This is a genomic window from Tabrizicola oligotrophica (assembly GCF_011008935.1).
GTDB lineage: Bacteria > Pseudomonadota > Alphaproteobacteria > Rhodobacterales > Rhodobacteraceae > Tabrizicola_A > Tabrizicola_A oligotrophica.
The window spans coordinates 388,733-442,624 of the sequence record NZ_JAAIVJ010000001.1; the positions used below are offsets into that span (position 1 = coordinate 388,733).

General features: G+C 65.4%; 60 protein-coding genes and 1 tRNA gene (2 of these 61 only partly in view). 29 read left to right on the forward strand and 32 right to left on the reverse strand.

Features of this window, described 5'->3' with window-relative positions; all coding sequences use genetic code 11:
• The 8 genes from G4Z14_RS01865 to iscR form a co-directional block, all read right to left on the reverse strand.
• On the reverse strand, positions 1-455 hold the 5' portion of the coding sequence (locus G4Z14_RS01865; RefSeq protein WP_164623044.1) for a Yip1 family protein. The gene continues 127 nt to the left of window position 1, outside the view; 455 of the gene's 582 nt are visible here — the first part of the coding sequence; its start codon is at positions 453-455; its stop codon lies beyond the left edge, outside the window.
• Positions 452-931: a YIP1 family protein gene (locus tag G4Z14_RS01870; protein ID WP_164623045.1), complete on the reverse strand. Its 480-nt coding sequence runs from the start codon at positions 929-931 to the stop codon at positions 452-454. The genes G4Z14_RS01865 and G4Z14_RS01870 overlap by 4 nt, the downstream gene beginning before the upstream one ends.
• A 9-nt stretch (positions 932-940) precedes the next feature.
• The gene (sufD, locus tag G4Z14_RS01875) at positions 941-2,227 is read right to left on the reverse strand and encodes a Fe-S cluster assembly protein SufD (RefSeq protein WP_164623046.1); all 1,287 of its coding nucleotides are present in this window, start codon (positions 2,225-2,227) and stop codon (positions 941-943) included.
• Entirely contained in the window at positions 2,224-2,982 is a 759-nt protein-coding gene (gene sufC / locus G4Z14_RS01880; protein WP_164623498.1) for a Fe-S cluster assembly ATPase SufC, read from the reverse strand. Before sufC ends, sufD begins: the two co-directional genes overlap by 4 nt.
• A 102-nt stretch (positions 2,983-3,084) precedes the next feature.
• Complete coding sequence (locus G4Z14_RS01885) at positions 3,085-3,864, reverse strand: FkbM family methyltransferase (RefSeq protein ID WP_164623047.1); 780 nt, start codon at positions 3,862-3,864, stop codon at positions 3,085-3,087.
• Entirely contained in the window at positions 3,861-5,369 is a 1,509-nt protein-coding gene (sufB, locus tag G4Z14_RS01890; protein ID WP_164623048.1) for a Fe-S cluster assembly protein SufB, read from the reverse strand. The genes G4Z14_RS01885 and sufB overlap by 4 nt, the downstream gene beginning before the upstream one ends.
• Before the next feature lie 39 nt (positions 5,370-5,408).
• Positions 5,409-6,452 carry a cysteine desulfurase family protein gene (locus G4Z14_RS01895; RefSeq protein WP_164623049.1) on the reverse strand — a complete coding sequence of 348 codons (1,044 nt, stop codon included), beginning with the start codon at positions 6,450-6,452 and terminating at the stop codon, positions 5,409-5,411.
• A 121-nt stretch (positions 6,453-6,573) separates the two neighbouring features.
• Positions 6,574-7,035, reverse strand: a complete 462-nt coding sequence (iscR, locus tag G4Z14_RS01900; protein ID WP_164623050.1) for a Fe-S cluster assembly transcriptional regulator IscR — start codon at positions 7,033-7,035, stop codon at positions 6,574-6,576.
• 161 nt (positions 7,036-7,196) lie between these two features.
• Between iscR and G4Z14_RS01905 the strand changes: the two genes are divergently transcribed.
• The 5 genes from G4Z14_RS01905 (at position 7,197) to G4Z14_RS01925 (ending at position 10,854) form a co-directional block, all read left to right on the forward strand.
• Positions 7,197-7,856, forward strand: a complete 660-nt coding sequence (locus G4Z14_RS01905) for an alpha/beta hydrolase (protein ID WP_164623051.1) — start codon at positions 7,197-7,199, stop codon at positions 7,854-7,856.
• Positions 7,857-8,120, forward strand: coding sequence for a hypothetical protein (locus G4Z14_RS01910; RefSeq protein ID WP_164623052.1), 264 nt, complete (start codon positions 7,857-7,859; stop codon positions 8,118-8,120).
• Positions 8,117-8,701 (forward strand): HD domain-containing protein, encoded by a 585-nt coding sequence (locus tag G4Z14_RS01915; protein WP_164623053.1) that lies wholly within the window; start codon positions 8,117-8,119, stop codon positions 8,699-8,701. Before G4Z14_RS01910 ends, G4Z14_RS01915 begins: the two co-directional genes overlap by 4 nt.
• Before the next feature lie 136 nt (positions 8,702-8,837).
• The gene (locus tag G4Z14_RS01920; protein ID WP_164623054.1) at positions 8,838-9,365 is read left to right on the forward strand and encodes a hypothetical protein; all 528 of its coding nucleotides are present in this window, start codon (positions 8,838-8,840) and stop codon (positions 9,363-9,365) included.
• A 274-nt stretch (positions 9,366-9,639) separates the two neighbouring features.
• On the forward strand, positions 9,640-10,854 hold the full coding sequence (locus G4Z14_RS01925) for an NADP-dependent isocitrate dehydrogenase (RefSeq protein WP_164623055.1): 1,215 nt from the start codon (positions 9,640-9,642) through the stop codon (positions 10,852-10,854).
• Here the strand turns inward: G4Z14_RS01925 and G4Z14_RS01930 are convergent.
• Positions 10,851-11,543 (reverse strand): NYN domain-containing protein, encoded by a 693-nt coding sequence (locus G4Z14_RS01930; RefSeq protein ID WP_164623056.1) that lies wholly within the window; start codon positions 11,541-11,543, stop codon positions 10,851-10,853. The genes G4Z14_RS01925 and G4Z14_RS01930 overlap by 4 nt on opposite strands.
• 152 nt (positions 11,544-11,695) lie before the next feature.
• On the opposite strand from G4Z14_RS01930, the gene G4Z14_RS01935 reads away from it, so the two are divergent.
• On the forward strand, positions 11,696-12,301 hold the full coding sequence (locus tag G4Z14_RS01935; protein ID WP_227751467.1) for a YitT family protein: 606 nt from the start codon (positions 11,696-11,698) through the stop codon (positions 12,299-12,301).
• Positions 12,302-12,306: 5 nt separating this feature from the next.
• On the opposite strand, the gene G4Z14_RS01940 is transcribed toward G4Z14_RS01935, so the two are convergent.
• A complete protein-coding gene (locus tag G4Z14_RS01940) occupies positions 12,307-13,431 on the reverse strand; it encodes a DUF6456 domain-containing protein (RefSeq protein ID WP_164623057.1) in 1,125 nt (374 codons plus the stop codon).
• 216 nt (positions 13,432-13,647) lie between these two features.
• Here G4Z14_RS01940 and G4Z14_RS01945 point away from each other — a divergent pair, with 216 nt between their 5' ends.
• Complete coding sequence (locus G4Z14_RS01945) at positions 13,648-13,932, forward strand: DUF6477 family protein (RefSeq protein WP_164623058.1); 285 nt, start codon at positions 13,648-13,650, stop codon at positions 13,930-13,932.
• Between the two features lie 67 nt (positions 13,933-13,999).
• Here the strand turns inward: G4Z14_RS01945 and G4Z14_RS01950 are convergent, their stop codons facing one another.
• The gene (locus tag G4Z14_RS01950) at positions 14,000-15,544 is read right to left on the reverse strand and encodes a trimethylamine methyltransferase family protein (protein WP_164623059.1); all 1,545 of its coding nucleotides are present in this window, start codon (positions 15,542-15,544) and stop codon (positions 14,000-14,002) included.
• A gap of 222 nt (positions 15,545-15,766) precedes the next feature.
• Here G4Z14_RS01950 and guaA point away from each other — a divergent pair, with 222 nt between their 5' ends.
• On the forward strand, positions 15,767-17,323 hold the full coding sequence (gene guaA / locus G4Z14_RS01955) for a glutamine-hydrolyzing GMP synthase (RefSeq protein ID WP_164623060.1): 1,557 nt from the start codon (positions 15,767-15,769) through the stop codon (positions 17,321-17,323).
• 97 nt (positions 17,324-17,420) lie between these two features.
• Here guaA and G4Z14_RS01960 read toward each other — a convergent pair whose 3' ends face one another.
• Both G4Z14_RS01960 and G4Z14_RS01965 read right to left on the reverse strand, forming a co-directional pair.
• Complete coding sequence (locus tag G4Z14_RS01960) at positions 17,421-18,002, reverse strand: nitroreductase family protein (protein WP_164623061.1); 582 nt, start codon at positions 18,000-18,002, stop codon at positions 17,421-17,423.
• 69 nt (positions 18,003-18,071) lie between these two features.
• Positions 18,072-18,542, reverse strand: coding sequence for a hypothetical protein (locus G4Z14_RS01965; RefSeq protein ID WP_164623062.1), 471 nt, complete (start codon positions 18,540-18,542; stop codon positions 18,072-18,074).
• An 85-nt stretch (positions 18,543-18,627) separates the two neighbouring features.
• Between G4Z14_RS01965 and G4Z14_RS01970 the strand changes: the two genes are divergently transcribed.
• Together G4Z14_RS01970 and G4Z14_RS01975 are read left to right on the forward strand one after the other, a co-directional pair.
• A complete protein-coding gene (locus tag G4Z14_RS01970; protein ID WP_164623063.1) occupies positions 18,628-19,410 on the forward strand; it encodes an SDR family NAD(P)-dependent oxidoreductase in 783 nt (260 codons plus the stop codon).
• A gap of 1 nt (position 19,411) precedes the next feature.
• On the forward strand, positions 19,412-19,681 hold the full coding sequence (locus tag G4Z14_RS01975) for a putative quinol monooxygenase (RefSeq protein ID WP_164623064.1): 270 nt from the start codon (positions 19,412-19,414) through the stop codon (positions 19,679-19,681).
• Here G4Z14_RS01975 and G4Z14_RS01980 read toward each other — a convergent pair.
• Positions 19,671-20,843 (reverse strand): low temperature requirement protein A, encoded by a 1,173-nt coding sequence (locus G4Z14_RS01980; RefSeq protein WP_227751468.1) that lies wholly within the window; start codon positions 20,841-20,843, stop codon positions 19,671-19,673. The two genes, G4Z14_RS01975 and G4Z14_RS01980, sit on opposite strands and share 11 nt — an antisense overlap.
• A 49-nt stretch (positions 20,844-20,892) precedes the next feature.
• On the opposite strand from G4Z14_RS01980, the gene G4Z14_RS01985 reads away from it, so the two are divergent.
• From G4Z14_RS01985 to G4Z14_RS02010, 6 genes are all read left to right on the forward strand, one after another.
• On the forward strand, positions 20,893-21,768 hold the full coding sequence (locus G4Z14_RS01985) for a DMT family transporter (protein WP_164623065.1): 876 nt from the start codon (positions 20,893-20,895) through the stop codon (positions 21,766-21,768).
• Positions 21,769-21,914: 146 nt separating this feature from the next.
• A complete protein-coding gene (locus G4Z14_RS01990; RefSeq protein ID WP_164623066.1) occupies positions 21,915-22,901 on the forward strand; it encodes a hypothetical protein in 987 nt (328 codons plus the stop codon).
• A 101-nt stretch (positions 22,902-23,002) separates the two neighbouring features.
• A complete protein-coding gene (locus G4Z14_RS01995; protein ID WP_164623067.1) occupies positions 23,003-23,872 on the forward strand; it encodes an ATPase in 870 nt (289 codons plus the stop codon).
• 29 nt (positions 23,873-23,901) lie between these two features.
• Positions 23,902-24,825 (forward strand): homoserine O-acetyltransferase MetA, encoded by a 924-nt coding sequence (metA, locus tag G4Z14_RS02000; RefSeq protein WP_164623068.1) that lies wholly within the window; start codon positions 23,902-23,904, stop codon positions 24,823-24,825.
• Positions 24,826-24,992: 167 nt separating this feature from the next.
• On the forward strand, positions 24,993-25,862 hold the full coding sequence (ppk2, locus tag G4Z14_RS02005) for a polyphosphate kinase 2 (RefSeq protein ID WP_164623069.1): 870 nt from the start codon (positions 24,993-24,995) through the stop codon (positions 25,860-25,862).
• Positions 25,859-26,467 (forward strand): TetR/AcrR family transcriptional regulator, encoded by a 609-nt coding sequence (locus G4Z14_RS02010; RefSeq protein WP_164623070.1) that lies wholly within the window; start codon positions 25,859-25,861, stop codon positions 26,465-26,467. The genes ppk2 and G4Z14_RS02010 overlap by 4 nt, the downstream gene beginning before the upstream one ends.
• Positions 26,468-26,557: 90 nt before the next feature.
• On the opposite strand, the gene G4Z14_RS02015 is transcribed toward G4Z14_RS02010, so the two are convergent.
• The 5 genes from G4Z14_RS02015 to G4Z14_RS02035 form a co-directional block, all read right to left on the reverse strand.
• Positions 26,558-27,631: an ABC transporter ATP-binding protein gene (locus tag G4Z14_RS02015; protein ID WP_227751514.1), complete on the reverse strand. Its 1,074-nt coding sequence runs from the start codon at positions 27,629-27,631 to the stop codon at positions 26,558-26,560.
• A 23-nt stretch (positions 27,632-27,654) separates the two neighbouring features.
• Entirely contained in the window at positions 27,655-28,461 is an 807-nt protein-coding gene (locus G4Z14_RS02020; RefSeq protein WP_164623072.1) for an ABC transporter permease, read from the reverse strand.
• Positions 28,458-29,345: an ABC transporter permease gene (locus G4Z14_RS02025; RefSeq protein WP_407703790.1), complete on the reverse strand. Its 888-nt coding sequence runs from the start codon at positions 29,343-29,345 to the stop codon at positions 28,458-28,460. The genes G4Z14_RS02020 and G4Z14_RS02025 overlap by 4 nt, the downstream gene beginning before the upstream one ends.
• A gap of 181 nt (positions 29,346-29,526) precedes the next feature.
• The gene (locus G4Z14_RS02030; RefSeq protein WP_164623074.1) at positions 29,527-29,784 is read right to left on the reverse strand and encodes a hypothetical protein; all 258 of its coding nucleotides are present in this window, start codon (positions 29,782-29,784) and stop codon (positions 29,527-29,529) included.
• A 176-nt stretch (positions 29,785-29,960) separates the two neighbouring features.
• The gene (locus G4Z14_RS02035) at positions 29,961-31,361 is read right to left on the reverse strand and encodes an aminotransferase-like domain-containing protein (protein ID WP_164623075.1); all 1,401 of its coding nucleotides are present in this window, start codon (positions 31,359-31,361) and stop codon (positions 29,961-29,963) included.
• A 90-nt stretch (positions 31,362-31,451) separates the two neighbouring features.
• On the opposite strand from G4Z14_RS02035, the gene G4Z14_RS02040 reads away from it, so the two are divergent.
• Positions 31,452-31,667, forward strand: coding sequence for a DUF1127 domain-containing protein (locus G4Z14_RS02040; protein WP_227751469.1), 216 nt, complete (start codon positions 31,452-31,454; stop codon positions 31,665-31,667).
• Positions 31,668-31,807: 140 nt separating this feature from the next.
• Positions 31,808-32,803 (forward strand): hypothetical protein, encoded by a 996-nt coding sequence (locus G4Z14_RS02045; RefSeq protein ID WP_164623077.1) that lies wholly within the window; start codon positions 31,808-31,810, stop codon positions 32,801-32,803.
• 77 nt (positions 32,804-32,880) lie between these two features.
• On the opposite strand, the gene rpsI is transcribed toward G4Z14_RS02045, so the two are convergent.
• From rpsI to G4Z14_RS02060, 3 genes are all read right to left on the reverse strand, one after another.
• On the reverse strand, positions 32,881-33,366 hold the full coding sequence (rpsI, locus tag G4Z14_RS02050) for a 30S ribosomal protein S9 (protein ID WP_227751470.1): 486 nt from the start codon (positions 33,364-33,366) through the stop codon (positions 32,881-32,883).
• A gap of 5 nt (positions 33,367-33,371) precedes the next feature.
• Positions 33,372-33,836 (reverse strand): 50S ribosomal protein L13, encoded by a 465-nt coding sequence (rplM, locus tag G4Z14_RS02055; protein WP_164623078.1) that lies wholly within the window; start codon positions 33,834-33,836, stop codon positions 33,372-33,374.
• A 156-nt stretch (positions 33,837-33,992) separates the two neighbouring features.
• On the reverse strand, positions 33,993-34,778 hold the full coding sequence (locus G4Z14_RS02060) for an SseB family protein (protein WP_164623079.1): 786 nt from the start codon (positions 34,776-34,778) through the stop codon (positions 33,993-33,995).
• Between the two features lie 158 nt (positions 34,779-34,936).
• On the opposite strand from G4Z14_RS02060, the gene G4Z14_RS02065 reads away from it, so the two are divergent.
• The 4 genes from G4Z14_RS02065 to kdsA all read left to right on the forward strand — a co-directional run bounded on the left by G4Z14_RS02065 (position 34,937) and on the right by kdsA (position 39,548).
• Positions 34,937-36,145 (forward strand): Na+/H+ antiporter NhaA, encoded by a 1,209-nt coding sequence (locus G4Z14_RS02065; protein ID WP_164623080.1) that lies wholly within the window; start codon positions 34,937-34,939, stop codon positions 36,143-36,145.
• Positions 36,146-36,347: 202 nt separating this feature from the next.
• Positions 36,348-37,007, forward strand: coding sequence for an ABC transporter ATP-binding protein (locus G4Z14_RS02070; protein WP_164623081.1), 660 nt, complete (start codon positions 36,348-36,350; stop codon positions 37,005-37,007).
• Positions 36,985-38,712: a capsule biosynthesis protein gene (locus G4Z14_RS02075; protein ID WP_164623082.1), complete on the forward strand. Its 1,728-nt coding sequence runs from the start codon at positions 36,985-36,987 to the stop codon at positions 38,710-38,712. The genes G4Z14_RS02070 and G4Z14_RS02075 overlap by 23 nt, the downstream gene beginning before the upstream one ends.
• Positions 38,713-38,717: 5 nt before the next feature.
• Complete coding sequence (gene kdsA, locus G4Z14_RS02080) at positions 38,718-39,548, forward strand: 3-deoxy-8-phosphooctulonate synthase (protein WP_164623502.1); 831 nt, start codon at positions 38,718-38,720, stop codon at positions 39,546-39,548.
• Positions 39,549-39,625: 77 nt separating this feature from the next.
• Here kdsA and G4Z14_RS02085 read toward each other — a convergent pair whose 3' ends face one another.
• The gene (locus tag G4Z14_RS02085) at positions 39,626-40,804 is read right to left on the reverse strand and encodes a BaiN/RdsA family NAD(P)/FAD-dependent oxidoreductase (RefSeq protein WP_164623083.1); all 1,179 of its coding nucleotides are present in this window, start codon (positions 40,802-40,804) and stop codon (positions 39,626-39,628) included.
• A gap of 130 nt (positions 40,805-40,934) precedes the next feature.
• Here G4Z14_RS02085 and G4Z14_RS02090 point away from each other — a divergent pair.
• A tRNA-Gln gene (locus tag G4Z14_RS02090) sits at positions 40,935-41,009 on the forward strand.
• A gap of 225 nt (positions 41,010-41,234) precedes the next feature.
• On the opposite strand, the gene G4Z14_RS02095 is transcribed toward G4Z14_RS02090, so the two are convergent.
• Positions 41,235-42,380: a hypothetical protein gene (locus G4Z14_RS02095; protein WP_164623084.1), complete on the reverse strand. Its 1,146-nt coding sequence runs from the start codon at positions 42,378-42,380 to the stop codon at positions 41,235-41,237.
• Positions 42,381-42,542: 162 nt separating this feature from the next.
• The gene (locus G4Z14_RS02100) at positions 42,543-43,568 is read right to left on the reverse strand and encodes a hypothetical protein (RefSeq protein ID WP_164623085.1); all 1,026 of its coding nucleotides are present in this window, start codon (positions 43,566-43,568) and stop codon (positions 42,543-42,545) included.
• A 332-nt stretch (positions 43,569-43,900) separates the two neighbouring features.
• Here G4Z14_RS02100 and G4Z14_RS02105 point away from each other — a divergent pair, with 332 nt between their 5' ends.
• On the forward strand, positions 43,901-44,350 hold the full coding sequence (locus G4Z14_RS02105; protein WP_164623086.1) for a hypothetical protein: 450 nt from the start codon (positions 43,901-43,903) through the stop codon (positions 44,348-44,350).
• Between the two features lie 87 nt (positions 44,351-44,437).
• On the forward strand, positions 44,438-44,653 hold the full coding sequence (locus tag G4Z14_RS02110; RefSeq protein ID WP_164623087.1) for a hypothetical protein: 216 nt from the start codon (positions 44,438-44,440) through the stop codon (positions 44,651-44,653).
• A 21-nt stretch (positions 44,654-44,674) separates the two neighbouring features.
• On the opposite strand, the gene G4Z14_RS02115 is transcribed toward G4Z14_RS02110, so the two are convergent.
• The 3 genes from G4Z14_RS02115 to G4Z14_RS02125 all read right to left on the reverse strand — a co-directional run bounded on the left by G4Z14_RS02115 (position 44,675) and on the right by G4Z14_RS02125 (position 47,188).
• Complete coding sequence (locus G4Z14_RS02115; RefSeq protein WP_164623088.1) at positions 44,675-46,462, reverse strand: enoyl-CoA hydratase/isomerase family protein; 1,788 nt, start codon at positions 46,460-46,462, stop codon at positions 44,675-44,677.
• A gap of 174 nt (positions 46,463-46,636) precedes the next feature.
• Positions 46,637-46,843, reverse strand: a complete 207-nt coding sequence (locus G4Z14_RS02120; protein WP_164623089.1) for a hypothetical protein — start codon at positions 46,841-46,843, stop codon at positions 46,637-46,639.
• Positions 46,844-46,870: 27 nt separating this feature from the next.
• Positions 46,871-47,188 carry a TraR/DksA family transcriptional regulator gene (locus tag G4Z14_RS02125; protein WP_164623090.1) on the reverse strand — a complete coding sequence of 106 codons (318 nt, stop codon included), beginning with the start codon at positions 47,186-47,188 and terminating at the stop codon, positions 46,871-46,873.
• Positions 47,189-47,384: 196 nt separating this feature from the next.
• Here G4Z14_RS02125 and G4Z14_RS02130 point away from each other — a divergent pair, with 196 nt between their 5' ends.
• Genes G4Z14_RS02130 through G4Z14_RS02145 form a run of 4 tightly spaced genes read left to right on the forward strand, consistent with a single transcriptional unit; the run spans position 47,385 to position 49,654 of the window.
• Entirely contained in the window at positions 47,385-48,248 is an 864-nt protein-coding gene (locus G4Z14_RS02130) for an MBL fold metallo-hydrolase (RefSeq protein ID WP_164623091.1), read from the forward strand.
• Positions 48,249-48,308: 60 nt separating this feature from the next.
• A complete protein-coding gene (locus G4Z14_RS02135) occupies positions 48,309-48,734 on the forward strand; it encodes a YeeE/YedE family protein (protein WP_164623503.1) in 426 nt (141 codons plus the stop codon).
• Positions 48,734-49,198, forward strand: a complete 465-nt coding sequence (locus tag G4Z14_RS02140; protein WP_164623092.1) for a DUF6691 family protein — start codon at positions 48,734-48,736, stop codon at positions 49,196-49,198. The genes G4Z14_RS02135 and G4Z14_RS02140 overlap by 1 nt, the downstream gene beginning before the upstream one ends.
• A 24-nt stretch (positions 49,199-49,222) precedes the next feature.
• A complete protein-coding gene (locus tag G4Z14_RS02145) occupies positions 49,223-49,654 on the forward strand; it encodes a TIGR01244 family sulfur transferase (RefSeq protein WP_164623093.1) in 432 nt (143 codons plus the stop codon).
• A gap of 23 nt (positions 49,655-49,677) precedes the next feature.
• Here G4Z14_RS02145 and G4Z14_RS02150 read toward each other — a convergent pair whose 3' ends face one another.
• The 4 genes from G4Z14_RS02150 to G4Z14_RS02165 all read right to left on the reverse strand — a co-directional run.
• Positions 49,678-50,658 carry a FliM/FliN family flagellar motor C-terminal domain-containing protein gene (locus G4Z14_RS02150; RefSeq protein ID WP_164623094.1) on the reverse strand — a complete coding sequence of 327 codons (981 nt, stop codon included), beginning with the start codon at positions 50,656-50,658 and terminating at the stop codon, positions 49,678-49,680.
• 64 nt (positions 50,659-50,722) lie between these two features.
• Positions 50,723-53,434: an ATP-binding protein gene (locus G4Z14_RS02155; RefSeq protein WP_164623095.1), complete on the reverse strand. Its 2,712-nt coding sequence runs from the start codon at positions 53,432-53,434 to the stop codon at positions 50,723-50,725.
• Position 53,435: 1 nt separating this feature from the next.
• Entirely contained in the window at positions 53,436-53,711 is a 276-nt protein-coding gene (locus G4Z14_RS02160; RefSeq protein ID WP_164623096.1) for a hypothetical protein, read from the reverse strand.
• A gap of 3 nt (positions 53,712-53,714) precedes the next feature.
• Positions 53,715-53,892, reverse strand: the end of a protein-coding gene (locus G4Z14_RS02165) for a response regulator transcription factor (RefSeq protein WP_164623097.1). Its footprint extends 191 nt past the window's final position; 178 of the gene's 369 nt are visible here — the last part of the coding sequence; its start codon lies beyond the right edge, outside the window; its stop codon occupies positions 53,715-53,717.

The window sequence follows — 53,892 nt, forward strand, 5'->3', positions numbered from 1 at the left end:
ATGAACAGCGAAAGCAGCACGGCGTAAAGCGCAAAGCCCGCCAGCCCGATCGGCGGGGCCAGACCGGGCAGAACCAGCATGGCAACCAGTTGCAGCAGTTGCAGCAGGATCGGCGGCAGCTGCACCCAGGCGACCAGCACCAGCGCCTCGGCCAAAGTTCCGGTGCCACCCAGGCGTTGGCCGACCCAGAAGGCCAGCACCCCGGTCAGGGCCAGCGCGCCGAACTGGATCAGCGCCGTGCGCAGCGGGCTGCCAAACACCGCCTGCATGCCCGGATCCATCTCGACCGGCGAGATCAGGAACCCGGCAAAGCCGAGCGCGGCCGAGAGGACCGACATCAAGAGCACTGCCAGCCAGCCGGTGCCGATGGGCAGGCCAAGCGCCTTGAGCCGGGCGGCGGCGGCGCGCGGGTTGACAAGCGTGAGCTGCAACAGGTCCTGAACCACGCCGCTCATCCGCGTTCCGCCTCGCGCAGCATCAGGCCCCAGAGGACAAGAAAGACCAGCCCGACCAGCCCGCCAAGCGCATTGGTCTGCACCCCCTGCCCCAGAAAGCCCAGCGACAGCCCCATGAGCAACATCGCCGGCGTGACCGCGACCAGCGCCCAGAACAGGGCGAGCCGCGCGCCATACCACGTCCCCTTGCCACCAAGCGCGCCCGCGATCAGCCGCGACAGCGCCGCCAGCCCGTACCACAGCGGAATCGTCGCCAGAAGCCCGAGGCCGGCAGCGAACAGGCGCTGCGGCATCGGCACCTCTGGCAGCAGATAGGCCATGCGCGCCGCATGGGGTGTCTGCGCGACAAAGGCGATCAGCAGGAAGGTGAACAGAAAGGTAAAGACAAAGGCCTCCGACTGCGGCCGCGCCAGATGGCGGCGCAGCACGCGCGCCGGGGCACGCCAGCTTTCCACGATGTCGGCGATCAGCGCCATGGCCCTGCCCTAGTGCTCGTGCCGGTGCAGCCAGGCCTCCAGCCGGGCGCGGATGTCTTCGGCAATGGCCTCATCCTCGATCTCGGCGATGGCTTCGGCCAGGAAGGCCAGCACCAGAAGCGACTGCGCCTGTTTCAGCGGCACCCCGCGCGAGCGCAGATAGTAAAGCGCGGTATCGTCGATCGCGCCAGAGGTGGAGCCGTGCGAGCATTTCACGTCGTCGGCGTAGATTTCCAGCTCGGGCTTGGCGAGGAACTGGCTGTCCTCGTCCAGCAAGAGCGACTGGCTGATCTGATAGCCATCGGTCTTTTGCGCGCCCTGCTTCACCAGAATCTTGCCCTGAAACACCCCGACGGCGCCGTTCTTCAGCACCTTCTTGTAGACCTGCCGGCTTTCGCAACGCTCGGCGGCATGGGTGACGAACACCGTGTCGTCATGGTGGAAATCGCCATCGCCAACCGAGGCACCGGCAATATGGGCCACGGCATCGGCGCCGGCAAGTTCAAGGACAGCCTCGTTGCGGGTCAGCCGGCCATTGGCGGTCAGGGTAAAGGACTTGAACAGCGCCCCCGCCCCGATGCGGGCGAAGATATGGCTGACGGCACGCCGCTCGTGGTCGCGGCCCTGCGTGCGGATGTGGTGGAAGCGGCCGGTGTCGGCCACCTCGACCTCCAGCACCTTCGACAACCGCGCGGCAGCGGGGCCGTTTTCCAGCAGCGTCAGTTCGGCGCCGGATTCGATCTTCACAAAATGGTGGAGAATGGCGTCGGAACGCTCGGATTTATGGAGATAAATCAGCGATACCGGTTTGGAGGGCCGGCCCGTCACGCGGATCAGTACCCCTTCGGTAGCCTGCGCCGTGTTCAGCGCGGCGAAGGGGCGTTCCACCGGGGTCTGGCCGCGGGTCTCAAGCGTGCCGTAAAGCCCTGCCGCCCAGTGCGACGGGTTCAGCGCGGCGCTGCCCAGCCGCTCGATCTCGATACCTTCCAGGACTGGATCGTCGGATTGGGCCTGATCGAAAATCCCGTCCACAAACACCAGCCGCAGCCGGTCAAGGCCCGAGAACGGCGGCGCCTCGCCCCGGCTGTCGAACAGCGCGGCCGAAGGCGCGTCCGGGGCGTTCAGCGAGGTCGGATCGGTGTAGCGCCAGTATTCATCGCGCTTGCCGGGCAGGCCCATGCCCCGCAGCCGCGCCAGCGCCGCCGCCTGCGCCGCGCCGAGCCAGCCGCCCTGCCCCGGTTGGCCCGTTGCCAGCCGGGCCGCCAGGGCGTCTGCCTTCGCCTGTTGCATGGTCATGCCTGCACCTCGGCCAGGATGTCGGCATAACCGTTGTTCTCCACCTCCAGCGCCAGATCCGGCCCGCCGGTCTTCACGATGCGGCCCGCCGCCATGATATGCACCACGTCGGGTTTGATATGGTCGAGCAGGCGCTGGTAATGGGTGATGACAAGGAAGGAGCGCCCGGCATCGCGCAGCGCGTTGACGCCATCTGACACCAGTTTCATCGCATCGACGTCAAGACCGGAGTCGGTCTCGTCAAGGATGCACATCTTCGGCTCCAGAATCGCCATCTGAAGGATTTCGTTGCGCTTTTTCTCGCCGCCCGAGAAGCCGACATTCACGGGACGCTTCAGCATCTCGGCGTCGATCTTCAGGGTCTTGGCCTTTTCGCGCACCAGTTTCAGGAAGTCGCCGGCGCTGACCTCCTCCTCGCCGCGCGCCTTGCGCTGCGCGTTCAGCGCGGTGCGCAGGAAGGTCATGTTGCCGACGCCGGGGATTTCCACCGGATACTGGAAGGCCAGAAACAGCCCGGCCGCCGCGCGGGCCTCGGGTTCCATCTCCAGAAGCTCCTCGCCCAGCAGCGTCGCCGAACCTTCGGTCACCTCATAGCCGTCCCGGCCCGACAGCACATAGGACAAGGTCGACTTGCCCGAGCCATTCGGCCCCATGATGGCATGCACCTCGCCCGCGCCGATCTTCAGATCCAGTCCGCGAAGGATCACCTTGTCCTCTTCGGCCAGTTTCACATGCAGGTTCTTGATCTCAAGCATCTTGTCCTCGGTCATTCGTCGCGGCCCGCATGGGAGCTGGGCCTTCAGGGTGTTGCACAACCGTGCAGTCTTGTTGCGGCGGGACGTAGCCCGCCCTTGGTCTCAGGCAGGTCGTCCCGCGCTTGCGGGCTTGATTAGGAAATTCTCGTTCACCGGGTAGCGGCGGAACGTATCGGCAATGGCATAACCGCTGACCGCGACCCAAGCCAGAAACTCGGCGCGATTGGCTTCGTCAACCTCGATGAAGATCACTGGACGGCAGCGCGTGATCGTCTGGGACAAGCCGCGCAGGACCTGCATCTCCATGCCCTCGACGTCGATCTTGATGAAGTCGACGGCCTCCGGGGCCAAGGCGTCATCGCCGCGGATCACCCGCAACTCGCCGCCCTCGACCAGCCGCCCGCCGCCAAGGTTCTTGTTGGGCTTGTCGACTTCCATCGCCAGCCCACCCTGCGCCCGGTCCGACAGACCCAGCCCGAGATGCGCCAGATCGCAGCGCCCCAGTTCGCCGTTCAGCCCGAGATTCGACCGCAGCACGGCAAGCGCCACCGGATTCGGCTCGAACGGGATCACCTTGCGCACCCCGAGCATCTTCAGCGCGAACAGCGCATGGTTGCCGATATTGGCACCGATATCGACAAAGACCGCCGCTTGCGGGCAATGGGCGCGGATGATCTCCAGTTCCTCGGGTTCGTAGAACCGGCCGGCGAGGTGTTCCTTCTGGATCACGTCGCGGGGATTGGTCAGCGTGAAGAACACCGCCTGCCCGGCGATCTCGGCCCGCACCACCTGTCCGGCGGGGCTGACCACCAGATCGGGGCGCGCCACCGCGGCAGCGGCATGCCTGGCCAGCAACGCGTTCTTCTGCCGCCGCTCCTTCACCCGACCGACCCTTCAAGGCTGATCGCCACCAGGCTTTGCGCCTCCATGGCGAATTCCATCGGCAGGGCCTGCAGCACTTCCTTGCAGAAGCCGTTCACCACCAGCGCCACCGCCTCTTCCTCGTCCATCCCGCGCGAGCGGCAGTAGAACAGCTGATCCTCGTCCACCTTCGAGGTGGTCGCCTCATGCTCGACGCGCGAGGAGTTGTTCTTCACCTCGATGTAGGGCACGGTATGCGCCCCGCATTTGTCGCCGATCAGCAGGCTGTCGCACTGGGTATAGTTGCGGCTGTTGGTCGCGCGCGGATGCATGGAAACCAGCCCGCGATAGGTGTTCTGCGCCCGGCCCGCCGAGATGCCCTTCGAGACGATCCGGCTTTTGGTGTTCTTGCCCAGATGCACCATCTTGGTGCCGGTATCGGCCTGCTGGGCGTTGTTGGCGATGGCGATCGAATAGAACTCGCCCTGGGAATTGTCGCCGCGCAGGATGCAGGAGGGGTATTTCCAGGTAATCGCCGAGCCGGTTTCGACCTGCGTCCACATCACCTTGGCATTCGCCCCGCGGCAATCGGCACGCTTGGTGACGAAGTTGTAGATCCCGCCCTTGCCGTTTTCATCACCGGGATACCAGTTCTGCACCGTGGAATATTTCACCTCGGCATCCTTCAGGATCACGATCTCCACCACCGCGGCATGCAGCTGGTGGGTGTCGCGCTTCGGCGCGGTGCAGCCCTCCAGATAGCTGACGTAAGACCCTTCGTCGGCGATGATGAGCGTGCGCTCGAACTGACCGGTGTTTTCGGCATTGATGCGGAAATAGGTCGACAGCTCCATCGGGCAGCGGGTGCCCTTGGGGATGTAGACGAAAGAACCATCGGAAAACACGGCCGAATTCAGCGTGGCAAAGAAGTTGTCGCTCTGCGGCACGACCGAGCCGAGATATTGCTTCACGAGGTCCGGGTATTCGCGGATCGCCTCCGAGATCGCACAGAAGATGACGCCGGCCTTCTTCAGTTCGGCCTTGAACGTGGTGCCGACCGAAACCGAATCGAACACCGCATCGACCGCCACCTTGCGCTCGCCTTCCGGCGCCTCGACGCCCGCCAGAAGCATCTGTTCTTTCAAGGGGATGCCAAGCTTTTCGTAAGTGGCCAACAGCTTCGGGTCCACCTCGTCCAGCGATTTCGGCTTCACCGCCATGCTCTTCGGCTTGGCATAGTAATACTGGTCCTGATAGTCGATTTCCGGGTAATGCAGCATCGCCCAGCGGGGTTCTTCCATCTGCACCCAGCGCCGGTAGGCGGCCAGACGCCAGTCCAGCATCCACTCCGGCTCGTTGTTCTTCTGGCTGATCAGCCGCACGATATCCTCTGACAGGCCCTTCGGCGCATAGTCCATCTCGATGTCGGTGGCCCAGCCGTACTTGTAGCTGCCCGACATGGCCTGAACGGTCTCGATGGTGTCCCGATCGACGCCGTCGCGCACTTCCATATCTACAGCCGTCATGGCTTTATCCTTTCCTGTCAGGGCAATATCCCTGTTTCTTCACGTTTTGCGCGAACGGATCCGCGCATAGTCCCGGCCCCAGGCCTCGGCAAAGCGCAGAACCTCCTCGCGCGTCACCCCCGGCCCGATCGACAGCCGGATTGCCTGACCGGCCCGGGTCTCGTCAAAGCCCATGGCCTTGAGCGTCCGGCTGGCCCTGACCTTGCCGCTGGAACAGGCCGAGCCCGCCGAAATCGCAAAGCCCGCCAGATCCATCGCCATGACCTGAGTCTCACCCTTCCAGCCCGGTGCAATCAGGCACAGGGTGTTGGGCAAGCGCCGGGCGTCATTTCCGACAGAAATAGTCTCAAAATTCAGGGCCGACAATGCTGAATCTAGAATATTTCTAATTTCGGCGACTTCCTCCCAGACGCCATTGGCCAGATCGCGCATCGCAGCCTCCGCCGCGGCGGCAAAACCGGCGATGCCGATCAGGTTTTCGGTGCCGGCCCGACGGCCCATCTCCTGCCCGCCACCCCGCATTTGCGGTGCGATTTCAAGACCCTGACGCAAGACCAGCGCCCCGATGCCTTTTGGCCCGCCCAGCTTGTGCGCGCTCACCAGCCCCATCTGGCACCCCAGCCAGTTGAAGGCGAAGGGCAGCTTGCCAAAGCCCTGCGTCAGGTCGGAAACCACCACCCCCTCGGGCAGATCCTGCACGATTCCAGTCTCGGAATTGGCCAGTTGCACGGCCGCCCGGCCCGGATCGGGCACGATCACCCGGCCGGACGGCTCCACCTGCAACGTTGTGTCGCACCAGGCCGAAACTGCGTCATGCTCGACCTCGGCGCAAACCAGCCCGCGCCCGGCGCAGGCCAGCGCCGCCGCCTCGGTCGCGCCCGAGGTAAAGACGATGTCCGCCCCCTCCGCTCCCAGGGCCGCCGCGATCTGCCCGCGCGCCCGTTCGCGCAAGGCTTTTGCCGCCCGCCCCTCGGCATGCACCGACGAGGGGTTGCCCACCACCTCCATCGCGGCAAGCATCGCCGCCTTCGCCTCGGCGCGCAGCGGGGCGGTTGCATTCCAATCGAGATAGATCCGGCTCACCTGATCCTGCCTTCAATGTGGCGCAAATATCCTCGGGGGGACCGGCATTGCACCGCAATGCCGGCTTGGGGGGCGGAAAGCCCCCCGCAAATTCTTTCTGCAAGAATTTGCGGCCCTCGGCTCATTCCTCGTCCACCACCCGGAACAGCGCCGGCACGGCCGGGCACGGCGTCATCTGGTTCTTGATCACATCCGACAGCCGGGTCTGGTGCAGGAACACATAGACATGCGCTGACAGCCCCTCCCACAGGCGGTTGGTCAGGCTTTGCGCCCGGCTGCCCGATACCCCGCCCGAGGCCCCGGCCCCGGTGTGCAGCGCGTCCACCGTCTCCTCGACCGCCTCCATCACCTCCGAGACGCGAATGTCCGACGGGCTGCGCGCCAGCCGATAGCCGCCGCCGGGGCCGCGCACTGCCTCGACCAGCCCGGCGCGGCGCAGCTTGACGAAAAGCTGCTCCAGATAGGGCAGCGAAATATCCTGCCGCTTGGAGATCGCCGCCAGTGACATCAGATCATCGCTCTGCGCCAGCGCCAGATCGGCCAGCGCCACCATGGCATAACGTCCCTTGGTCGAGAGTTTCATCGCAAGCCCCCTGTCTGCCCCGCGCTTCGCCATTGACGACAAAGCCCCTTGGTCTTACCTGAATTTGGCAAACCATCCGGAAAAAGCCTTTCCGGATTGGCTCTAGATTGTCCGTGCGGTCAGGTCAATGAATCGCACCCCGAGGAAAGCAGGCGACACGAATGCCCGAAGTGATTTTTGCCGGCCCCGAGGGCCGTCTCGAAGGCCGCTACCACCCGCAGAAGGAACGTGACGCGCCGATCGCCATCGTCCTGCATCCGCACCCCAATTACGGGGGGACGATGAACAACAAGGTGGTCTACAACCTGCATTACGCCTTCTACAACCTCGGCTTCACCGTGCTGCGGTTCAACTTCCGCGGCGTCGGGCGCAGTCAGGGCGAATATGACATGGGCATCGGCGAATTGTCCGATGCCGCCTCGGCGCTGGATTACCTGCAGTCGATGAACCAGAACGCCAAGCATTGCTGGGTCGCCGGGTTCTCCTTCGGCGCCTGGATCGGCATGCAGCTTTTGATGCGCCGGCCCGAGATCACCGGCTTTGTTTCGGTCGCGCCACCGGCGAATCTTTACGACTTCAGCTTCCTTGCCCCCTGCCCCTCCTCCGGTCTCATCATCAACGGCACTGCCGACAAGATCGCCCCGCCGAAAGACACCACCGCACTGGTGAACAAGCTGCATGAGCAGAAGGGCATCACCATCACTCATGAACAGATCGAAGGCGCCGACCATTTCTTCAAGGATGACGAGGCGCATATGAAGCCGATGATCGACACTGTCTCGGCCTATGTGAAACGCCGTCTCGGGGAGGCCAGCCGCTGAATGTCGGTGCTTGAGGATATGGGCGACGCGCTTGCCCGCGACGTGATCGCCGCCATGGAAGAACTGGGCGACGAGCGGTTCTATGACAAGGTGTCCAAGGTCTTGCTGGACGCCTCGCCCACCATGCAGGAGGCCTTCCTGACCGCCTACCGGGTGCGGATGGCCGAAAAGCGCGGCCGGGCCTATATCGAGGCTTGCCTGAAGGCCAAGCGCGAAGGCGGCGCCGCGCCGCGCGTGGTGATGGATCAGGGCGGCGGGCATTGAGCGACCAGCTTGAGGCCCAGTTCACCTTTCTGAACGAGGCGGACCGGCTGAAATCGGTGCTGCGGGCGACGACGCTGGTCGATGGCTCGCGCCCGGAAAACTCGGGTGAACATTCCTGGCATCTGGCGCTTTACGCCATGGTGCTGGCGGATCAGGCCGCGCCGGGGGTAAGCATCGACCGGGTGATCCGCATGCTCTTGCTGCACGATCTGGTGGAAATTGACGTCGGCGATGTGCCGATCCATTCCGCCAACGGGCAGGCGCATGGCAGTACGGATGTGCAAATGGCCGAGGCCCGCGCCGCCGACCGCATCTTCGGTCTTCTGCCCCCGGATCAGGCGCAAGGCTTCCGCGCGCTTTGGGATGAATTCGAGGCGGCCGAAACCCCGGACGCCGTGTTTGCCAAATCGCTCGACCGCGTGCAGCCCGTCATGGCCAACCTGATGTCAGGCGGCGGGACGTGGAAGACCTACAACGTCACCGCCGAGCAGCTGGAGACTCGCGTCGGCGTCAAGGTCGCCAAGGGCGCGCCGGCGCTTTGGGCCTGGGTCAGGGACAAGACCCGCGCCTATTTTGCCTGACCTCCTGCCGCGGCCTGGCCGGCTCGTCACGGACCCCGACGCGAGGCCAAAGACACTTGTTCAATTGGCTGCTTCAGGCCATTTTGTGAGCATTCGGTGCACTACGCCGTGAATACCGGGTATCGATGGGGGTCAGATGATGCGGTTGCGCCTTGTCCTTCCGGCTGTTGCCTTGGCCCTTGCCGGGCCTGCATCGGCGCAAATCGACTTCACGGCGATGCCCGAGGGGTGCAACTGGAAGATACGCTATTCCAGCGGGCAGGTCGTGACCGAGACATACCTTGGCCGAAAGGGCGGCAAGCACAGGACGCGGGTCACTGCGGGCGAAACGCCGGTCCGTGAGATGACCTATGATGCCCAAGGCCGCATGATCCGCAAGGACTGGAGCGACGGCAACTGGGAGACGTTCAGCCCCTATAGCTGTTTCGACATCGTGGGCAGTTGCACCTATCGTTACCGGAACTCCAGTGGCGCCGACCAGAAGATCGTCAGCGAAACCATCGCCAAGGGGGCTGGCTTTCAAGTCAGGGCAGGTCCGGTGGACGGCCCCCCCTATCCTGTCGAGTATTTCGAAACCGGCAGCTTCGGGTTGATGCTGAGGAACAAGGCGTCAAACTATTCAGCGCGGCTTGTCGAGATAAGGAACTGCGATCCGGGCAGTTGACGGCGGGCGCGGGCCGAACTTCAGGCTGATCTGCGGGGCGGCCATTGTCCTTCTGTGGCAGCTTCCCGCTTTGGTGGCGCGGCATGGTTTATGGCGCCGCCAGAATTTGGAACCCCGTTTCCCGCGCCAGATGCGCCTCGACCGCCCTTTCGTGGGCACCCCAATCAGATTCGCGCGACATTTCGGTATACATTCGCATACAACGCTTCCCTTGCACCGCAAATTCGGCTATCACCCCTGCAACCCGAATCCCAACACCTGAAAGGGCCCGCCCATGACCAAGATCAAGGTAGCCAATCCCATCGTCGAGATGGACGGCGACGAGATGACCCGGATCATCTGGGACTTCATCAAGAAAAAGCTGATCCTGCCCTATCTGGACGTCGACCTGCTTTACTACGATCTCGGCATCGAGGAGCGCGACCGCACCAATGACCAGATCACCATCGATTCTGCCGAAATGACCAAGAAGGTCGGCGTCGCGGTGAAATGCGCGACTATCACGCCGGACGAACAGCGGGTCGAGGAATTCGGCCTGAAGCAAATGTGGAAATCGCCGAACGGCACCATCCGCAACATCCTCGGCGGCGTGATCTTCCGCGAGCCGATCATTTGCAAGAACGTGCCGCGTCTGGTGCCGGGCTGGACCAAGCCGATCGTCATCGGCCGCCACGCCTTTGGCGACCAGTATCGCGCCACCGATTTCCACTTCCCCGGCAAGGGCAAGCTGACGATGAAGTTCGTCGGCGACGATGGCACGGTCATCGAAAAGGAAGTCTTCAACGCCCCCGCCGCCGGCGTGGCCATGGGCATGTACAACCTTGACCAGTCGATCATCGACTTTGCCCGGTCTTCGATGAACTACGGCCTGCTGAAGGGCTGGCCGGTGTATCTGTCGACCAAGAACACCATCCTCAAGGCCTATGACGGCCGCTTCAAGGATCTGTTCCAGAAGGTCTATGACGAGGAATTCGCCGACAAGTTCAAGGCCGCCGGCATCACCTATGAACACCGCCTGATCGACGACATGGTGGCATCGGCGCTGAAATGGTCGGGCGGCTATGTCTGGGCCTGCAAGAACTATGACGGCGACGTGCAGTCCGACACCGTGGCGCAGGGCTTTGGCTCGCTCGGCCTGATGACCTCGGTCCTCATGACCCCCGATGGCCAGATCGTCGAGGCCGAGGCCGCCCACGGCACCGTGACGCGCCACTACCGCGAACACCAGAAGGGCAAGGAGACCTCGACGAACTCGGTCGCCTCGATCTTCGCCTGGACCGGCGGCCTCAAGCACCGCGCCAAGCTGGATGGCAACGCCGAGCTGGCCCGTTTCGCCTCCACCCTGGAAAAGGTCTGCGTCGACACGGTTGAGGATGGCTGGATGACCAAGGACCTCGCCCTCCTGGTCGGCCCCGATCAGAAATGGCTGACCACCATGGGCTATCTGGAAAAGGTCGACGAATACCTGAACAAGGCGCTGAAGGGCTAAGCGCGTTTCCCTGACTTCAGACGAGCGCGGGACTGAGTTCCGCGCTCTTCTATCTCGTAGACCTCAGAGCGCTTCTTGAACCAGTCGGTCCAAGACGCCGACTTGCCGATACCGGCCTGCGCCTTCGATATTCCGGCCTCCTTGGCACGCTGCTGTCCCAGAGCCGAAAACGTCACCCAGCCGAAATTGTCTGCCTCGGAAGCCACGAATTTGCGCATTCGACCTTCAAATGCCCCTGCCGTTTGCTCCGCTGGCGCGGGCAGTTTTTGCTGTGCAGAAACTTCGGGCTTGTCCGGGACCTGAACGAACTTCCGACAAGCCTTGCGAAAATCGACAGAACACTTCTCCTCGCCGATCCCCGTGACAGGAACCCCCAGCTCGGCGAGCCGCAAGGCTACCAGAATCATGTCACGATCTGAGGTCGCCAGCACGATCTCATCCACTTGCCCCGTGAGCGCAAGTTCAAGGGCGTCCAGTGACAAGGCAATGTCGCCCGAATTCTTGGCGGGCGGGACATGCACCACCCTGAACCCGGGGGCAGTGGACCACCCTCCGAGGCGGCTTACAGCGCCAAAGACCCGCTTGACGCACAAAACACCGGATTTCGCAGCAGTAATAATGAGAAAACCCGCGTGATCGACAGATATGTTTTCCCCATCAACCAAAAGCGCAACGCGCCGTTCGTCCATAAATCGAACTCCCAAAAAGGCTTTCGGTGATCGTGGCATAGCCCGCTTCGCCGGGCAAGAGAGAGGGTGCCCGCCGTTTTGCGCGGGATTTAGGTCATAATTATTGACATTATTCGAGCAAGACTGCATGCGTTCAAAATGAGTAATGGACCATGATGACCGACCCCGCGCATCATTCCCTGATCGAAGACCTCCAGGGCCTTGGCTTTGGCGTCTGCATGGCGGCGGTCGGCATGCATGTCCTGACCTTCATGGGCTTTGTCGCCGGTCAGACCACCGGGGTTGCGGCGCTGATTGCCTATGGCTTCGGCCTGCCCTTTCCGGCGGTCTATTTCGCGGTCTCCGCCCCCTTCCTGTGGTTCGGCTGGCGGCGGATGGGCGCGCGGTTTGCGCTGAAGACCCTTCTCACCGTCGCCGCGCTTTCGCTGCTGACTGCGCTCTTGCCGCGCTGGCTGGGGTTTTCCCACATCCACCCCGCCTTTGCGGCACTTCTGTTCGGCGTCCTCTTTGGCATTGCCGCCCTGGCCGTGGTGCGCCATGGCAGCAGCTTTGGCGGCATTTCGATCCTCTGGCTGCTCCTGCAGGACCGCAGCGGCTTTCCGGCCGGCTATGCCCAGTTGGCCTTTGATGTGGTGCTGTTCGCCGTCTCGGCCCTGATGCTGGAAACCGGCCCGCTCTTGTGGTCCTTTGCCGGCGCGGTGGTGTTCAACCTGTTTCTCGCCATCAACCACCGCCGCGACCGCTACATCGCCACCTGACCGGCCTAGCCGATCAACGGGCCATGCTTGCCATAGGTTTCGTCGTAATGCCGCCGCAGGCGCTGCAGCGCGATGCGCAGCACGATCTTGCCCGAGCGCGCCGCCCAGCCCATGCGCTGCTCCGCCGCCTCGATGCCTTCGAGAAAGCAGCAGACCCTGAGCGCGACATCGCCCAGCCCCGGCCCGAGATCGCGCAAGGCCGCGGCCACCCGGTCGCGCGCCGCGCGCGGGCCCTGCGCCAGGCCGGCGTCGCTGTGGAAGCCGCCACGATCGCCCCCGGTCAGGAATCGCTCCCAGTTCTGCGCCACCCGCGGCCCCATCTGGGCCAGCTCGAAATCCTCGCGCAGCCGCTCGGCCGCCTCGACGAAACCCGGTTCCAGAAAGGGCCGGCCATCCTTTTCCCGCCGCCGCCCCAGAACTGCCACCGGGCTTTCCGCCAGATTGTGCCGCACCCGGCGCGGGCCTTCCTCGCCCGCCACCAGCTTGTCGCCCCAGATCCGGTGCTGGTCGGCGAACGCCATCGGCGCCTCGGCCATGCCGCTTGCCATCCGCGCCTGATCGTCTTCGTCGATCATCCGCTTCAGGCTGGCGCGGCCCGGCGCCCCGAGTTCATAGGTCGAGACCCGCCCGGCCTTGCGGCAGGCGATCCAGTCCTGCAGGACAAAGGCCTGCGCCACCCTGCGGTCCACCACCGCGAGGCGCACGCAGCGGCCATCGGGGAATTCCCGCATCACCACCGCCTTTTCCATGTCCGGCGCAATCGCGAGCGTCGCCCCCGGCTCGGCAAGCCGGCGCAGGATGCGCAAGCCTTCGCGCTTCAGGGTGATGTCATCAACGGCGCTGGTTTCCGGGCGCAACAGGACGGTCATCGGGGCAGGCTCCTCTCTGGCTGGATCTTCCCGCCGCGGCGCCCTGCCCCGGACCAAGGCATCAAGCGCCTCGTCCAGCAGCGGGTCTTCCCGGCGTTTCTCATAACGGCGAACCGTGCGCAGCACTGTCGAGGCGTGACAGCCGTCGCGCCGCGCCAGGGCGCGCAGCGACAGCCCGTCCGCGGTATGGTCGAGATAAAGCCGCACTGCATCGGGAAGCCAGTCAGGCAGGGCATGCAGCGGGGACAGGTTGGCAGGCATCGCGTGGCTCGTTCAGCAAATCGAGATCGGAAAGGCCCGGTCACGGGGTTCAACCCTGAGTGGCATTCCTTACCCGATTGTTAATTTCGGTTCAGAAAACGATAATTGTTTCGAATTCTTAAACAAAGCAGTAACCATCGCGCGCTCGCGACTGGCGAAACGCAACGTCAGGTTGCGTGCGGTTAGAGTGAAGGCCTCGCATCCAGGGAGCCTTCCATGACCGATTTCGCCGCCATCCTTGCCAATCTGCGCCGCCCGCGCCTCCTGATCCGCGCTGCCCGATTCGGGTTGCAGGATTACCGCCGCGACCGCGATCTGCGCCGTTTGCTGGCGATTCCGACTACGGCCGAGCGCAATGTGCCGCAGCTTCTGGCCGAAGAGGCCCGGCTGGAAGAAATCCGCAAGACTGATGACCTGAACTATCCGGTCGCCCGCCACATCGAGGTGCTGGTGGCGCTGATTGCCGAAATCCGGCTGCTGCCGCGGCGCGTGGCGGTCTGACATGGCAAAAGGCCCGTCCGTTTCCGGGCGGGCCTTCTGTTCTCAATCCCGAACCAATCCGCGCGGATTACAGGAAGGCGTCGGGCATCGACTCTTTCTTGCGGGCCACATATCCCTCCAGCGCCTCGCGGATGCCTTCGTCCAGATGCGGCGCCTGATAGTCGGCCAGCATCTTCTGCACCCGCTCGCCAGCCAGCGCCATGGTGTCGCGCGCGCCTTCTTCGGCCCAGGTCTCGTAGGGCTTGTAGTCCAGAAGGTCCGAGCGCCAGAAGGCGGTCTTGAAATTGGCCTGGGTATGGGCGCAGCCGAGATAGTGGCCACCGGGGCCGACCTCGCGGATCGCCTCCATGCCCTGCCCGTTCTCGTCCAGCGCCACGCCCTGCGCCAGATGGTGCAGCGCGCCCAGTTGGTCCGCGTCCATCACGAATTTCTCGTAGGACGACACCAGACCGCCTTCCAGCCAGCCGCAGGCGTGCAGCATGAAGTTCACGCCGCTGAGCAGGCCCATGTTCAGGCTGTTGGCCGATTCGTAGGCCGCCTGCGCATCGGGCAGTTTCGAGCCGCAGAAGCCGCCGGCCGACCGGTAGGGCAGGCCCAGACGGCGCACCAGCTGGCCGACGCCATAGGTGATGTGGCTGGCTTCCGGCGTGCCAAAGGTCGGCGCGCCCGAGTTCATGTCGATCGAGGTCACGAAGGCGCCCGCAATCACCGGCGCGCCCTTGCGGATCAGCTGGGAATAGCTGACGCCGGCCAGCACCTCGGCCAGAACCTGCGTCAGCGTGCCGGCCACCGTCACCGGCGCCATGGCGCCGCCGACGATGAAGGGCGACACGATCGCCGCCTGATTGGCCTTGGCGTATTCTTCCAAGGCCCCCATCATGATACCGTCGAAGGTCATCGGCGAGTTGATGTTGATGAGCGAGGTCATCACCGTGTTCTGGTCGACGAAATCCGAGCCGAACAGGATCTTCGCCATCTCGACCGAATCCGCGGCGCGCGACGGTTCGGTGACCGAGCCCATGAAGGGCTTGTCCGACAGCGTCATGTGCGCGAGCAGCATGTCGAGGTGGCGCTTGTTCACCGGAATGTCGGTCGGCTCGCAAACCGTGCCGCCCGAATGGTGCAGCCACTTCGACATGTAGCCGAGCTTCACGAAATTGCGGAAGTCCGCAATCGTGGCGTAGCGGCGACCACCCTTGGCGTCATGCACGAAGGGCGGGCCATAGACCGGGGCCAGCACCAGATTGCGGCCGCCGATCTCCACCGAACGCTCCGGGTTGCGGGCGTGCTGGGTGAAGGACTTCGGCGCGGTTTTCACCAGCTCGCGCGCCAGACCACGGGGAATGCGCACCCGCTCGCCGCGCACATCGGCCCCGGCATCGCGCCAGCGCTGCAGGGCGGCCTCGTTCTCGACGAAGTTGACGCCGATCTCTTCCAGCACGGTCTCGGCGTTATGCTCGATGATCTGCAGCGCCTCTTCGTTCAGAATCTCGAAGTTCGGGATATTGCGCTGGATGAACTTCGCGGTCTCGAACGACACCGCCGTCCGCTCCGCCCGACGGGCCGACCCGCCACCACCACGGGCCCGACGCCCTGCTGCAACATCGCTCATGATAAGTCTCCGAAAGCTGTTTTGCTCCTTATGCGCCGAACCGGACCAAAGCCGTCTCGGAAAAGCGGCGCATGACTGCCAAAAGCGACAGAAACCCCCGTCAAAAGCGACGGAAACCCCGGCTTCATCTGTTCATAAATATCCCACGGGGGTGCGGGGGTGTGACCCCCCCCGCCGCCGTCAGCCTCTTGCGATTCCCTTCGCAGAAAGCTAGGCGAGGCCATGACCCATCATGACCGCCTTCTCATCATCGACTTCGGCTCTCAGGTGACGCAACTGATCGCGCGCCGCCTGCGCGAGCTGAAGGTCTATTGCGAAATCCACCCCTACAACAAGGTGGACGACGCCTTCCTTCGGGCCTTCGGGCCCAAGGCCGTGATCTTCTCAGGCGGTCCCGCCTCCGTCTACTGGGACGGCGCGCCGATGCCGCCAAAGGCGGCTTTTGATCTCGGGGTTCCGATCCTTGGCATCTGCTATGGCCAGCAGGTGATGATGCATTGCCTTGGCGGGCAGGTCGAAGGCGGGCATGGCACCGCCGAATTCGGCAAGGCCTTCGTCACCCCGACGGCCGAACGCCTGCCGCTCCTCGACGGCTGGTTCGAGGCCGGCGACGAGCAGGTCTGGATGAGCCACGGCGACCATGTGTCGAAAATCGCCCCCGGCTTTCAGGTCTATGGCACCTCGCCCAACGCGCCCTTCGCCATCACCGCCGATGTTGCGCGCAACTTCTACGCCGTGCAGTTCCACCCCGAGGTGCATCACACCCCGAAGGGCGCGAAACTCTATGAGAATTTCGTGCGTCTGGCCGGCTTCAAGGGCGACTGGACCATGGGCGCCTACCGCGAGGAGATGATCGAGAAGATCCGCGCGCAGGTCGGCGACAAGAAGGTCATTTGTGCGCTGTCGGGCGGCGTTGACAGCTCTGTGACGGGCATCCTCCTGCACGAGGCGATCGGCGACCAGCTCACCTGCGTTTTCGTCGACCACGGGCTGTTGCGGCTGGGCGAGGCGGAGCAGGTGGTGAAGATGTTCCGCGAGAACTACAATCTGAACCTCATTCACGCCGATGAATCCGCGCTGTTCCTTGGCCAGCTGGAGGGCGTCTCCGACCCCGAGGTGAAGCGCAAGACCATCGGGCGGCTGTTCATCGAGGTGTTCCAGAAATACGCCAATGAAATCGAGGGCGCCGAGTTCCTCGCCCAAGGCACGCTCTACCCCGATGTCATTGAAAGTGTGAGCTTTTCGGGCGGCCCTTCGGTGACGATCAAGTCGCACCACAACGTCGGCGGCCTGCCGGAGAAGATGGGGCTGAAGCTCGTCGAACCGCTGCGCGAGCTCTTCAAGGATGAAGTGCGCGCGCTTGGCCGCGAACTTGGCCTGCCGCAGTCCTTCATCGGCCGCCACCCCTTCCCCGGTCCGGGTCTGGCGATCCGCTGCCCCGGCGAGATCACCGGCGAAAAGCTCGACATCCTGCGCCGGGCCGATGCGGTCTATATCGACCAGATCCGCAAGCACGGGCTTTATGACGAGATCTGGCAGGCCTTCGCCGCCATTCTGCCGATGCGCACGGTGGGCGTGATGGGCGACGGGCGGACCTATGATTACGCGCTTGCCCTGCGCGCGGTCACCTCGGTTGATGGCATGACGGCGGATTACTACCCGTTCAGCCATGACTTCCTGTCGGAAACCGCAACCCGGATCATCAACGAGGTCAAGGGCGTGAACCGGGTGTTCTACGACTGCACCTCGAAGCCGCCGGGCACCATCGAACTGGAATGAGGAAACGGCCCGCAGCGATGCGGGCCTTTTTTTTCTTGCGACGAGAAGGCGAAGCCGCCCGAGGAGCAGGCCTCGTCGTCGACTTCGTCGCTCCTCGTCAGGCCGGAATCGTCCCGTGACCCGCCCGCTCGGTGATCGGGCGGCGCGGGCTGGGAAATTCCCGCGCACGGGTCTTTTCCGGCAGTAGCTCTGCCGGGCCCTGCGTGCCGACCGCCACCACGGCATGCAGCGCGTAGCCCTCGGGCAGGCCAAGTGCCGGGCCAAGGATTGCGGCATCGAACCCGCCCATGGCATGCGCCACCAGCCCCATCGCCTGCGCCTGCAAGGCAAGGCTCATCCAGGCCGAGCCGGCATCGAAGGCGTGCCAGACATTCGCCGTCTGCACGCCCTCCTTTTCGGTCCAGGGCTTCGAGGCCACCACCACCAGCGCCGCCGCCGCCCCGGCCCAGACCTGGTTGCCGGGCAAAAGCCCGCCGAGAATCGCCGCAAAACCGGCATCGCCCCTGAGCCCCCAGGCAAAGCGCGCCGGCTGGTGGTTCGAGGCCGAGGGCGCCCAGCGGGCGGCTTCCAGAAGGCTCATCACCTGCGCCTCGGTCATCGGGGTGTCAAAGAACGACCGCGGCGACCAGCGGGTGACAAATTGCGGATCGACGGGATAATCGGGATGGCGGACGGACATGCAGGGCTCTCCGGAACTTTGGCGCGACCTTAGCGTCCGGCGCGGCGGTCACAAGCCCCCCTTCCCCGGTCAGATCGCGCCATGCGCCCCCAGCACCGCGCCCGCGACCGTGACCAGCGACAGCGCCAGCAGCACCCGGTGCAAGCGCAGGACCAGCCGGAAGGTGCCGTCCGGGTCACGCAAGGAGCGCGCGTGGAACCAGCGATGCAGCACCAGCGGCTCCGCCACGAACAGCACCAGCGTGAAGATCGCCCAGACCGCCAGCATCGCCCCGAGCCACCAGCGCGCCGGGTCGGCAAAACCCGCCCAGAGGTCAAGCTCCCAGACCATCCACAGCCCGCTTGCCCCGGCCAGCGCGGTGGAGATCTTTGCCTGCCGCCCGAACCGCCCCTCAATCATCTCGAACAGCGCCAGCCGTTCGCCCGCGGGCACCGCGCGGATCAAGCCGGGCAGCAGCACCAGCGTCACCATGGCCACCCCGCCGATCCAGTGGACAATGGCCAGAACATGCAGCGCGCGGGCAAGGGTAAGGGTATCCATGCCGCAGCATCGACCGCCCGTGCCGGCACCGCAAGGCGACAAATCGCCCTTGCCCTGCCCGCGACCCCCGGCCCATCATGCCGGCATGACCCAGATCTTCGCCCCCGACCTGTTCACCGGCAAAGCCTTTCTCGTCACCGGCGCGGGGGGCGGTGTGGGCGGGGCCACGGCCCGGCTGCTGGCCACGCTTGGCGCGCGGCTGGCGATCACCGATGTCAATGCCGCCGCCCTTGCGCAGACCGCCGCCGCGACCGGGGCGATCCCGCTTTTGGGCGATCTGGCGCAGGTTTCGGCCTGCGAGGAGATCATCGCCCGCGCCGTGGCCGGGCTTGGCCGGCTGGACGGGCTGGTCAATGCCGCCGGCCTTTGGGTGGAGGGCGACAGCGCCGCGGCGCGCGAGGCCGACTGGGCGCGCTGCATCGACGTGAACCTGAAGGCGACGTTCTTTCTGTGCTCCCGCGCCATCCCGGCGCTGGAGGCGACGCGGGGCGCCATCGTCAACCTCTCCTCCGATGCCGGGGTTGTCGGCAATGCCGGGGCGGCGATCTATTGCGCCTCGAAAGGCGGCGTCACCACCATGACGCGCGCGTTGGCCCGCGAACTGGCGCCGAAAGGCATTCGCGTCAATGCCTTGTGCCCCTCCGACATCGCCTCGCCCATGCTGGACTATCAGGCCCGCGCCTATGGCGGCGACGATCCGACGGGCTATTTCGCCCGGCTGCTGGCGCAGTATCCGCAAGGTGCGGCGGCGCGGTTCCTGACCCCGGACGAGGTGGCGCAGAACGTGGCCTTCCTGTTGTCGCCCGCCGCCGCCGGGATCACCGGGGCGGCGGTGATGCTCGATTTCGGGCTGACGGCGGGGTATTGAGATGGTCCGTCTGTCCGGCCACATCTTCTGCACGGACGTGCAAGACCTTGCCACCCTGCGCGCCCATCTGCCCGATCACCTCCGCCTCAGCCGGGCCGAACCGGGCTGCCTGTCGTTCGAGGTGAGGCAAACCGCCGATCCGCTGATCTGGTCGGTCGAGGAAAGCTTTGCGGACGAGGCCGCCTTTGACGCGCATCAGGCCCGCACCCGCGCGAGCCTGTGGTTTGCCGCGACCGGCCAGCTGCGCCGCGTCTACTCCGTCACACGCTGAGGTTTCGCGTCAGCGACCAGTTTTCCCAGACCGCCACCACGGCCAGAATCAGCGCCGCCACCCCGTTCAACGCCCAGAGCGGCAGCCATGGCCCGGCGAGGAAGGCCAGGACCGACAGGCCAAGACCGACAAGATGCGACAGCGGGAAATTGGCGGCGGACACCCGCTTGAACAGCCCGTTGCCGATCAGGAACAACACCAGCCCGCCAATCAGCGCCGCGCCCTCGGCAGGACTGCCGAGGTCCAGCGGATGAGCAATGGCGCGCTCGGAGCCGACGGCGGCCAGCACGATGCCGGCAACGATCGGGATATGCAGATAGGTGAACGCAAGCCGCGCCAGCGCTCCGGGATCGGCGCTGTGTTCGATCTGGTGGCTGCCGCGCCGGTGGCCCCAGTGGAAATAGACCCACCACATCCCCACCGTGCCCGCCAGCGCGCCGAGGAAGGACATCAGCCCCGGCGCGTCCCACGCCATGCCGGCAAAGGTCGCGCCCGAGACCAGCAGCGTCTCGCCAAGGCAGATGATGACGAACAGCCCGCAGCGCTCGGCGATATGGCCGCCGCGGACCGTCCAGTCCGACGACCTGTCGCGCCCGAGGCCCGGCACATACATGCCGGTCATCGGCCCGAGATACTCGATGCCCAAGGCTATGCCCCACAGCGCCACCCGCGCCCCGTCGTGCATGAGCCCGCCCAGAAGCCAGAACACCGCCGCAGCCGTCAGCCAGGTCAGGATGCGGGCATAGGTGTTGCGCAGCCGTCCCTCGGCATGGTGCCACATGAACAGGCTGCGCAGCACCTGCGAGCCGGCATAGGCGGCGGCGAAGATCCACCCGCGTTCGTGAAACGCGGTCGGAATCGCCATCGACATGAAGAGGCCAAGCCCCATCAGCGTGAACAAGAGGCCCCGCACCCGCGGCTGCTCGGGATCCAGAAGGTTGAACACCCAGGTCGAATAGATCCAGACCCACCAGATCGCGAGGAACAGGAATCCGGTCTGCAAGGCCCCCGCCAGATCATAGTGATGCAGGAGTGTATGGCTGATCTGGGTGATGGCAAAGACAAAGACCAGATCGAAGAACAACTCGGCAAAGCCCACCCGCTCACCGGCCTGCCGGAACACTTGCACCATGTGAAAGCTCTCCTGTTTGCGCGGCGGCAAGTCTAATCCCGGCTGGACATTTCCCGCAAGCCGGGCCAGCAACGTCGCCATGCGCCAAACCCACCACCCCCTCAAGGCTGCGCTCTGGATGTCGGGCGCGATCTTTTCCTTCTCCGCCATGGCCATCGCCGCGCGCGAGATCAATGCCACGCATGACAGCTTTGAAATCATGGCGGCGCGCTCGGTGATCGGGCTTGGCATCGTGCTGGTCGCGGGGCTGGCAACAGGCCAGCTGGGCCGGATCACCGCCGACCGGCTGTCGGGCCATGCCCTGCGCAACGTGGTGCATTTCACGGCGCAGAACCTGTGGTTCTGGGCGCTGACGCTGATCCCCTTGGCGCAGGTCTTTGCGCTGGAGTTCACCGCGCCGATCTGGGTGATCCTGCTGTCGCCGCTGGTTCTGGGCGAAAGGCTGACCCGGCCAAGGCTGAGTGCCGCCGTGCTGGGCTTTCTCGGCATCCTGATCGTCGCGCGGCCGGATGTGTCCAGCCTGAACCCCGGCGTTCTGGCGGCGGCCGGGGCGGCGCTCGGCTTTGCCATCACCTCGATCCTGACCAAACGGCTGACCCGGGGCGAGACCATCATCGGCATCCTGTTCTGGCTGACGGTGTTTCAGGCGGTGTTCGGCATCGTGGCGGCGGGCTATGACGGGCAGATCACCTGGCCGACAGCCGAGACCCTGCCCTGGCTTGGCCTCATCGGCGTTTGCGGGGTGCTGGCGCATTTCTCGCTGACCTCGGCGCTGATGCTGGCGCCGGTGAGCTTTGTGATGCCGATCGACTTCCTGCGCCTGCCGCTGATCGCGGTCATCGGCGCCTTGGTCTATGCCGAGCCGCTGGACCCCTTCGTGCTGTGCGGCGGCGCGGTGATCTTCCTTGGCATCTGGATCTCGGTCCGGGCCGAGCTTGGCCGGCGCCGGGGCTGACGGAACGCAACGTCACGCGCCGAACTGCCCTTGCGTCACCTTTGACGCCCGTGTCATCTTCGCCCCAGCATCATTGCAAGGCCCAAGCCACCCCGCAAAAGACGGGACGCAACGGCCGGGACAGGAAACAGGGGGAGGAAACCACCATGAAACCGCATTTCGCGGCCGCGGCCTTGTGCTGCACCGCAACCACCGCCTTTGCCGGTGGCATCGACCGCTCGGGCCAACCGCTGGGCTGGCTGTTTGAGACCGGCACCTATGCCGAGCTGAGCTACGGCCATATCACGCCCGACGTGCGCAGCACCCCGGATTTCTACGGCAATGTCGCCAATGACTACGGGCAGCTCGGTCTGGCCTTCAAGACCGATCTGAACGCCAAGGTTTCGCTGGGCGTCAGCCTTGACCAGCCCTATGGCGCCGACATCGATTACCCCGCCATCAGCCTTGGGGCCAAGCTGAAGTCCAGTTCCGTGAATGTCGTGGGCCGCTACAAGCTGAACGAGGCGTTCAGCGCCCATGCCGGTCTGCGCGCCGTGACGGTGGGTGGCACGTTCAACCCGGTCGGGCCGGGGGCGACCGTCAGCATCGCCGATGACACCGATGTCGGCTATCTGGTTGGCATCGCCTATGAAAAGCCTGAAATCGCCCTGCGGGTCGCGCTGACCTACAACAGCGCGACCACGCATGAGGACCCGCTGACCTTCAGCAGCTACAATGCACCGGAATCGATCAACCTCGATTTCCAGACCGGGATTGCCAAGGACACGCTGCTGTTCGGCTCGGTGCGGCATGTGAACTGGTCGGAAACCAGCATCATCGTTGGCGGCGGCACCATCGTCGATTACACCAACGACACCACCAGCTATTCGCTGGGTCTTGGCCGCAAGTTCAGCGACACCTGGTCGGGGGCCGTCACCATCGGCTATGAACCCGGCGACGGGCTGCCGGCTTCGGCGCTGTCGCCGACGGATGGCTATCGCTGGATCGGTCTCGGCGGCAGCTATACCCGCGGCAACATGAAGATCTCGGGCGGGGTGCGCTATGTCGAGCTTGGCGACGCAGTCGCGCCGACCGGGGTTTTCCGCGACAACACCTCGGTCGCCGTCGGCGTGAAAGTCGGCTGGACGTTCTGAACCTGCAGCGGCCCCGCCCCACCCGGCGGGGCCGCATTTTTCGCGTGAACTCGTGGCCTTGGCCCTGTAACAGAGGGCCGTGACCGATGGAGCGCCGCGCGATGATCTACCCCGATGGCCAAGCCTTTCTGACTGCCCCGCACAAGCGGGTGATGCTGTTCGGCATGTCCGGCCTTGGCAAGACGCGGCTGTCGAACCTGCTGCGCGATGCCGGCGACTGGTTTCACTACTCGGTCGATTACCGGATCGGCACCCGCTACATGGGCGAATACATTTCCGACAACTTCAAGCGCGAGGCGATGAAGGTGCCGCTCCTGCGCGAGCTGTTGCTGTCGGATTCGGTCTATATCGCCTCGAACATCACCTTCGACAATCTGGCGCCGCTGTCGACCTATCTCGGCAAGCCGGGCGATGCCGCGCGCGGTGGCCTGCCCTTTGCCGAATACCAGCGCCGGCAGGCCCAGCACGCGCAGGCCGAGGTGGCCGCCATGCTCGACACCACACGCTTCATCGACCGGGCGCATGATCTTTACGGCTACAATCACTTCGTCTGCGACACCTCGGGGTCGATCTGCGAGGTCGTCGATGCCGAGAACCCCGCCGATCCGGTGATGACGGAAGTGTCGGCCCATCTGCTGCCTGTCTGGATCAAGGGCTCCGAGGCGCATCGCGACGAGCTGTGCCGCCGCTTCGACCGGGCGCCGAAGCCGATGTATTACCGGCCTGACTTCCTGATGCAGGTCTGGGGCGAATACCTTGCGCAATCCGGCCTGACATCGGAGGCCGCCGATCCCGACGCCTTCCTGCGCTTCGGCTATGCCCGGCTCCTGGAAAGCCGCCAGCCGCGCTATGACGCCATGGCGCGCTGGGGCGTCACCGTCACCGCCGAAGAAGTGGCCGCGGCCAACAGCCCCGCCGCCTTTGACCAGCTGATCGCCCGCGCCCTTGATCGGCGCGCGGCGCGCGCCTAACTTTCCGAAATCCCTCAAGGTTCCGATCCATGCCCATCACCCTGCCAGAAACCCTGCCCGCCTTCGACGTTCTGCGGAACGAGGGCGTCATGGTCATGTCGCCGGACCGGGCCGCGCATCAGGACATCCGCCCGTTGCGGATTGGCCTCTTGAACCTGATGCCGAAGAAGATCCAGACCGAGAACCAGTTTGCCCGGCTGATCGGCGCGACGCCCTTGCAGATCGACCTCAGCCTGATCCGGATGACCGAGCATCTGACCAGGAACACCGCCGCCGAGCATATGGAAACCTTCTACCGCCCCTTCGCGGAAGTGGAGGAAAGCGGCGAGAAGTTCGACGGCCTCATCATCACCGGCGCCCCGATCGAGCATCTGCCCTTCGAGGAGGTGACTTACTGGGACGAGCTGAAGCGCGTGATGGACTGGAGCCAGACCAACGTGTTCTCCACCTTCGGCGTCTGCTGGGGCGGCATGGCGATGATCTATCATTTCCATGGCGTGAAAAAGCATATGCTGGACCACAAGGCCTTTGGCTGCTTCCGCCACCAGAACCTGAACCCGACCTCGCCCTATCTGCGCGGCTTTTCCGATGATTTCATCATCCCGGTCAGCCGCTGGACCGAGATGCGGCAGGCCGAGATCGCCACCGCGCCGGGCTTGCGCACGCTTCTGGGCAGCGACGAGGTCGGCCCCTGTCTGGTCGAAGATCCCGGCCACCGGGCGCTCTATATCTTCAACCATTTCGAATATGACAGCGACACGCTGAAACAGGAATATGACCGCGACGTCGCCAATGGCACGCCGATCAACGTGCCGATGAACTACTACCCCGATGACAACCCCGCCAACCCGCCGAAGAACCGCTGGCGCAGCCATGCGCACCTGCTTTACGGCAACTGGGTGAACGAGATCTATCAGGGAACCCCGTTCGATCTGAATGAGATAGGGCGGTGACGGCGGGGGTTTCACACCCCCGCGCGGGGCTTGTGCCAACCCCCGCTTCCCCCGTGGGATATTTGCGCCAATGTGAAAGAAAATTTTAGGCGAATTTTGTGCATTGGTCGCGCCGCATTTGCCTCGGGGCGTGGGGACTGGCCATAATGGCGCAAAGGGAGAGCAACATGGACCTGCCATTCGACGGCGCAATCAGCCGGTATTTCCGTGAAGCCGCGCCCGAGAAGGTGCGCAAGGCCATCGCGTCGGCCGGCAAGGACGAGATCCTGAACAAGGATTATCCCTATCGCGAGGAGATGAAGGGCAAGGCCTATGACAGCCATATGCAGGCCTTGCAGATCGAGCTGGTGAAGATGCAGGCCGACATCAAGGCCAGCGGCAAGCGGGTGGTCGTGGTGTTCGAAGGCCGCGACGCTGCCGGCAAGGGCGGCACCATCGGCGTGCTGCGGGAAAACCTCAACCCGCGGGTGGCCAATGTGGTGGCGCTGTCGAAACCCTCGGACCGCGAGGCGGCGCAGTGGTATTTCCAGCGCTATGTCGACTGGCTGCCGGCCAAGGGTGAAATGGCGATCTTTGACCGCTCCTGGTACAATCGGGCGATGATCGAACATGTCTTCGGCTTTTGCAGCGACGAGAACCGCGAGAAATTCTTCCGCCAGCTGCCGGATTTCGAGCGGATGCTGGTCGATGAGGGCATCACCTTCCTGAAGCTCTGGCTGGAGGTCGGCCAGGCCGAACAGCTGAAACGCTTTCTGGACCGCGAGCAAGACCCTTTGAAACAATGGAAACTTTCCCAGATCGACATCGACGGGCTGTCGAAATGGGACGCCTATTGCAAGGCCATCGACGAAACCATGCAGCGCAGCCAGTTCGGTCACGCGCCCTGGACGGTGATCCTGTCGGATGACAAGAAGCGCGCCCGGATTGCCGCGATACAATCCTTGTTGCTGGCGGTCGATTACAAGGGCCGTGACAAGGCGGCCATCGGCAAGGTCGACAGCACTATCTGCGGCGGGCCGGGGCTGCGGCACACGTGAAGAAGGGCTATCACCACGGCAACCTGCGGCAGGCGCTGGTCGATGCGGCGCTGGAGCTGATCGCGGCGCAGGGGCCGAACGGCTTTACCCTGTCGGAGGCCGCCAAGGCCGCCGATGTTACCCCCGCCGCCGTCTACCGCCATTTCGCCGGCCGCGAGGACCTGATTGCCGAGGTTGCCCGGCAGGGCTTTGACATCTTCGCCGCGCTGATGGAGTTTGCCTATGCGAACGGCCAACCCAGCGCTCTGGCGGCGTTCGAGGCGACCGGCCGGGCCTATCTGGCCTTTGCCCGCAAATATCCCGGGCATTACATGGCGATGTTCGAAAGCGGGCTGAACCTGTCGGCGCATCCGCAGGTCGGCGACGTGGCACTGCGCGCCAAGGCGGTGCAGGACCGCGCCGCCGCCGGCCTTGCCGCCCAACTGCCCGAAGGCCGCCGCCCGCCCGCCGCGATGTTCTCGGCCCATGTCTGGGCGATGAGTCACGGGGTGGTGGAGCTGTTCATGCGCGGCCAGAACCGCAGCCCTTTCCCGCCCGAGGATCTCCTGGAAACCGGGATCGGGATCTACCTGCGCGGATTGGGGCTGTTGTCGCCGGATCGCTGAAAGCGGGGGGCGTCATGGGGGTGGCGGAGCATGCCCCCCTTCCCAACCCTCCCCCACGAGGGGGGAGGGGTTGCGAGTGGAGGCGCCGCGTTACCGGAACAACACCAGCGCCGAGGGCGACCACGCCACCCGCACCTTGCTGCCGACATCAAGGATCGGACGGCCCGGCACGTTGCGCATCGACAGCCGCACCTCGACATCGGTGCCGCCGAGATAGACGTCATAATAGGTCATGTCGCCGAAATAGATCACCTCGTCGACCACGCCTTCGGTCTCGCGCTCGGTCGCCTTCTGGTCATCATAAAGCAGGGTCAGTGTCTCGGGGCGCAGGCCGACGACCGGGCTTTCGCCCTTGATCGGCGGCTGGATCGTGGCGTCAAGCATCACGCGGCCCAGCCCCTTGGCCTCCACCTCGACCTGCCCGCCCGCCTCCGACAGCACGGTCGCGGGGACGAAATTCATCGTGCCGATGAAATCCGCCACCTTCTTCGACATCGGACGGCGATAAAGCGTCTCGGGGTCGGCAAGCTGGGCGATCTCGCCGTCAAACATCACGGCGATGCGGTCGGACATCACCAGCGCCTCTTCCTGGTCATGCGTCACCAGAATGAAGGTGATGCCAACCTGGCGCTGCAGCTTGATGAGTTCCACCTGCATGTGTTCGCGCATCTTCTTGTCAAGCGCCGACAGCGGCTCGTCCAGCAGGAGCACCTTGGGCTTCAGGATCAGCGCGCGCGCCAGCGCCACGCGCTGCCGCTGGCCACCCGACAGCGCATGCGCCGCGCGGCCGCCGTAGCCCTTGAGCCCGACCATCTCCAGCGCCTCTTCCACGGCGCGGGCCTTTTCGGCCTTCGACCGCGGGTCCTTGCGCAGGCCGAAGCCGACGTTCTCGGCCACCGACATGTGCGGGAAGATGGCGTAGGACTGGAACACCATGTTCGTCGGGCGCTCGTTCGCCGGCACACCCTCCATCGACTTGCTGTCGATCAGCACGGCACCCGAGGAAATGCCCTCGAATCCGGCAATGGTGCGCAGAAGCGTAGTCTTGCCGCAGCCCGAGGGGCCCAGGAGCGAGAAGAACTCGCCGGCCTTGATCGTGCCGTTGATCCCCCGCAGCGCGTGGTAGTCGCCATAATACTTATGGACGTCCTTGAATTCGATCATCGTGGGTTTGTCGTCCGAGAACGTCACAGGAAGCCTCCGGTATCCTTGCCGCCGGTCTTGGCGATGCCACGGCGACGGAAATATTCAGCGATGGTGAGAAGACAGATGGAGATCAGCACAAGGATCGTCCCCAGCGCCAGCATTGACGGCACCTTGGCGGGGAAACGGAACTGGCCGAAGATATAGACCGACAGGATCGCCTCGCCCGAGCCGAGGAAGTTCGACACGATGAATTCGTCGATCGAGATGGTGAAGCAGATCAGGAAGGCCGAGATGATGCCGGGCAGCACCAGCGGCAGGATGATGAGCCGGAAGGTGGACAGCGGCGTCTCGCCCAGATCATAGGCCGCCTCTTCCAGCGATTTGTCGAGGCTCTGGAACGCCGAAGTCAGGATCGCGGTGGCAAAGGGCGTGCAGACCAGCACATGACCAAGGATGATGGTGAACAAGGACAGCTTCACCCCGATGGCCAGCAGCACGATCAGGAGCGACATCGCCACGATGATCTCGGGCAGCACCATCGGCAGCATGATGAGCCCCATCAGCGCCCCCTTGGCCGGAAAGCGGAACCGGGTCGAGGCGCGGGCGGCAAAGATGCCGAGCGTGGTCGACAGGATCGAGGACGACAGCGCGATGATCAGGCTGTTTTTCACCGCAATGCCCAGCTGGGCATCCCCCGCCATCTGCCGGAACCATTCCAGCGTCACGCCCTTCAGCGGGAATTGCACCACTTTCGAGTCGTTGAAGGCAAAGAGCGGCAACAGGATGATCGGCGCGTAAAGAAACACCAGATAGGCGATGGCATAGATGCGCAAGGACGGAGATTTCATTTCTGTCCTCCAAGGAAGCGACGGTTGAGCGTCAGGAAGATGATCGACACCACCGCCACAATGGCCATGACCGTCACCGACAGCGCCGAGCCAAGCGCCTGATCGCGTTGTTTCAGCAGCTGGCTTTCGATCATGTTGGCGATCATCGGCACTTTGCCGCCGCCAATCAGTTCGGGCGTCACATAGTCGCCCACCGTCGGGATGAACACGATCAGCACCGCCGCGATCACCCCCGGCATCGACAAGGGCAGTGTCACCCGCCAGAAGGTGCGCAGCCTGGTCTCGCCAAGGTCTTGCCCGGCTTCCAGCAGCGCCCGGTCGACCTTTTCGAGGCTGACGAAGATCGGCAGGATGGCGAAGGGCGCGTAGGCATGGGCCAGCGTGATGACGATCGACATCACCCCGTTCGACAGGATGTTCAGCGGTTCGCCCACAAGGCCGAGATCCATCAGCGCCGAGTCGATCACGCCGTTGTAGCCAAGGATCACCCGCCACAGCGAGACGCGGATGATGTAGCTGGTCCAGAACGGCAGCGTCACCAGAAACAGCCACATCGACTTGCGATGCGCCGGCACGTTGAACGAGATGTAATAGGCCAAGGGATAGGCCAGCAGCACCGTCGCCAACGTCACCAGCATCGACACCATGAGCGAGCGCAGCATGATGGCGCGATAGACCGGATGGGTGAAGACCGTCTCATAGTTCGACAGCGAGAAATCCCAGACGATATGGCCGTTCTCGCTGGTCAGCACCGAGAACAGCATCACCGTCACCAGCGGCGCTGCCAGAAGCAGGATGGCATAGAATGCCGTGGGCGATATGATCGCCAATCCACTCGCGCCCTCGGATCGGCGGATCCGCGCGAGAAGTCCGTTGTTTTGCATCATGCCCCCTGTTGGCACGTCGTCTTGACATTTGATCAAATTCTAAGCCCAAGCCGCGCGACGGGGCAAGCGAATTCGGCCTCTGCCCCGCGCCAGCCCTGAAAATGCAACAAGGCCGGACCGAGGTCCAGCCTTGGATATCAACGGCTTGACGGAGACTGCGCGGCCTGTGCAGGCCCGGTCAGACACCTACCCGTTCGATGGCGATCGCCCGCTTTTTCAGCTCGTCATACAACGTCGGCAGCACCCGCAGACTGGAAACCGATACCCGCAGCGCCTCGACGATTCGCGCCTCGTTCGCGGCACTGGCCACCCGCCAGACCATGCGGCGGGTCACGCCGTCATCATAGACGATCTCGGTCGACCCGTTGCGCGCCTTGCGCCAGCCAAGAAAATCCGCCCCGCCATGAGGGGCGTGGAAAGTGGTCTGGAGTCCCATTTTTCGGACCTTGTGATTTGTTCTGCTCTGCCCGCAAGATTGCGCCCTGCCCCGGCTTTCGGTCAATCCTGTCAAAAGATTGCCCGATACATCCCCGACACCGCGCAGCAAGATTGCCACAATTCACCCGAATTGTGGCAATGCCGGGCCGGATTGCGCCACATTCCCGACACAATTCAGACCGTCAGATCGCCCGGCGGCCGCGGCAGCAGCCGCGCCAGCGCGGCGACACCGGCCTCCATCGTCTGCCGCGGGATGTTGCCCGGCACCGCCAGCCGCACCGCATGGGGCGCGCGGCCGTGGATCAGGGCAAACTGGTCGGCGGTGCGCAGCAGCACCCCCTCGTCCTCGGCCATCCGGCTGAAACTTGAGGCCCGCCAGCCCAGCGGCAACCGCAGCCAGGCAAAGGGCAGACCCGATTGCCATGCCAGATCGAAGGCGCCCAGCCGGTTGACCATCAGCTGCAGCCGCTCGGCCATCTCGCGCTGCACCTTGTCGCGGATCTCGGCCGCCGCGCCGGTCTGCATCAGGTCCAGCACCAGCCGATGCACCGGCTGCGACAATGCGAAAAAGCCATGCTGCGCCGTCAGGCGCCCGGCCTCCCCCATGCCCGTCGGGCAGATCGCATAGCCAAAGCGCAACGAGGCCGACACCGATTTTGACAGGCTGCCGATGTACCAGACCCGCTCGGGCGCCAGCGCCCGCAGCGTCGGCTGATCCGACTGGCTGGGGGCAAAACATTCATCCTCGATGATCTGCAGGTCATAACGCCTTGCAATCGCAATGATTTCCGCGCGCCGCGCCGCGCTCATCCGCGCCGTCGTCGGGTTCTGTGTGTCCGGGGTCAGGCACAGGACCTGCGGGCCATGGCGGCGGCAGGCGGCCTCGAGCGCGTCGGGCAATAGGCCCTCGTCGTCCATCTCGACGCCCACCACCTCGGCACGGGCCAGCCGCGCGGCATAGCGGAAGCCCGGAAAGGACAGGTCCTCGATCAGCACCACCGGCCGCTCGCCCCGCAGGCAGCAGTCGAAGATCAGCCCGATGGCGTTCTGCCCGCCATGCGACAGCATGATGTCATCGGGGCCGAAGCTGCCAAGAATGCGCGGGGCGAGCCAGTCGCACACCGCCTCGCGCAGCGCGCCTTCGGCCTTTTGCGTCGTGTAGCCCAGCCAGTCCGGCAGCGGCGCATCGGCCATGCGGTGCAGCGCCGCGCTGATCGCCTCGGCCTGCCCGACATCGGGCAGTTGCGGCACCCGCAAGTCCACCCGTCCCTGCGTTGTCCCGGCATCGCGCTCGACAAAAAGCGGCTCGGTCGGGCCAAGCCGCGGCGTGCGGGCGGCGACAAAAGTGCCGCGCCCCACGGTCGCCGCCAGAATGCCCTCTTGCGTCAGGATCTGGTAGGCCCGCGCCACCGTGCCGGGCGTCACCTTCAGCGCCCAGGCCATCTCGCGCACGGTAGGCACCTGGATTCCTTCGGCAAATTGCCCGTCACGCACCCCGTCCCGCAACGCCCGGCTGAGGTTGAGATACTTCGGCCCGTCGCCTTCGGCGCTCAGCCCTGACCAAATTGTATCCATGGCAATACTCCGCTGGCCAAGGCGTCCCCAGGCATTGTATCAATCATCTAGCGGGATTGATCCCGCCGATCAATACAAATGAGGTTTGCCATGCCCAAAAGCATCGAATTCGCCCTGCCGCAGAACCAGATCCTGCCGCCGATCTCGCGCATTCTGATGGGGCTTGCCGTAACCGTCGCGCGCTGGGAATTGAACCTGCGAACCCGCAACGCGCTGGAAAAGCTGGACGATCACCTGCTGCATGACATCGGGCTTGACCGCGCAAGGGCACAGGAAGAATGGGACAAGCCATTCTGGTGGAACTGATCGCCGGCCATTGCCACTTTTGCGGGCAAGATCGGGTGCGGCTGGTACAACGGCTGCGCCCATTCACTTAAAATTGTTGCGCGGATAGAGCTTTTGCGAATAGTCGGCTTTACGTTGGGTAAACCAAGTGAGCCGCCGCATTGTCCAAACTCATTCTTCATATCGGATCGCACAAGACGGGCACGACCTCGCTGCAGGCCGCGCTGCGGGCCGCCGCCGGCGACACTGCAGGCGATGATGTCACCATCATCGACCGGAAACGGGTGATCCCGAGCATCACCGTCAGCACTGGCGCCGGAGCCGGATTTTCCACGCGGGTTCGGCGCAAGGTGGCCGATCGGATCTTTCGCCCAACTACGGCAATGACGGTCTTTTCGGATGAGGGTTTATTCTTTCTGCATGAACCGGACGAGGTCGACGGCCTCGCGCGCTTGCTGAAGGACCGCTACGAGACTATCGAGATCTATGCCTATGTCCGCCGGCAGGACCAGATGGTGTTGTCGCATCGCAAGCAGGTCGCCATGGGATTGCCTGCACGGTCCTTTTACGAGAGCGACTTCCTGACGCTGCCGGAACTCGAGCCGCATCATTCCCGCTTCCTCGATTTCCATGCCAAGCTCAGCGGTCTTTGGGCCGCCGCTTTCGGCATGGAGGCCTTGCGTGTCATCCCATATGACCGCCAGCGCCTGCACGGTCAGGATGTCGTGACGGATTTCTCGCACCGGACCGGGATTCGCCTTTCTTCCGCCGCGGCAGACCAGAACACGGCGCTTACGCCGGCACAGCTTGTCTCCGGGTTGGCGCTGTCGCGGCTCGGATTGCCCCGGCACGCCTTGCGCAGCGCCCTTGCCGAAGTCGCGGACCAGATGGGGCCGCATGACGCCAGGCTGCTGCCGACGCGGGCGCAGGCGACCGGGTTCATGGCGGCCTTCGCCAACAGCAACGCCCGGCTGGCAGCCGAGTTTTCCTGCGACGGCACGCCAGTGGCCTTCAGCGACGACTATAGCATGTATCCTGAAGAGACCGCAGCCGACTGGACATCCGAGCAGGTCTTTACGCTCCTTGAAACCGTGCTACAGCATCTCAGAGGCACCGCCCAGGCTGCGGACAAGGAAACCGACGACCTGCGCGACTGAGCCAAGATCGCGCAAGGCTCGGCACATGAAAAAGCCCGCCAGACGGCGGGCTTTCCCAATTTGATGACTCGTCCAGATCAGCGCTTGGAGAACTGGAACGAGCGGCGGGCCTTCGGCTTGCCGTATTTCTTGCGTTCGACGACGCGGCTGTCGCGGGTCAGGAAGCCGGCGGCCTTCAGCGCACCGCGCAGGGCGGGTTCGTAAAGCTGCAGGGCTTTCGAGATGCCGTGCTTCACCGCACCGGCCTGGCCCGACAGACCGCCGCCGACCACGGTGGCGTAGACGTCGAACTGGCCTTCCACGTTGGCAACCGTGAAGGGCTGCTTCAGGATCATCTGCAGCACCGGGCGGGCGAAGTAAGCGGCCATTTCCTTGCCGTTCACCACAACCTTGCCCGAGCCGGGCTTGACCCAGACGCGGGCGATGGCGTTCTTGCGCTTGCCGGTGGCATAGGCGCGGCCCAGCTTGTCACGCACCGGGGCGCGGACGATGGCAGCGGGGGCAGCGGCCGGGGCGGCAGCGACGGCCGACTTCAGATCGTCGAGAGACTTGATATCGGACATGATCTTCACGCGCTCCGGGTGTTCTTCGGGTTCAGCGCCTTGACGTCGAGGACGGTCGGCTGCTGAGCTTCATGGGGATGAGCGGCGCCTGCGTAGACGCGCAGGTTGGTCATCTGGCTCTTGCCCAGACGGTTGCGGGTGATCATGCGCTCAACCGCCTTGATCACGACGCGCTCGGGGTGGGCGCCTTCCAGCACTTGCCGCGCGGTGCGCTGCTTGATGCCGCCCGGGTGGCCGGTGTGCCAGTAATAGACCTTGTCTTCGCGCTTCTTGCCGGTCATCTGGATCTTGTCGGCATTGATCACGATCACGTTGTCGCCCATGTCCATGTGCGGCGTGAAGGTCGGCTTGTTCTTGCCGCGCAGGATATTGGCCACGATGGTGGCAAGGCGGCCCAGAACAACGCCTTCGGCGTCGATCAGGATCCACTTCTTCTCAATATCCGCAGGCGTTGCGGTAAAGGTTTTCATGTGGTTGGTCCCGTAAGGATAAGGGGGGAGACCCCCCGGAAACTCGGATGGCGGCTTATCGCTGATGGGGCGGATGCGGTCAAGCGGATCAGAGATAATAGTTTTGTTTGAAATCAATGCATTGCGATATGCGGTATTAATTTACCCCATACAAGCTTACCGCAGTCGCGGCGGGCGCGAGGGATCGGTGCCCGGGGCGGCGGGCATCGGGGCGGCTTCGCTTGGTGCAGGCGCGGCAATGGCAAAGCTGCGCCCGACCGCCGCCATGGCCCGCAGCGCCGGGTCCTCGGGGGCAAGGAAGGTGACATCCAGCGCCGCCGCCTCCAGCCCCGCAAAGGCCAGCGCCTCGGCGACCGAGCGCGCCAGGGCGGCTTCTGCGGCAGGATCGGCGCCGACCAGCGCCAGCACATGGCCGCGCGCGCCGCTGTCATAGGCGACCGCGGCCAGCACCGCCCCGCCGGCCAACCCGGCCGCGCCCTGCAATGCAAGACCCAGAGCCGCCTCCAGCGCCTGCGGCACCTGCGGCGCCGCGAAACTGCGCGGCAGGGCGGCGGTTTCCTGCGGCCGGACATCAAGAAGCGTCAGCAGATGCTCCAGCGCCTCGGGTGGCAGCAGAGTCTCGCTGGCCGCGCCGGTGCCAAGGTTCAGGCCCAGCCACAGCCCCTGCCCCGCCAGCCCCTGCGCGATCACCCGACCCGGCAAGGTGGCATAGGGCGCGGGTGTGTCCTGAAACCCGGCCAGCCGGTCCTCGCTGTCAAACACCAGCACCACCGGACCATCGGTGAGATCAAAGACCTGCGGCTCGATCGCCGCGCCCTCGGCCTCGCGCCGCAACAAGAGCGACAGCGGCGCATCGGCGAGAAGCTGATAGAACCGCAGCGCCTCGGCCTCGCCGCCGGCTTGCAGCGCGGCATGGGCGGCATCAAGTGCTGTCTCGGTCATCTTCGGCCCCCTTCGGTCGCCATCCGCTTGCCGGCCTAATCGGCAACGCCCGGCGCGGCAAGAGCCAACGGCGTCGCGCGCAGCATGACATCGCCATTGAACCGGGCGCAACTCCGTGGTTCAACAAGATAAAGCCCATTCTCCGCTGCGGAACCCCAATGTATCGCGTCTCGCCTTTCGTCCGCCGCTTTGCCCATGCGCTTCTGGCCGGGATCGCGATTGCCACGCTTTGGGTGAACCTGTCGCCCGCCAGCTATTACGACGCGCTGGAATGGCGGCTGTTCGATGTGGCGCTGCCGGGTTGGCTTGCGCCCTTGCCGGTCTCGGTGACGCCGATGTTGATCGTCTCGCATCTGTTGATGCCGCTTTTCGTGGCCTTCATCGGCAAGGAACTCTGGGAGGCCCTGATCCTGAGCCGCGGCGCAATGTCGGGGCGGCGCGCGATTGCGCCGGCGGCGGGGATCGCGGGCGGCGCGCTCGGGGCAATCCTGGTCTGGATTCTGGTCGCGGCCCTGCTTGAAACCGCCGAGGAGGCAAGCTTCGCGCTGGGCTGGCAGGTGCCGGTCGGCGGCGATGTGGTGCTGGCCTATTTCACCGCCCGCGCCGTGTTTGGCGCCGGCCATCCGGCGCTGCACCTGTCGCTGCTCTTGACCATCGGGCTGGATATCCTCGGCATCCTTTTGACCGGGCTGACCGACCCCGAGGCCACGCTGCGGCTGGCCTGGCTCGCCCTGCCGCTGCTGGCCTGCCTTGGCGTCTGGTTCACGCTGGCGCGCGCGCCGAAAGCCGCCTCGGAATCGCGCCGCCGTCGGGCGATGGCGCTTTGGCCCTATAGTCTGGTCGGGCTGGTGTCGTGGTTCGGGGTTGCCGCTTCGGGCCTGCCGCCGGCGCTGGGACTGTTGCCGGTCATCGCGGTGATCCCGCATGCCGACCACAGCTTCGGCGTCTTTGCCGAGGCCGAGGAACTGCTGCACGATCCGCTGAACCGGCTGGCGCATCTGCTGGTCAAGCCCTTGGCCGGGGTGCTGTTCCTCTTCGGCCTGACGCGCGGCGGCATCGACCTTGCGGCCTTTGCGCCGACAACACTGGTCTTGCTGGCGGCCCTCTGGATCGGCAAGCCGCTGGGGCTGATGGCCGGGGTCATGCTGGCGGTGCGCGCCTTCGCCGCCGAGCTGCCGTCGGCGCTGCGCGGCCGCGAGGTCGGGCTGATTGCGCTGGTCGCGGGCATGGGCTTTACCGTACCGGCGCTGGCGCTGGAAAGCGCCCTGCCCGGCGGCGGCATGGCCGAGGCGGCGCGTCTGGGCCTTGCCCTGTCGCTGCTTGCAGGCCCGCTTGCAGTGGCGCTGGGCGGGCTGCTGCGGCGTTGAGATTCTGGCAACAATCGCGGCCCGGCGGCGTATTGTCTTCAATTCACGAATAACGACATAATGATGCCCTAAAGCCCGGCTAGAGCTTGGCCGGAGAGACGGTGTGCCGCGGCGACGGCAGCCGGGCGGTAATCCTGTTGCGATATCCCGAGATCCGCGGGGGTATCGGCGGCAGGCCACGAGAACGGGCAGAAGCAGGCGAATGATCGCGTTCGAGAATGTCAGCAAGTCCTTCTGGACCGGGAAATCCCGCAAGGTCATCCTGGACCGCGCGAGTTTCAAGGTCGAGATCGGCAATTCGCTGGGCATCCTCGCGCGCAACGGCACCGGCAAGACCACGATCATCAACATGATGGCGGGGCTGGAAAAACCCGACGAGGGGTCCATCCTGCGCACCTCGCGCATCTCGTTTCCGCTGGGCTTCATGGGCGGCATCATGAGCAAGCACACCGCCACGGAAAACGCCCGCTACATCGCCCGGCTTTATAGCCTTGACCCCGACTACGTCGAAAGCTTCTGCCGCTGGCTCTGCGGTCTGAACGAATATTTCGACATGCCGGTCGGCACCTATTCCTCGGGCATGCGCTCGCGGCTCTCGTTCGCGCTGATGCTGGCGCTGGAGTTCGATATCTACCTGATCGACGAGGGCATGCCCTCTTCGACCGATGTCGAGTTCAACCGCAAGGCGGGACAAGTGCTGCGCCAACGGCTGAAGAACGCAACCGTGGTGGTGGTGTCCCACGCACCGCAGACGCTGGAGAAATTCTGTCGCTCGGCGGCAGTCCTGCGCAACGGGCAGGTTTACATGTTCGACACTCTGGAAGAGGCGAAGCGGCTTTATGACTACGAAGCTCACAGTTAAACGGTTCCGCACCCGCCGGGTTGACCTGCCCGCAGCCGCGCCAGCCGCCGCACCGGCGCAGGCCGCCGCTGCGCCGCTGCCGCCGCCGCGCAGCGTTTCCCGCCCGCAGATCAACCCGAAAACCGGCCCCTCCGACGATGCCTTCGCCGCCGCCGCCAACGAGGACGGCTTCGGGGCAGACCGCTTCGACACCGCCCGGCTGAACGCCGCCCCCAGCGGCCCGATGGCACCCCCCGGCTCGCCCGAGGCGGCACCGCTGGTAATCGACGCCATCCGCCGCGAGGGCCTGACGGGGCGGCAATTGCGCATGGCCCGCCGGCTGGCGCAGAAACACGCCCTGCCCGCCACCTCGGATTTCGACGCGGTGCGCCTGCTCAGGGCGCGCGGCATCGACCCGTTTCAGGCCAATTCCGTGCTGGAGCTGGTCTCCGGCGCCGACGGCTCTGGCCAGACCCCCTCGCGGGCGCTGACCGTCACCCCCGGCGGCGACGGCATCCAGTTGCCGCAGACCATCAAGCCGGTGCAGCTGCCCTCGACCGAGTTGCGCACCGAACAGGCGCATCTGGCCGAGGTGATGAAGATCCAGCGCGACATTGCCCGCCGCCGCCGCCGCAAGTCGCTGCTGCTGATGGCGCGGCTTTCGGTGTTCGTGCTGTTGCCGGCCCTGCTGGCCGGGCTTTACTTCTACTCCATCGCCACGCCGATGTATGCCGCCCGCACCCAGTTCGTGATCCAGCAGGCCGAAGCCCCCGGCGCCTCGGCCATGGGCGGGCTGTTTTCCTCGACGCCGATGGCGACGGCGCAGGATTCGATCGCGGTGCAGGGCTATCTGCAAAGTCAGGTCGCCATGCAGCGGCTCGAGGCCGACAACGCCTTTCGCGGCCATTTCTCGGACCCGGGCATCGACGTGATCCAGCGCCTGTCGCCCGATGCCAGCGAAAGCGCGACTTACAAGCTGTACAAGAAGATTGTCCGCATCGCCTATGACCCGACCGAGGGCGTGGTGAAGATGGAAATCATCGCCGCCGATCCGCAGAAGGCGGTGGAATTCTCGAATGCGCTGATCGGCTATGCCGAGGAACAGGTCGACCAGATGACCCAGCGGCTGCGCGAGGACCAGATGAAGGGCGCGCGCGAAAGTTATGAGGATGCCGAGCGCAAGTATCAGGAGGCGAATGTCCGCGTCGTCGAGCTGCAGGAAAAGTTCAAGGTCCTGTCCTCCGAGGCCGAGGTCGGGCTGATTACCAGCCAAATCGGTCAGCTGGAAACCCAGTTGACCCAGGACCAGCTGTCGCTGGCGCAGATGGAATCGAACCAGAATCCCAACAAGGCCCGGATGGAGCCGTTGAAGCGCCGGATCGACACGCTGCAAACCCAGATCGCCGAATTGCGGGCGAGGCTGACCGAGGAGGGCAAGGACGGCTTCTCGCTGGCGCAGGTGCAGTCCGACCTTCTGGTGGCGCAGGCCGATGCCCAGACCCGCCAGCTCTTGCTCGCGCAGTCCTTGCAGGCCATGGAAACGGCACGGGTGGAAGCCAACCGCCAGACGCGCTATCTGTCGGTGGCGGTGGCTCCGGTGGCCCCCGACGAGGCCGCCTATCCGCGCGCCTTCGAAAACACCCTGGTCGTCTTGCTGATCTTCGCGGGCATCTACCTGATGGTCTCGATGACGGTGGCGATCCTCAGAGAGCAGGTTTCGGCGTGATGACGATGAAAGATGTGGCAATCGGCGGGCTGACGGTGGGCAATGACCGTCCACTCATGGTGATTGCGGGCCCCTGCCAGCTGGAAAGTCTGGACCATGCCCAGATGATCGCCGGCGTCCTGTCCGAAGCCTGCAAGGCTGCCGGCGCGCAATTCGTCTTCAAGGCGAGCTACGACAAGGCCAACCGCACCAGCCTGAAGGGCAAGCGCGGCATGGGAATGGAAGCAGGGCTGAAGGTGCTGGAGGCGGTCCGCGCCATGGGCATGCCGGTCTTGACCGACTTCCACGAGCCCGAGCAGGCCGCCGAAGTCGCCGCCGTGGTCGATGTGCTGCAGATCCCGGCGCTGCTCTGCCGGCAGACCGATCTCCTGCTGGCGGCCGGCCGCACCGGCGCGGCGGTGAACGTGAAGAAGGGCCAGTTCCTTGACCCCTACGGCATGGCCAATGTCGCCGAAAAGATCGCCTCGACTGGCAATGAGCGCATCCTCTTGACCGAACGCGGCACGACCTTTGGCTATAACGGCCTTGTCGCCGACATGCGCAGCCTGCCGATCATGGGCCGCACCGGCTATCCGGTGGTGATGGACGCCACCCACGCTGTCGCCTTCCCCGGTGGCCTCGGTGACAGCTCGGGCGGCCAGCGCGAGTTTGCCCCGGTGCTGGCGCGGGCGGCGGTGGCGCTGGGGATTGCCGGGGTGTTCCTGGAAACCCATCAGGACCCGGACCGCGCCCCCTCGGACGGGCCGAACATGATCCGCCTGCACGACATGCCGGGGCTGATCGACAGCCTGATGGGCTTTGACCGGCTGGCCAAGGCCGACCCGCTGCGGGTCTGACCGCCCCTCCTCGGGCGCCGCCGGCTTCTCGTCGCGGCGTCCGGCGACGAGCGACGAAGTCGACGAGGAGGCGCGGCTCAGGCTACCTGCCCTGCCGCCCAGCCCGACGACCAGGCCCACTGGAAGTTGTAGCCGCCGAGCCAGCCGGTGACATCCACCACCTCGCCGATGAAATAGAGCCCCGGCACCCCCTTGGCCTCCATGGTGCGGGCATCGAGCGCCGCGGTGTCGACGCCGCCCAGCGTCACCTCGGCAGTGCGATAGCCCTCCGATCCGACCGGCATCAGCGACCACTCCCGCATCTGCGCCGCCACCCGCTCCAGCGCGGCATTCGACAGCGTGCCGAGCGGTGCCTCAAGGCCCAGGTCGGCCTCGATCTGCCGGGCCAGCTTTTCCGGCACCAGCCGCGCCAGATGGCTGCGCAGCAGCGCCCTGGCGTTCTCCTGCTTGCCTGCCCGCAGCGCCGCGGCCACATCCACGCCCGGACAGAGGTTCAGCGATATCGCCTGCCCCTCGCGCCAATAGCTCGAGATCTGCAGGATCGCCGGGCCGGAAAGCCCGCGATGGGTGAACAGCACTGCCTCGTCAAAACTGGTCTTGCCGCAACTGGCGCGGCCCTGCACCGACACCCCGGCGAGCGGCGCCATCCACTGAAGCTCCTGCTCGGCGAAGGTCAGCGGCACCAGCGCGGGCCGGGTCTCCACCAGCGGCAGGCCGAAACTTTCAGCCAGTTGATAGCCGAACCCGGTTGCCCCCATCTTCGGGATCGACTTGCCGCCAGTGGCCACGATCACCGCCCCCGCCTGCAGCCCCCCGCGCGCCGTCTCCACCGCGAAGCCCGAGCCCGCGCGCCGCACCGCGCCGACCGGACAGGACAGCCACAGCTCCGCCCCCGCCCGCTCCAGATCACCGGTCAGCAGCGCCACGACCTCGCGCGCCGAGCCGTCGCAGAACAGCTGCCCCAGCGTCTTTTCGTGCCAGCCGATCCCGGCCGCATCCAGACGGCCGATGATGTCCCATTGCGTGAACCGCTTCAGCGCCGACAGCGCAAAACGTGGATTTTTCGACAGGAAGCGGTCGGCGGCGATGCCAAGGTTGGTGAAATTGCACCGCCCGCCGCCCGAGATGCGAATCTTCTCGCCCGCCCGCGCGGCATGGTCGATGACCACCACCCGCCGGCCCCGCCGCGCCGCCTCGATGCCAGCCATCAGGCCCGCAGCCCCCGCGCCCAGAACGATCACATCCATCTGTTTCATCCCTGCGCCATAGCCGCCACCTCCGGGCCTGGCAACCGCCCAGACGGACAACCGCCCGGAAAGCATCCGAGATTTTTGCGAAATCCCTCTTGCACCCCCCAGAGCCCTTCGCTAAACACCCCCCCACGGTTGGGGCGTCGCCAAGCGGTAAGGCAGCGGTTTTTGGTACCGCCATACCTAGGTTCGAATCCTAGCGCCCCAGCCAACCTTCTCCTTTGGAAATCACGCGCAGCGCCGGGAATTGCACCGGTTTTGGCGGTGTGCCGCAGGCATGCGCTGGTTGGTCTGAAGGCCTGTTTTGCGCCACTCCGCCATCCCAGACCGCTGCAATGCAAAAGGGCGCGGTCATCGCCGCGCCCCTTGATCGTCCCTTCAAGTCGAGGTCTGCCCAATCATGGCTCTGCCGTCTGACAGGCCAGACTGGTGCTGCTCAAACTTCGGCTTGCCGCTTGTTCATCCCCCGACCGGCGCGGCGTTTGCCAGCGCGGCGTTTGCCGACATTCGAGAGCGCGCCCTGAATCTGTGCCGGGCGCAGTTTCTCCGGGCGCACGGCCATGCGAAAATGCATTGGGTCCGCCTCCATCACCCGGCGCATCAGGTGTCCGATCCCGTCAATCACGCGAATCGCGTCGGCGCTGAAATAATCCTCGATCTTCAGAGACTGGATTTCGGATGGAGCCTTGTTGACCGAGGCTTCCAGCGCATCGGCCAACGGGCTGCCCTGGAAGAACGCGGCATCCATGGCCTTCGCATCTTCCATATAGGCTGACCGCACCTTCTCGGCCAAAGACCTGTGCATGTAAGGCTTGGCGAAGCTGGCGGTCTTGGGCAGTGACGACAGGAAGGACGCGAAGTTCCAGCCGACCGCCCCGGGCAACTCGTCGCCGTACTGCTTGCTTTCGTCAAGGCGCTGGTGCAGGCGCCGCATTGCCATCAGATCGGCGATCGACAGGCTTTCGTTGGCAATGGCCTTGCTGTCGATCTCGATCTCGGCGCCTTCGAACGCAAAGTCGAGGAAGTCGCGCACCACATCACCGCCCTTCAGCCGATCGCGGATCATCGGGCGTACATGGAAGGCATCGCCGAACACTTCGCGCCAGCGGGTAAAGCGGGGGAGATAGGTCAGCAGACCGTTGGCAAGAAAATGGTCATGTGCTGCCTCCACATCGCCATGAAACTTGCCCTGCTTGCTGCGCTCGGCATAGCTCGAGACCAGCCGTTCCGCATGCGGGCGGACATAGGCGATCATTCGAATCCTGCCCTTGAACTCCGGAAAGAAGCGGTCCAGCGCCTCGGCCAGTGCCGTCGGCCGCACGAATTCGAAATTCTCCGCGGAGATGATGGCAATTTCGCTGTCGGAGTGGCGGATCCGGTCAGACAGCCGCCCCCATCTTTCCTGCACCAGTTCGGAATTGCCCTTGCCGCGCAGGCAGTCAGCCATCGGATTGTGGTTCATCTGCGCAGGATAGACGTAGCTGCGCCCCTGAACGGTGAACAGATCCTCGGCCAGCGCCGACTGGATCGAGGTCGTGCCCGTCTTGCAGTCCCCAAGGTGAATTACGATTTCCTGAACCATCACATCTCTCCAGCAAGTCCTCGGCGCGGCCCTTTGGGCCACAAGCCGCCTGTCTCGGGTTTCGCCACGGCGCGAACAGCCGGGGTGTTATTGGCTGCCAGTCATAGCCGGCCCTCGCCCGCGCGCAAGCCTCTTGCGGGCTGCCGCCTGCGCCCGGCCCGCCTAACGCTGGGCTCGGGCCTCGGGATCGGACAGCCCGGCGTCGGCCAGTTCATACTGGTGCGCCAGCTTGCGCAGCATCGGGGCCACGAAGTCGCGCATCAATTCGTAGCTGTCAGCGGGCAGGATCTGGTCGGCCACGATCGCATCGGGGGCGGGCAGCGGCTCGCGGAACAACTGGTCGCGACCGAAATACTGGCGGGCGACCGTGGCATTTCCGACCTCATAGGCGGAAAGAACCGCAGCGCGTGTCGCCGAGTCCATCAGGAATCCGGACGATTTGCCCCGTCGCTGCGCCAGTTGCTGGTCCATCGCAATGACTGCGGTTTCGATCAGCGTGCGGTATTTCGGTGGGATTTCGTCCAGCGGCATGGCGCGCATGAACTCCGAAGAGATCGGTGCCAACGAGGAATTGACATGTGGCGGTTCACTGAACGTAGTCAGATCGGCCAGCCCCAGATCCTTGCAAAATGCCACGACCGGCCCGTCGGGCATTTCGCCGCGTTCGAACACCCGCAGGATCAGGTTCTCGGGACCGAACAAATCCGCGAGATGGGTGGTGATGCGGTCATAATGGATCCAGTGGAACTCCTCGCGCCGCTCAAGGAACTGCGGGAAGGTCAGATGGGCCAGCGCGGCGTTCCACTGCCATTTGACATTCTGCTGATGCCAGCTTTCCAGCCACAGATCCTGCCGCCGCATCGAAAACAGGATCTTCACGTCGAAGTCATCGGCAAACTTCTGAAGCACCGACAGATCGCGGCGCATCGAAACATCCTCGTCGCTCAGCACGATCGAATGGATCGGGGATTTCTTGCTGTCGGCGCGCTTCCGGATTTCGGCCGACAGCTCTTTCACATCAAGATCGCCTGAGAAGATCCGGTTGAACAGCTGAACGCTGCGACCGGCCCCGTAGAGGTTGAAATAGCCGGCGCGCTGAAGGGCTTCGAAATTGTCGCGCAGAAAGGTCTGGATCGACGTGGTTGCCGTCCGGTGCGCTCCGATATGGATGAAAAGTCGCCGCTTCATCATGTGCTCATGTAACCGCTTGCCTTCGCTGTGTAGTCTTGCGCGCCCGGCGGGTGCAAGGGGCTTGCGGCCGACGCGGCGTACCTTGGCGCGCTTGTATCGCCGCGGTGTCGGAAAGCACCGGGAAGCGCCCCCAATGACAATGACCGGCAGGCCATGCAAATCGGCAGGCGACGGGGTGGCAGGCGACGGGGTGGGGCGTCTGGCCCTGCCGGGTGCGGCTGCCACGCCCTCACTTCCGGGCGAGGCGGAGCTCTTGTTTCATTGGCGGGATTGACAGTGCCGGCCGCCGGGGTCATGCGTCGGCGGCAAAGTCCATCGGGGGATCATCGATGTCCAGTCGTTCCGTTTCAGCCTTGACCGCGGTGCTGCTTCTGGCGGCCTGCGGGGCGTCCAAGGACATGCAGCTTTATCCGACCGGCGGGCCGCTCGCGGCATTGACGCCGCCGCCGGTGATCGTGGCGAAAGCCTCGAACACCAAGGACAATTCGGGCGAGTTGAGCTTCCGCATCCCGAAGGGTCCGCGCTGCAGGGGCACCTGGAGCAGCGTTGCCCCCCGCGTTCAGGTGCGCGAGCGCGGAATCAGCCTGTCGATCCGCGATCTGGGCGGCAATATCGGGCGCAGCACCGAAACCGTCGGGGGCGTCAATACCGGCGAGATCTATGCCGTCTGCCGCGATGGCACCATTGTGCAGGGCAGTTTCGTCATGGGCAGCGGCACCACCAGCGGCACCGGGACGGCCACCGATACGCTGGGCAACAGCTACAAGATCCTGTTCTGAGCCCGCCGCTCACGCGCGGCGATTGAAACCGGCCGCAAAGCCGGGCATGAAGCGGCAAACAAGGCGCAGACTAAGGCGGGGGATGCGATGGACTGGCTGATCTGGATCGGGGCGGCTTTGACGCTTCTGGGAGTGGCGGGGCTGGTCTGGTGCATCGTCCTTGCGATGCGGGCAAAGCGGGCCGGCCTGCCGGATGCCGAGATGCGCGCCGCTCTGCAGCGGGTGGTCGTGCTGAACATGGCGGCGCTGGCTGTCTCGGGCCTCGGGCTGATGTGCGTGGTCTTCGGGGTGTTCGTGGCCTGAGCCCCGGCCTCAGCCCCTGTCTCAGCCATGGTTCAGATCGGCAAAGCGCTGGCCGTCGGCCAGCAAGAGGTCAAGGACCGGCGCCGGGGTGAAAAGCGCGGGGTGGCGCTCTGCCCGCTTCCGCAGGTCGGCGCGCAGCGCCATGGCCCCGATGCGGTCGGCCTGAAACATCGGCCCCCCTTCCCATCGCGGAAACAGCCCCGACAGCAGCGCCGCGGCATCGACATCCGACGGGTGGCGGGCGGCGCTTTCCGACACGATCCGCGCCCCCTCGTTCATCAGCGCCGCAAGGCAGAAGTCAAGGATGGGGGCCGCACCGGGGCGGGCGGCGGGCAGCCTTGGGTGCATGCCCGCGCCCAGGCCATAAGAGGCGAGCGCGGCGGCAACCGCGGCGCGGTCGGCAGCGCCCTCGTCTTCCAGAACGGCAATGGCGCGCAAGAGTGCCTGGCGCAGCCGCTGGTCCAGGGGCAGGCCCGGCCCCTGCACCATGACCTTCCAGCCAAGCTTGCGGCCAAAGGCCAGCGCCACCGCCTGCTGGGCAAGGGGAACGCCCGGCGTGACGGCAAGCGTGGCCAGCCCGCCTGCGGCAGCGGCCGGATGCAGGGCAAGCGGGCCGGTCCCCCCCAGCACGACGACCGGACCCGGCATTTCGGCCAGACGCGGAGCCTCTGGCGCCAGCAACACCAGATCGGTCGCCTCGCCGGCGTCCGCCGCCAGCACGCCGGACAGCCGCGCCCAGTCCGCCTCGCGCGCCTCGGGGCTGAGCCGGCCCTCGGCCACCAGCGCCGCCTGCCGGGCCGCCAGGTCTTGCAGCGCCCTGGCAAGGCTGGTCCGGTCCTTGCCCACCAGCCGCAGCTTCAGCCCCGCCGCCAGCGCAAGGCGCGCCACTTCGGCAGCCGGGCCTGCGGTTCCCAGCAGCGTCACGCCGGCAAGCCGCGGTGGCGCAGCGGCCCCCAGCGCCGCAGGCGGCAAGACGGCGCGCTTCTCGGCCCGGAAGGCATGGCGCAGCCCCGCCGCCTCGGGCGTTCCGGCCATGGCCATGGCCTGGGCCTGTTCGAACTGCACCCCCAACTCGATGGGCAACAGCTGGGCTGCCTCGACACAGGCAATCACAGCCTGCGGCGCAGGCAGCCGCCAGCCGTCATGCCGCTTGCGCGCCTCGGTGACGGCGGATTGAAAGGCGACCGGGTCGCGCAACCCCTCGCGCCGCTCGACTGTCCTGACCAGCGGCCGCGTGGCCAGATCCCGTGCCAGCGCGTCGGCCCTGAGCAGCGGGCGCTGATCGACGACGGCATCGAGAAGGCCCATGGCGAGAGCCTCGACAGCGCTGACCGGCTGGCCTTCGAGCAAGAGCTTGAGCGCGATCGGCGCCCCGACCAGCCGCGGCAGGCGCTGGGTACTGCCCGCCACCGGCAAGAGGCCCAGCGAGATTTCAGGCAGGCCAAGCCGCGCGGCCTCGTGGGCGACCCGGCCATGACAGGCCAGCGCCAGTTCCAGCGCTCCGCCCAGCACATTGCCGTGCAGCGCCGCCACCACCGGCTTTGCCATCGCCTCGATCCGGGCCACCACGGCAGGCAGCGCCGCCCCCGTGACCCGGCCAAGCTCGGCCGGATCGGAGCCGAGCGAGAAATGCGCGCCTTCACCGGTCAGCACGATGGCGGTGAACCGGTCATCCGCCGCCGCCTCCTGCAGCGCGCGGTCCAGCGCGGCAAGAAGCGGGGCGTTCAGGGCATTCACCGGGGGACGGTCAAGCGACAGCACCAGCACCGCACCGCGCGCCCGTCGCTGGATCAGCCTTTCCTCGGTCATCAACCACCCTTTCCGCACAAGGCACACGACCCCGGCCATCGGCACCGCAGCCGCGGCATCAGGACCTTGGGCACCGCAACCCCGGACCATTAAGCAAAGGGCCGGCCAGAAAGGCAATCCCGCCCGACCCGCAACCGGCGCTTTCAGGGCAAGCCGCGGCGGGCCCGCTCCCGGTCAGACCGGCATGTTGTCGAAATCGGCCTCGATCTCGGCCTCGCTTGCCAGCTGACCGGGCGCCACCGTTCCCGGCATCAGATGCGCGAGCGCCTGCATTTCGGCCGCCAGCAACCTGAGCCCCACCGCCTGCCCGGCGATGGCAACCTCGGTCAGTTCGCCCGCCAGATGCGCCATCTGTTCAAGTGGATTGTCCTTCTTCTGCATCTGAAGTTCTCCCCAGGTTTGTTCAGCCTATGCCGCACAGCTGCGGCAGAACGGCGTCTGCGGCAAAAGATCCAGCCGGTCCTCGCTGATCTCCGCGCCGCACTTGGCGCAGAAGCCGTATTCCCCGTCCTCGATGCGCTGCAACGCCGCCTCGATCTGGCGCATTTCCAGCTGGCCCGCATTGCCAAGGTCTTGCAGCACCTCGTCGGTCTCGCGCTCGGTGGCAAGGTCTTCCCAATCCTGCGCATTGTGGCTGTCCAGCTCGGCCTCGATGCCGACGAGCCGGGACTTCAGGTCGGCAAGCCGGGCCTCGAGCTGGGCCTTGCGTTGGGATGTCGATGTCATGGCGGTCCTCCGTTTGCCCCGAAAGCCTAGTCCGGCGTGCAGGATTTCACCTTGATGCAAATCAACGCCATGACGAAGCCTTTTCTCGTCCGGTGCCGGATTGGTGTCCTGTCACCGCCGACAGACATATTCATTCGTTGAAATATCACGCAATCCATCCTACCTTGGCGCCAGAGCCCCTCCGCAGGAATCTGCCATGACCCCCAAGGTCCACGCCTTCTTCGACGAGGCCACCAACACCATCACCTATCTGGTGCAGGAACCCGAGGGCCGGGCCTGCGCGGTGATCGATTCGGTTCTGGATTTCGACTATGCCTCGGGGCGGACCGACACCCGCTCGGCCGATGCCGTCATCGCCTTCATCCGCGCCCATGACCTGCGACTGGAATGGGTGCTGGAAACCCATGTCCACGCCGACCACCTGTCGGCCGCGCCCTATATCCAGGAGGCGCTTGGCGGCAAGATCGGCATTGGCGAGCGCATTACCGTGGTGCAGGAAACCTTCGGCAAGGTGTTCAACGAAGGCACAAGGTTCCAGCGCGACGGCAGCCAGTTCGACCGGCTGTTCCGGCAGGGCGACAGCGTCATGATCGGCCAGATGCGCGGCGAGGTGCTGCACACGCCCGGCCATACCCCGGCCTGCCTGACCTATGTGATCGGCGATGCGGCCTTTGTCGGCGACACGCTGTTCATGCCGGATTTCGGCACGGCGCGCTGCGACTTTCCGGGCGGTTCAGCCGAGATGCTGTGGGAGTCGATCCAGAAGATCCTTGCCCTGCCCGACGCGACCCGGGTGTTTGTCGGCCATGACTACAAGGCCGAGGGCCGCGAGCACTATGCCTGGGAAACCACGGTCGGGGTGCAGAAGGCGCTGAACAGGCATGTCGGCGCCGGCAAATCGCGCGAGGAGTTCGTCGCCATGCGCCAGGCGCGCGATGCCACGCTGGGCATGCCCCGGCTTATCATTCCGTCCTTGCAGATCAACATGCGCGCGGGCCAGATGCCCGAACCGGACGACAACGGCGTCAGCTATCTGCGGGTGCCGGTCAACGGGCTTTGAACCTGCCCTGCCGGCCGGACCATCCGCAAGGCGGCCAAAAACATATGGGAGAGATGCATGATACCGCAGGACTGGATCTGGGGCACTGTCGGCGGGCTGATGATCGGCGCCGCGGCCGGGCTTTATCTGCTGGTGAACGGCCGGATCCTCGGCGCCTCTGGCATCCTTGGTGGGCTGGTCGATGGCACGGGCCGCGACAGCATGGTCGAACGGCTCGCCTTCCTGTTCGGCACGCTGGCGGTGCCGCCGCTCCTCGTGCCGCTTTATGACAAGGTCGACACCCGCATCACCTCGAACCCCGTCGTCATCATCGCCGCCGGACTGCTGGTCGGGATCGGCACGCGGCTGGCCAATGGCTGCACCTCGGGCCACGGGGTCTGCGGCATCTCGCGGCTCGCACCGCGCGGCATTGCGGCGACCGCGCTCTACCTCTTTGCCGGGGCGGTGTCGGTCTTGCTGTTTCGCCAGATTCTGGGGGTGATCTGATGACAGGCTTCCGCCTTTCCGGCCATGCCGGGCCGCGCGAGATCGTGGCCTTCGCCACTGGCGCCATCTTCGGCTCGGGGCTTTTGGTGTCGGGGATGATCGACACGCGCAAGGTGCAGGGCTGGCTTGATTTCTTCGGCGACTGGGACCCGACGCTGGCCTTCGTGCTGGGCGGGGCGGTGCTGCCGATGGTCTTTGTCTGGCGCATCGCCGAGCGGCGCAGGGTTTCAGTCCTTGGCACCCCGATTCCGTCGCGCACGCCGCCGAAACTCGACCGGGCGCTGGTGATCGGGTCGCTGATGTTCGGGGTGGGCTGGGGGCTGGCCGGACTTTGCCCCGGACCGGCGCTCGCCTCCTTTGCCATTGGCGGCTGGGGTGGTGCCCTCTTTTTCCTTGCGATGGTCTCGGGTATGGTCATGGCGCCGACGGTGGCCGGGTGGCTGTCGTCGCGCACAACGTCTTGACCTGAACCGCAAGGACAATTGCCCATGACGCTCGACCTTCGCCGCCTGACCCCTGACTATGGCGTCGCCCCCCAGATCGGCCCGGAGGATCTGGCCGCCGTCAAGGCCGCAGGCTTTGTCATGGTCATCGACAACCGCCCCGACGGCGAGATTGCGCCAGATCTGCAATCGGATGCCATGGCGGTTGCCGCCCGCGCGGCGGGGCTGGAATTCGTCATCAACCCGGTGACGCCGGGCCAGTTCACCCCCGATCTGGTGGCCCGCCAGCGCGCGGCGATTGCGGCGGCGGGCGGCCCGGTGCTGGCCTATTGCGCCAGCGGCAACCGCTCCACCATCCTGTGGGAGCTGGTCCATGCCGGCCGGTTGTCGGTGGACGACATGCTGCAGACTGCGGCGCAGGCCGGCTATTCGCATGAACAGCTCCGCCCGCTGATCGAGGCCTTTGCCAAGACCTGAGCTGCCGGCGCAAAGCCCGCCCCTCAGGCGCTTTGGCGCAGGGCGGCGGGCGTGCCCTGCACCGCAGCGCTGACCGGCGCGACGGAAACCGGCTGCGGCCGGCCGGGGGCAACCGCCTCGCCCAGCCGCAGGGCGCGCAGCCCGCGGTTCTGGCCCAGCCTGCCCTCGGCCAGCTTGCGGCCATCCAGCGCCTCGAGACTGACCCGGTCGAGCCCCGCCATGCCGAGCGGCAGGACATCGCCGACCTGCAGCCCGGCCACCTGCGACAGCGGCATCGTGGCCCGCGTCAGCACCGCGTCCAGGCAGCAGGTGGCGGCCTCCACCTCTTCGGCCAGCGCCTCGGCAAAGGCGCGCTGGGTCTGCGCCTCGTCGTTCTGGGCGCGCAGGACCGGGCGATGCGGCAGCCGTCCCCGCCCCTCGGCCGGCAGGATCAGCAGCACCCCGCCGGAGCGCGCGCCTTCGGCAAGATCGACCTCGCATTTCACGATGCGATAGCTGAAATCTTCCAGCATCAGGCCCAACGGCCGGGGATCGTCGAGAAAAGAGGCATAGCGCCAGCCCCCGGCCCAGACCAGATCGGCCTCCTGCGCCAGCGTCTGTTCCAGATCGGCAAGTGCTGCGTCCAGCATCGGCGCCACCATGGCGGCATCGGTGCGCGTCGGCTTGCGGCTGGCCAGCGTCGAGGCGCCGGCGTTGACGCGCCCGATGGTCAGCACCTCGACCATGGCCTGCAACACTTCGGGCGCGAGGATCAGCACGCCCACCCCCTCGCCCGGACCTTCCAGCACGGCGATCAGCGCCCGGTCCGGTGGCAGTTCCAGCACTTCGGCCAGACCGGCGCGGCCAAGGGTCAGCGCCCGCACTTCCAGCGCCAGCTTCAGCCGGTCGCGCGCCGCCCGCGCCAGCGCCACCCGCCAGCCGCGGTCGGCCCCCGGCCCGCCGTCATGATCGTCGGCCCGCGCCGAGGCCAGCTTGCGCCGGATCACCGTGTCTTCGGCTGCCATGGACCCCCCTGCCTGTGGACTACTCCTTGTCCACAGACTAGGCCGGCACCGGTTGCCAAACCCTTTACAGCGCCGCGGCCCGCGCCGATTTCGCCGCAGGTTTCTCCAGCCGCAACGGCAGCGTCACCCGGAAGGCCGCGCCCTTCTGGCCCGGCAGATAGCTGATCGTCCCGCCGAGATTGACCATGATCTCGCGCACGATCGCCAGCCCCAGCCCGGCCCCGCCGGCGCGCATCTGGTCGGTCATCCGGGCGAATTTCTCGAAGATCAGCCGCTGGGCTTCCTTCGGAATGCCCTTGCCGTTGTCGATGAAATCGACCGTCACACGGCCTGCTTTCTGCCGCACCACGATGCGCAGCAGGCCCGGATCGGCATCGCAATACTTGCGGGCGTTGGAGATCAGGTTGATGAACACCTGCACCAGACGGTCGGCGTCGGTCATCAGATGCAGCTCTTCGGCCATCTCGTCGCGGCGGATTTCAAAGCTGCGCTCGGGCCGGGTCTGGCTGGCCGCCTGCACCGCCCGGTCCAGCATCCGCCCGAGATGGGCAAGTTCAAGGTTCAGCTGCACCGTGCCGCTTTCCAGAACCGACAGGTCCAGAAGATCATCCAGAAGCCGGGTCAGCCGCACCGCCTCGGAATGGATGATGCGGCCGGAATCGGCCACCATTCCCGGCGGCAGGTCGCCCTCGGTCAGGATCTCGGAAAACGCCCGGATCGAGGTCATCGGCGTGCGCAATTCATGGCTGATCTGGCTGAGGAAGGCGTCCTTCTGCACCGAAAGCTGGGTCAGCTTGTCGTTCACTTCGCGCAATTGCCGGGCGGTGCGGGTCAGTTCCAGCTGCTTGGCCTCGAGCTTGGCGGAGTATTCCATGATCTGCGCAGTCTCGTTGGCCACCGCCATCAGGTCCTCGACCGTCACCGTCGCCCGGCCGAACAGCTGGCTGATCATCGCATGCGCCGTCGCCGCGCCCACCGAACCGGCCAGCTTGCGCTCGGCCTCGGCCAGAAATTCCGGAGTCAGGTCGGGCAGGAAGCCCTCCTTGCCCTGCGCCCGGGCCTGCGCCTCGAAAAAGGTCAGCGCCTCTTCGCCAAGGATGCGCTGCGCCAGCGACAAAAGCGCCTCGGGTTCGGCCTGCCCATGGCTCCAGCCCAGCCGTTCGGCCTGGGCCTCGCGGTCGAAGGCGTTGACGAAGGCCACGCCCTGAATCCGCTCCACCGGGTCGGGAAAGGTCAGGACCGAGCCCAACGTGAAGGCAATGACGTTGAGCGAGAGCGACCAGAACACCGAATGCACCAGCGGATCCATGCCCTCGGTGCCGAACAGCGCCCGCGGCCGCAGCCAGCCAAGGCCGAACAGCCCTTCGGAAAACACCTGCGCCGGGATGACCGCGTCAACCCCGAACGAGGGCAGGAAAAGCGTATAGGCCCAGATCGCCGATCCCGTCACCAGCCCGGCCAAAGCGCCGATCTTGGTGCCGCCACGCCAGAAGATGCCGCCCAGCATCGCAGGCAGGAATTGCGCCATGCCGGCAAAGGCAATGAGCCCGATCGCCGCCAGTGCCGCCGATCCGCCCGAGATGCGATAGTAAAGAAACCCCAGCGCCAGAACGCCGGCAATCGCCAGACGCCGGGTCAGCAGGACCCCGCCGCGCAGGTCGCCCGACAGCGCCGCTGCGGGGCGCAGCCGCAGCCAGAGCGGCATGACAAGGTTGTTCGAAATCATCGTCGCCAATGCGATGGTTTCCACGATCACCATGGACGTGGCGCTGGAAAACCCGCCAAGAAAGGCCAGCATCGCCAGCGCCCCCTGCCCCTCGGCCAGGGGCAGCGTCAGCACCAGCATGTCAGGGTTGGTGCCTTCGGGCATGCGCTCCAGCCCGATCACCGCGATGGGCAGGATGAACAGGCTCATGGCGAAGAGGTAGAGCGGAAAGGCCCAGCTGGCCCGCGCCAGATGGCTTTCGTCGATGTTTTCCACCACCATGACCTGAAACATCCGCGGCAGGCTGATGACAGCGGCGGCAGACAGCGCGATCAGCCCGACCCAGCGGTCGCTCTGGAAGGTCCAGCCCGGCACTTCGGCGGTGCCGATGTGGTCGATCATCGGCCCGATGCCGCCGGCAAGGCCCCAGACGACAAAGCTGCCCACCGCCAGCAGGGCGACCAGCTTGACCACCGCCTCGACCGCGATTGCAGTGACGATGCCGTGGTGCTGTTCCTTGGCGTCCAGATTGCGCGTGCCGAACAGGATGGTGAACACCGCCAGCCCGCCGGCCACCCAGAGCGCGATGTCGGCATGGCCCGGCACCAGCCAGGCCTCGGGTGTGTTGCGGGCAAAGACCGAAAAGGACAGCGTGATCGACTGCAATTGCAACGCGATATAGGGCGTCGCCGCGATCACCGCGATCAGCGTGACGACGACACCCAGCAAGTTCGACTTGCCGAAGCGGCTGGAGATCAGGTCGGCGATCGAGGTGACGCGCTGTTGCCGGCCAATGCGCACCAGCTTGCGCAACACCAGCCACCAGCCGACAAACACCAGCGTCGGGCCAAGGTAGATCGTCAGGAACTCCAGCCCCGAGCGCGCCGCATAGCCGACCGCGCCATAAAAGGTCCAGGCGGTGCAATAGATCGACAGCGACAGCGTGTAGATCACGGGCGAGCGCAGGAATCCAAGCCGCCCGCGCGCCGCCCGGCTTTCAACGACAAAGGCGACAAGGAACAGGAAGATCACATAGACAAGGCAGATCAGGACCAGCAGGTTGAACGGCATCTCAACTGTCGCCCATGTCCTGCGGACCCTGATCGGTCTCGGGGTCGCCCTCGGCCTCGCTGCGCGACAGGGCCGGCGCCAGCAGGCAGGCGGCCAGAATCAGCAAGGCCCAGACTGCGAAGAGATAGATCGCCGTATGGGCCAGATTGCCGCTTTGCTCGCCGAAGGCGGGCAGCAACAGCAAGAGCAGCCCGAACACCGGCAAGAGCCGCGCCGCATCGCGCAGCCGCCTGCGGCGATAGACCGCGCGGGCAAGGAACAACGGCCCCTGCGGCATGGCTCAGCCCTCCAGCAGCGCGCGCACCTGCGCCCGCATCTCGGCATTGGCAAAGGGCTTGGCCATGAAGGCCGACACTCCGGCGCGCTCGGCCGCCTCGCGGTCGCGGCCCTGCCCCTTGGCCGTCAGCATCAGGATCTTGAGCTCCCGGGTCTCGCTGTCGGCCCGCAGCGCGCCAAGG

What these genes read in the sequence shown, in the direction of transcription:
- G4Z14_RS01870 (WP_164623045.1), bottom strand. Translation starts at nt 931, where the DNA reads ATGGCGCTGATCGCCGACATCGTGGAAAGCTGGCGTGCCCCGGCGCGC.
- sufD (WP_164623046.1), bottom strand. Translation starts at nt 2,227, where the DNA reads ATGACCATGCAACAGGCGAAGGCAGACGCCCTGGCGGCCCGGCTGGCA.
- sufC (WP_164623498.1), bottom strand. Translation starts at nt 2,982, where the DNA reads ATGCTTGAGATCAAGAACCTGCATGTGAAACTGGCCGAAGAGGACAAG.
- sufB (WP_164623048.1), bottom strand. Translation starts at nt 5,369, where the DNA reads ATGACGGCTGTAGATATGGAAGTGCGCGACGGCGTCGATCGGGACACC.
- iscR (WP_164623050.1), bottom strand. Translation starts at nt 7,035, where the DNA reads ATGAAACTCTCGACCAAGGGACGTTATGCCATGGTGGCGCTGGCCGAT.
- G4Z14_RS01905 (WP_164623051.1), top strand. Translation starts at nt 7,197, where the DNA reads ATGCCCGAAGTGATTTTTGCCGGCCCCGAGGGCCGTCTCGAAGGCCGC.
- G4Z14_RS01910 (WP_164623052.1), top strand. Translation starts at nt 7,857, where the DNA reads ATGTCGGTGCTTGAGGATATGGGCGACGCGCTTGCCCGCGACGTGATC.
- G4Z14_RS01920 (WP_164623054.1), top strand. Translation starts at nt 8,838, where the DNA reads ATGATGCGGTTGCGCCTTGTCCTTCCGGCTGTTGCCTTGGCCCTTGCC.
- G4Z14_RS01925 (WP_164623055.1), top strand. Translation starts at nt 9,640, where the DNA reads ATGACCAAGATCAAGGTAGCCAATCCCATCGTCGAGATGGACGGCGAC.
- G4Z14_RS01930 (WP_164623056.1), bottom strand. Translation starts at nt 11,543, where the DNA reads ATGGACGAACGGCGCGTTGCGCTTTTGGTTGATGGGGAAAACATATCT.
- G4Z14_RS01935 (WP_227751467.1), top strand. Translation starts at nt 11,696, where the DNA reads ATGATGACCGACCCCGCGCATCATTCCCTGATCGAAGACCTCCAGGGC.
- G4Z14_RS01940 (WP_164623057.1), bottom strand. Translation starts at nt 13,431, where the DNA reads ATGCCTGCCAACCTGTCCCCGCTGCATGCCCTGCCTGACTGGCTTCCC.
- G4Z14_RS01945 (WP_164623058.1), top strand. Translation starts at nt 13,648, where the DNA reads ATGACCGATTTCGCCGCCATCCTTGCCAATCTGCGCCGCCCGCGCCTC.
- G4Z14_RS01950 (WP_164623059.1), bottom strand. Translation starts at nt 15,544, where the DNA reads ATGAGCGATGTTGCAGCAGGGCGTCGGGCCCGTGGTGGTGGCGGGTCG.
- guaA (WP_164623060.1), top strand. Translation starts at nt 15,767, where the DNA reads ATGACCCATCATGACCGCCTTCTCATCATCGACTTCGGCTCTCAGGTG.
- G4Z14_RS01960 (WP_164623061.1), bottom strand. Translation starts at nt 18,002, where the DNA reads ATGTCCGTCCGCCATCCCGATTATCCCGTCGATCCGCAATTTGTCACC.
- G4Z14_RS01965 (WP_164623062.1), bottom strand. Translation starts at nt 18,542, where the DNA reads ATGGATACCCTTACCCTTGCCCGCGCGCTGCATGTTCTGGCCATTGTC.
- G4Z14_RS01970 (WP_164623063.1), top strand. Translation starts at nt 18,628, where the DNA reads ATGACCCAGATCTTCGCCCCCGACCTGTTCACCGGCAAAGCCTTTCTC.
- G4Z14_RS01975 (WP_164623064.1), top strand. Translation starts at nt 19,412, where the DNA reads ATGGTCCGTCTGTCCGGCCACATCTTCTGCACGGACGTGCAAGACCTT.
- G4Z14_RS01985 (WP_164623065.1), top strand. Translation starts at nt 20,893, where the DNA reads ATGCGCCAAACCCACCACCCCCTCAAGGCTGCGCTCTGGATGTCGGGC.
- G4Z14_RS01990 (WP_164623066.1), top strand. Translation starts at nt 21,915, where the DNA reads ATGAAACCGCATTTCGCGGCCGCGGCCTTGTGCTGCACCGCAACCACC.
- G4Z14_RS01995 (WP_164623067.1), top strand. Translation starts at nt 23,003, where the DNA reads ATGATCTACCCCGATGGCCAAGCCTTTCTGACTGCCCCGCACAAGCGG.
- metA (WP_164623068.1), top strand. Translation starts at nt 23,902, where the DNA reads ATGCCCATCACCCTGCCAGAAACCCTGCCCGCCTTCGACGTTCTGCGG.
- ppk2 (WP_164623069.1), top strand. Translation starts at nt 24,993, where the DNA reads ATGGACCTGCCATTCGACGGCGCAATCAGCCGGTATTTCCGTGAAGCC.
- G4Z14_RS02015 (WP_227751514.1), bottom strand. Translation starts at nt 27,631, where the DNA reads ATGATCGAATTCAAGGACGTCCATAAGTATTATGGCGACTACCACGCG.
- G4Z14_RS02020 (WP_164623072.1), bottom strand. Translation starts at nt 28,461, where the DNA reads ATGAAATCTCCGTCCTTGCGCATCTATGCCATCGCCTATCTGGTGTTT.
- G4Z14_RS02025 (WP_407703790.1), bottom strand. Translation starts at nt 29,345, where the DNA reads ATGCAAAACAACGGACTTCTCGCGCGGATCCGCCGATCCGAGGGCGCG.
- G4Z14_RS02030 (WP_164623074.1), bottom strand. Translation starts at nt 29,784, where the DNA reads ATGGGACTCCAGACCACTTTCCACGCCCCTCATGGCGGGGCGGATTTT.
- G4Z14_RS02035 (WP_164623075.1), bottom strand. Translation starts at nt 31,361, where the DNA reads ATGGATACAATTTGGTCAGGGCTGAGCGCCGAAGGCGACGGGCCGAAG.
- G4Z14_RS02040 (WP_227751469.1), top strand. Translation starts at nt 31,452, where the DNA reads ATGCCCAAAAGCATCGAATTCGCCCTGCCGCAGAACCAGATCCTGCCG.
- rpsI (WP_227751470.1), bottom strand. Translation starts at nt 33,366, where the DNA reads ATGTCCGATATCAAGTCTCTCGACGATCTGAAGTCGGCCGTCGCTGCC.
- rplM (WP_164623078.1), bottom strand. Translation starts at nt 33,836, where the DNA reads ATGAAAACCTTTACCGCAACGCCTGCGGATATTGAGAAGAAGTGGATC.
- G4Z14_RS02060 (WP_164623079.1), bottom strand. Translation starts at nt 34,778, where the DNA reads ATGACCGAGACAGCACTTGATGCCGCCCATGCCGCGCTGCAAGCCGGC.
- G4Z14_RS02065 (WP_164623080.1), top strand. Translation starts at nt 34,937, where the DNA reads ATGTATCGCGTCTCGCCTTTCGTCCGCCGCTTTGCCCATGCGCTTCTG.
- G4Z14_RS02070 (WP_164623081.1), top strand. Translation starts at nt 36,348, where the DNA reads ATGATCGCGTTCGAGAATGTCAGCAAGTCCTTCTGGACCGGGAAATCC.
- G4Z14_RS02075 (WP_164623082.1), top strand. Translation starts at nt 36,985, where the DNA reads ATGACTACGAAGCTCACAGTTAAACGGTTCCGCACCCGCCGGGTTGAC.
- kdsA (WP_164623502.1), top strand. Translation starts at nt 38,718, where the DNA reads ATGAAAGATGTGGCAATCGGCGGGCTGACGGTGGGCAATGACCGTCCA.
- G4Z14_RS02085 (WP_164623083.1), bottom strand. Translation starts at nt 40,804, where the DNA reads ATGAAACAGATGGATGTGATCGTTCTGGGCGCGGGGGCTGCGGGCCTG.
- G4Z14_RS02095 (WP_164623084.1), bottom strand. Translation starts at nt 42,380, where the DNA reads ATGGTTCAGGAAATCGTAATTCACCTTGGGGACTGCAAGACGGGCACG.
- G4Z14_RS02100 (WP_164623085.1), bottom strand. Translation starts at nt 43,568, where the DNA reads ATGAAGCGGCGACTTTTCATCCATATCGGAGCGCACCGGACGGCAACC.
- G4Z14_RS02105 (WP_164623086.1), top strand. Translation starts at nt 43,901, where the DNA reads ATGTCCAGTCGTTCCGTTTCAGCCTTGACCGCGGTGCTGCTTCTGGCG.
- G4Z14_RS02110 (WP_164623087.1), top strand. Translation starts at nt 44,438, where the DNA reads ATGGACTGGCTGATCTGGATCGGGGCGGCTTTGACGCTTCTGGGAGTG.
- G4Z14_RS02115 (WP_164623088.1), bottom strand. Translation starts at nt 46,462, where the DNA reads ATGACCGAGGAAAGGCTGATCCAGCGACGGGCGCGCGGTGCGGTGCTG.
- G4Z14_RS02120 (WP_164623089.1), bottom strand. Translation starts at nt 46,843, where the DNA reads ATGCAGAAGAAGGACAATCCACTTGAACAGATGGCGCATCTGGCGGGC.
- G4Z14_RS02125 (WP_164623090.1), bottom strand. Translation starts at nt 47,188, where the DNA reads ATGACATCGACATCCCAACGCAAGGCCCAGCTCGAGGCCCGGCTTGCC.
- G4Z14_RS02130 (WP_164623091.1), top strand. Translation starts at nt 47,385, where the DNA reads ATGACCCCCAAGGTCCACGCCTTCTTCGACGAGGCCACCAACACCATC.
- G4Z14_RS02140 (WP_164623092.1), top strand. Translation starts at nt 48,734, where the DNA reads ATGACAGGCTTCCGCCTTTCCGGCCATGCCGGGCCGCGCGAGATCGTG.
- G4Z14_RS02145 (WP_164623093.1), top strand. Translation starts at nt 49,223, where the DNA reads ATGACGCTCGACCTTCGCCGCCTGACCCCTGACTATGGCGTCGCCCCC.
- G4Z14_RS02150 (WP_164623094.1), bottom strand. Translation starts at nt 50,658, where the DNA reads ATGGCAGCCGAAGACACGGTGATCCGGCGCAAGCTGGCCTCGGCGCGG.
- G4Z14_RS02155 (WP_164623095.1), bottom strand. Translation starts at nt 53,434, where the DNA reads ATGCCGTTCAACCTGCTGGTCCTGATCTGCCTTGTCTATGTGATCTTC.
- G4Z14_RS02160 (WP_164623096.1), bottom strand. Translation starts at nt 53,711, where the DNA reads ATGCCGCAGGGGCCGTTGTTCCTTGCCCGCGCGGTCTATCGCCGCAGG.